General features: G+C 64.1%; 51 protein-coding genes and 1 pseudogene (2 of these 52 cut by a window edge). 30 read left to right on the top strand and 22 right to left on the bottom strand.

Annotation, left to right across the window (positions count from 1 at the left end):
* A protein-coding gene (locus tag AT984_RS01470; RefSeq protein WP_058718590.1) for a hypothetical protein crosses the window boundary here: on the top strand, positions 1 to 688 show its 3' portion. 86 nt of this gene lie to the left of the window's left edge; only the last 688 of its 774 coding nucleotides appear in the window; the start codon falls outside the window, past its left edge; its stop codon occupies positions 686 to 688.
* 81 nt (positions 689 to 769) lie between these two features.
* On the opposite strand, the gene AT984_RS01465 is transcribed toward AT984_RS01470, so the two are convergent.
* Together AT984_RS01465 and AT984_RS01460 are read right to left on the bottom strand one after the other, a co-directional pair.
* Positions 770 to 1,753, bottom strand: coding sequence for a CHAD domain-containing protein (locus AT984_RS01465; RefSeq protein WP_058718589.1), 984 nt, complete (start codon positions 1,751 to 1,753; stop codon positions 770 to 772).
* 3 nt (positions 1,754 to 1,756) lie between these two features.
* Positions 1,757 to 3,181, bottom strand: a complete 1,425-nt coding sequence (locus AT984_RS01460; RefSeq protein WP_058718588.1) for a wax ester/triacylglycerol synthase family O-acyltransferase — start codon at positions 3,179 to 3,181, stop codon at positions 1,757 to 1,759.
* A gap of 83 nt (positions 3,182 to 3,264) precedes the next feature.
* Here AT984_RS01460 and AT984_RS01455 point away from each other — a divergent pair, with 83 nt between their 5' ends.
* Positions 3,265 to 3,516, top strand: coding sequence for an acyl-CoA-binding protein (locus tag AT984_RS01455; RefSeq protein WP_058718587.1), 252 nt, complete (start codon positions 3,265 to 3,267; stop codon positions 3,514 to 3,516).
* A 37-nt stretch (positions 3,517 to 3,553) separates the two neighbouring features.
* Here the strand turns inward: AT984_RS01455 and AT984_RS01450 are convergent, their stop codons facing one another.
* Genes AT984_RS01450 through AT984_RS01440 form a run of 3 tightly spaced genes read right to left on the bottom strand, consistent with a single transcriptional unit; the run spans position 3,554 to position 7,134 of the window.
* Positions 3,554 to 3,940 (bottom strand): polyhydroxyalkanoic acid system family protein, encoded by a 387-nt coding sequence (locus AT984_RS01450; RefSeq protein ID WP_058718586.1) that lies wholly within the window; start codon positions 3,938 to 3,940, stop codon positions 3,554 to 3,556.
* A 3-nt stretch (positions 3,941 to 3,943) separates the two neighbouring features.
* The gene (locus tag AT984_RS01445; protein WP_058718585.1) at positions 3,944 to 5,041 is read right to left on the bottom strand and encodes an aminopeptidase; all 1,098 of its coding nucleotides are present in this window, start codon (positions 5,039 to 5,041) and stop codon (positions 3,944 to 3,946) included.
* Entirely contained in the window at positions 5,038 to 7,134 is a 2,097-nt protein-coding gene (locus tag AT984_RS01440) for a molybdopterin-containing oxidoreductase family protein (RefSeq protein ID WP_058718584.1), read from the bottom strand. The genes AT984_RS01445 and AT984_RS01440 overlap by 4 nt, the downstream gene beginning before the upstream one ends.
* A 120-nt stretch (positions 7,135 to 7,254) precedes the next feature.
* On the opposite strand from AT984_RS01440, the gene AT984_RS01435 reads away from it, so the two are divergent.
* The 4 genes from AT984_RS01435 to AT984_RS01420 all read left to right on the top strand — a co-directional run bounded on the left by AT984_RS01435 (position 7,255) and on the right by AT984_RS01420 (position 11,406).
* Positions 7,255 to 8,412, top strand: coding sequence for an ABC transporter substrate-binding protein (locus AT984_RS01435; RefSeq protein WP_058718583.1), 1,158 nt, complete (start codon positions 7,255 to 7,257; stop codon positions 8,410 to 8,412).
* Between the two features lie 105 nt (positions 8,413 to 8,517).
* Complete coding sequence (locus tag AT984_RS01430; RefSeq protein WP_058718582.1) at positions 8,518 to 9,714, top strand: M20 aminoacylase family protein; 1,197 nt, start codon at positions 8,518 to 8,520, stop codon at positions 9,712 to 9,714.
* Between the two features lie 11 nt (positions 9,715 to 9,725).
* Positions 9,726 to 10,838: a M14 family metallopeptidase gene (locus AT984_RS01425; RefSeq protein WP_058722006.1), complete on the top strand. Its 1,113-nt coding sequence runs from the start codon at positions 9,726 to 9,728 to the stop codon at positions 10,836 to 10,838.
* Complete coding sequence (locus AT984_RS01420; protein ID WP_197418215.1) at positions 10,825 to 11,406, top strand: DUF1415 domain-containing protein; 582 nt, start codon at positions 10,825 to 10,827, stop codon at positions 11,404 to 11,406. The genes AT984_RS01425 and AT984_RS01420 overlap by 14 nt, the downstream gene beginning before the upstream one ends.
* Before the next feature lie 45 nt (positions 11,407 to 11,451).
* Here the strand turns inward: AT984_RS01420 and AT984_RS01415 are convergent, their stop codons facing one another.
* Positions 11,452 to 12,714, bottom strand: a complete 1,263-nt coding sequence (locus AT984_RS01415) for a glycosyltransferase family 4 protein (RefSeq protein WP_058722004.1) — start codon at positions 12,712 to 12,714, stop codon at positions 11,452 to 11,454.
* Between the two features lie 159 nt (positions 12,715 to 12,873).
* Here AT984_RS01415 and AT984_RS01410 point away from each other — a divergent pair, with 159 nt between their 5' ends.
* Positions 12,874 to 13,473: a hypothetical protein gene (locus AT984_RS01410; protein ID WP_231741497.1), complete on the top strand. Its 600-nt coding sequence runs from the start codon at positions 12,874 to 12,876 to the stop codon at positions 13,471 to 13,473.
* Between the two features lie 111 nt (positions 13,474 to 13,584).
* Here AT984_RS01410 and AT984_RS01405 read toward each other — a convergent pair whose 3' ends face one another.
* On the bottom strand, positions 13,585 to 15,264 hold the full coding sequence (locus tag AT984_RS01405; protein ID WP_058718580.1) for an aminotransferase class III-fold pyridoxal phosphate-dependent enzyme: 1,680 nt from the start codon (positions 15,262 to 15,264) through the stop codon (positions 13,585 to 13,587).
* A gap of 64 nt (positions 15,265 to 15,328) precedes the next feature.
* On the opposite strand from AT984_RS01405, the gene asd reads away from it, so the two are divergent.
* Entirely contained in the window at positions 15,329 to 16,222 is an 894-nt protein-coding gene (gene asd, locus AT984_RS01400) for an archaetidylserine decarboxylase (protein WP_058722003.1), read from the top strand.
* A gap of 26 nt (positions 16,223 to 16,248) precedes the next feature.
* On the opposite strand, the gene AT984_RS01395 is transcribed toward asd, so the two are convergent.
* The 11 genes from AT984_RS01395 to cyoA all read right to left on the bottom strand — a co-directional run bounded on the left by AT984_RS01395 (position 16,249) and on the right by cyoA (position 26,906).
* Complete coding sequence (locus tag AT984_RS01395) at positions 16,249 to 16,875, bottom strand: LysE family translocator (protein WP_058718579.1); 627 nt, start codon at positions 16,873 to 16,875, stop codon at positions 16,249 to 16,251.
* 2 nt (positions 16,876 to 16,877) lie between these two features.
* A complete protein-coding gene (locus tag AT984_RS01390) occupies positions 16,878 to 17,735 on the bottom strand; it encodes a general secretion pathway protein GspB (RefSeq protein ID WP_058718578.1) in 858 nt (285 codons plus the stop codon).
* A gap of 58 nt (positions 17,736 to 17,793) precedes the next feature.
* The gene (locus tag AT984_RS01385; RefSeq protein ID WP_058718577.1) at positions 17,794 to 19,551 is read right to left on the bottom strand and encodes an ExeA family protein; all 1,758 of its coding nucleotides are present in this window, start codon (positions 19,549 to 19,551) and stop codon (positions 17,794 to 17,796) included.
* A 40-nt stretch (positions 19,552 to 19,591) separates the two neighbouring features.
* The gene (locus tag AT984_RS01380) at positions 19,592 to 19,774 is read right to left on the bottom strand and encodes a hypothetical protein (protein ID WP_058718576.1); all 183 of its coding nucleotides are present in this window, start codon (positions 19,772 to 19,774) and stop codon (positions 19,592 to 19,594) included.
* Between the two features lie 235 nt (positions 19,775 to 20,009).
* Positions 20,010 to 20,642: a response regulator transcription factor gene (locus tag AT984_RS01375; RefSeq protein ID WP_082680273.1), complete on the bottom strand. Its 633-nt coding sequence runs from the start codon at positions 20,640 to 20,642 to the stop codon at positions 20,010 to 20,012.
* Positions 20,635 to 21,969, bottom strand: coding sequence for an ATP-binding protein (locus AT984_RS01370; RefSeq protein WP_058718575.1), 1,335 nt, complete (start codon positions 21,967 to 21,969; stop codon positions 20,635 to 20,637). The genes AT984_RS01375 and AT984_RS01370 overlap by 8 nt, the downstream gene beginning before the upstream one ends.
* Positions 21,959 to 22,774: an SURF1 family protein gene (locus AT984_RS01365; RefSeq protein ID WP_442952160.1), complete on the bottom strand. Its 816-nt coding sequence runs from the start codon at positions 22,772 to 22,774 to the stop codon at positions 21,959 to 21,961. Before AT984_RS01365 ends, AT984_RS01370 begins: the two co-directional genes overlap by 11 nt.
* 5 nt (positions 22,775 to 22,779) lie before the next feature.
* On the bottom strand, positions 22,780 to 23,196 hold the full coding sequence (cyoD, locus tag AT984_RS01360; RefSeq protein WP_058718574.1) for a cytochrome o ubiquinol oxidase subunit IV: 417 nt from the start codon (positions 23,194 to 23,196) through the stop codon (positions 22,780 to 22,782).
* Positions 23,193 to 23,825, bottom strand: a complete 633-nt coding sequence (gene cyoC / locus AT984_RS01355) for a cytochrome o ubiquinol oxidase subunit III (RefSeq protein WP_058718573.1) — start codon at positions 23,823 to 23,825, stop codon at positions 23,193 to 23,195. Before cyoC ends, cyoD begins: the two co-directional genes overlap by 4 nt.
* A gap of 26 nt (positions 23,826 to 23,851) precedes the next feature.
* The gene (gene cyoB / locus AT984_RS01350) at positions 23,852 to 25,855 is read right to left on the bottom strand and encodes a cytochrome o ubiquinol oxidase subunit I (protein ID WP_058718572.1); all 2,004 of its coding nucleotides are present in this window, start codon (positions 25,853 to 25,855) and stop codon (positions 23,852 to 23,854) included.
* Positions 25,856 to 25,931: 76 nt separating this feature from the next.
* Positions 25,932 to 26,906 (bottom strand): ubiquinol oxidase subunit II, encoded by a 975-nt coding sequence (gene cyoA / locus AT984_RS01345; protein WP_231741689.1) that lies wholly within the window; start codon positions 26,904 to 26,906, stop codon positions 25,932 to 25,934.
* Between the two features lie 256 nt (positions 26,907 to 27,162).
* Between cyoA and AT984_RS01340 the strand changes: the two genes are divergently transcribed.
* The 6 genes from AT984_RS01340 to AT984_RS01320 all read left to right on the top strand — a co-directional run bounded on the left by AT984_RS01340 (position 27,163) and on the right by AT984_RS01320 (position 35,855).
* Positions 27,163 to 28,482, top strand: coding sequence for an MFS transporter (locus AT984_RS01340; protein ID WP_058718570.1), 1,320 nt, complete (start codon positions 27,163 to 27,165; stop codon positions 28,480 to 28,482).
* A 151-nt stretch (positions 28,483 to 28,633) separates the two neighbouring features.
* The gene (locus AT984_RS22295) at positions 28,634 to 29,014 is read left to right on the top strand and encodes a nuclear transport factor 2 family protein (RefSeq protein ID WP_082679696.1); all 381 of its coding nucleotides are present in this window, start codon (positions 28,634 to 28,636) and stop codon (positions 29,012 to 29,014) included.
* Between the two features lie 321 nt (positions 29,015 to 29,335).
* Complete coding sequence (locus AT984_RS01335; RefSeq protein WP_058718569.1) at positions 29,336 to 29,626, top strand: co-chaperone GroES; 291 nt, start codon at positions 29,336 to 29,338, stop codon at positions 29,624 to 29,626.
* A 127-nt stretch (positions 29,627 to 29,753) separates the two neighbouring features.
* Positions 29,754 to 31,403, top strand: a complete 1,650-nt coding sequence (gene groL / locus AT984_RS01330; protein ID WP_058718568.1) for a chaperonin GroEL — start codon at positions 29,754 to 29,756, stop codon at positions 31,401 to 31,403.
* A 206-nt stretch (positions 31,404 to 31,609) separates the two neighbouring features.
* Positions 31,610 to 33,616, top strand: a complete 2,007-nt coding sequence (locus AT984_RS01325; RefSeq protein ID WP_058718567.1) for a DUF1631 family protein — start codon at positions 31,610 to 31,612, stop codon at positions 33,614 to 33,616.
* A gap of 1 nt (position 33,617) precedes the next feature.
* Positions 33,618 to 35,855: a patatin-like phospholipase family protein gene (locus AT984_RS01320; RefSeq protein ID WP_231741496.1), complete on the top strand. Its 2,238-nt coding sequence runs from the start codon at positions 33,618 to 33,620 to the stop codon at positions 35,853 to 35,855.
* A gap of 29 nt (positions 35,856 to 35,884) precedes the next feature.
* On the opposite strand, the gene yihA is transcribed toward AT984_RS01320, so the two are convergent.
* Complete coding sequence (yihA, locus tag AT984_RS01315) at positions 35,885 to 36,652, bottom strand: ribosome biogenesis GTP-binding protein YihA/YsxC (RefSeq protein ID WP_058721999.1); 768 nt, start codon at positions 36,650 to 36,652, stop codon at positions 35,885 to 35,887.
* A 67-nt stretch (positions 36,653 to 36,719) separates the two neighbouring features.
* Here yihA and AT984_RS01310 point away from each other — a divergent pair, with 67 nt between their 5' ends.
* From AT984_RS01310 to AT984_RS01290, 5 genes are all read left to right on the top strand, one after another.
* Entirely contained in the window at positions 36,720 to 37,340 is a 621-nt protein-coding gene (locus tag AT984_RS01310) for a c-type cytochrome (RefSeq protein WP_082679695.1), read from the top strand.
* Positions 37,341 to 37,474: 134 nt separating this feature from the next.
* Positions 37,475 to 39,655, top strand: coding sequence for a cytochrome c biogenesis protein ResB (locus tag AT984_RS01305; RefSeq protein WP_058718565.1), 2,181 nt, complete (start codon positions 37,475 to 37,477; stop codon positions 39,653 to 39,655).
* On the top strand, positions 39,652 to 41,019 hold the full coding sequence (gene ccsB, locus AT984_RS01300; RefSeq protein ID WP_058718564.1) for a c-type cytochrome biogenesis protein CcsB: 1,368 nt from the start codon (positions 39,652 to 39,654) through the stop codon (positions 41,017 to 41,019). The genes AT984_RS01305 and ccsB overlap by 4 nt, the downstream gene beginning before the upstream one ends.
* A 106-nt stretch (positions 41,020 to 41,125) precedes the next feature.
* The gene (gene msrP, locus AT984_RS01295; protein WP_058721998.1) at positions 41,126 to 42,115 is read left to right on the top strand and encodes a protein-methionine-sulfoxide reductase catalytic subunit MsrP; all 990 of its coding nucleotides are present in this window, start codon (positions 41,126 to 41,128) and stop codon (positions 42,113 to 42,115) included.
* A 3-nt stretch (positions 42,116 to 42,118) separates the two neighbouring features.
* Entirely contained in the window at positions 42,119 to 42,775 is a 657-nt protein-coding gene (locus tag AT984_RS01290) for a sulfite oxidase heme-binding subunit YedZ (protein ID WP_058718563.1), read from the top strand.
* Here the strand turns inward: AT984_RS01290 and AT984_RS01285 are convergent.
* On the bottom strand, positions 42,701 to 44,857 hold the full coding sequence (locus tag AT984_RS01285) for a S9 family peptidase (protein WP_082679694.1): 2,157 nt from the start codon (positions 44,855 to 44,857) through the stop codon (positions 42,701 to 42,703). The genes AT984_RS01290 and AT984_RS01285 overlap by 75 nt on opposite strands.
* 132 nt (positions 44,858 to 44,989) lie before the next feature.
* Between AT984_RS01285 and AT984_RS23365 the strand changes: the two are divergent.
* The 6 genes and pseudogenes from AT984_RS23365 to AT984_RS01260 all read left to right on the top strand — a co-directional run.
* Positions 44,990 to 45,568: pseudogene (locus AT984_RS23365) on the top strand (FAD-dependent oxidoreductase); the annotation flags it as partial.
* A 408-nt stretch (positions 45,569 to 45,976) separates the two neighbouring features.
* Positions 45,977 to 46,345: a dihydroneopterin aldolase gene (locus AT984_RS23360; RefSeq protein ID WP_058721997.1), complete on the top strand. Its 369-nt coding sequence runs from the start codon at positions 45,977 to 45,979 to the stop codon at positions 46,343 to 46,345.
* 20 nt (positions 46,346 to 46,365) lie between these two features.
* Complete coding sequence (ttcA, locus tag AT984_RS01275) at positions 46,366 to 47,319, top strand: tRNA 2-thiocytidine(32) synthetase TtcA (RefSeq protein WP_058721996.1); 954 nt, start codon at positions 46,366 to 46,368, stop codon at positions 47,317 to 47,319.
* Positions 47,320 to 47,426: 107 nt separating this feature from the next.
* Positions 47,427 to 48,098: a DUF4136 domain-containing protein gene (locus tag AT984_RS01270; protein WP_197418214.1), complete on the top strand. Its 672-nt coding sequence runs from the start codon at positions 47,427 to 47,429 to the stop codon at positions 48,096 to 48,098.
* A gap of 44 nt (positions 48,099 to 48,142) precedes the next feature.
* Complete coding sequence (gene glmU, locus AT984_RS01265; RefSeq protein ID WP_058718560.1) at positions 48,143 to 49,525, top strand: bifunctional UDP-N-acetylglucosamine diphosphorylase/glucosamine-1-phosphate N-acetyltransferase GlmU; 1,383 nt, start codon at positions 48,143 to 48,145, stop codon at positions 49,523 to 49,525.
* 146 nt (positions 49,526 to 49,671) lie between these two features.
* The gene (locus AT984_RS01260; protein ID WP_156421848.1) at positions 49,672 to 50,136 is read left to right on the top strand and encodes a hypothetical protein; all 465 of its coding nucleotides are present in this window, start codon (positions 49,672 to 49,674) and stop codon (positions 50,134 to 50,136) included.
* A 759-nt stretch (positions 50,137 to 50,895) separates the two neighbouring features.
* On the opposite strand, the gene AT984_RS01250 is transcribed toward AT984_RS01260, so the two are convergent.
* On the bottom strand, positions 50,896 to 51,750 hold the full coding sequence (locus tag AT984_RS01250; RefSeq protein WP_058718557.1) for a transposase: 855 nt from the start codon (positions 51,748 to 51,750) through the stop codon (positions 50,896 to 50,898).
* A gap of 76 nt (positions 51,751 to 51,826) precedes the next feature.
* Positions 51,827 to 52,336, bottom strand: a complete 510-nt coding sequence (locus AT984_RS01245; protein ID WP_231741495.1) for a thioredoxin family protein — start codon at positions 52,334 to 52,336, stop codon at positions 51,827 to 51,829.
* Positions 52,337 to 52,431: 95 nt separating this feature from the next.
* On the opposite strand from AT984_RS01245, the gene AT984_RS01240 reads away from it, so the two are divergent.
* The 5 genes from AT984_RS01240 to AT984_RS01220 all read left to right on the top strand — a co-directional run.
* Complete coding sequence (locus tag AT984_RS01240; RefSeq protein ID WP_058718556.1) at positions 52,432 to 53,349, top strand: DUF808 domain-containing protein; 918 nt, start codon at positions 52,432 to 52,434, stop codon at positions 53,347 to 53,349.
* A 9-nt stretch (positions 53,350 to 53,358) separates the two neighbouring features.
* Complete coding sequence (locus tag AT984_RS01235; RefSeq protein WP_058718555.1) at positions 53,359 to 53,586, top strand: hypothetical protein; 228 nt, start codon at positions 53,359 to 53,361, stop codon at positions 53,584 to 53,586.
* A 110-nt stretch (positions 53,587 to 53,696) separates the two neighbouring features.
* Positions 53,697 to 54,350: a UPF0149 family protein gene (locus AT984_RS01230; protein ID WP_058718554.1), complete on the top strand. Its 654-nt coding sequence runs from the start codon at positions 53,697 to 53,699 to the stop codon at positions 54,348 to 54,350.
* Between the two features lie 2 nt (positions 54,351 to 54,352).
* A complete protein-coding gene (locus AT984_RS01225; RefSeq protein ID WP_058718553.1) occupies positions 54,353 to 55,876 on the top strand; it encodes a M48 family metalloprotease in 1,524 nt (507 codons plus the stop codon).
* A gap of 62 nt (positions 55,877 to 55,938) precedes the next feature.
* Positions 55,939 to 56,304, top strand: the 5' portion of a protein-coding gene (locus AT984_RS01220; RefSeq protein WP_082679692.1) for a GFA family protein. 45 nt of this gene lie beyond the right edge of the window; only the first 366 of its 411 coding nucleotides appear in the window; it begins with the start codon at positions 55,939 to 55,941; its stop codon lies off the right edge, out of view.

The raw sequence follows: 56,304 nt of genomic DNA, 5'->3' as shown, positions 1-56,304 counted from the left end.
CACCGGTGACGGCGAGCCCTTCCCCAAGGACGCAGCGGTGGTGCAAGCCTGGATCCACTTCCATGCCGGCGAGTTTCAGCTAGCGCATGACGCGGGCCTCGCCGTTGGCGGCGCCGGCATCACGGTGGCCAACAAGGCCCAGGCCATCTACGCCAACTATCTGGAGAAGAAGGAAAGCGTCAAGCTCGAGATGTTCCAGGAAGTGGCCGAACGCGCCGCCGCCCAGCAAGAGCTGGAGCCCAAGAACCCGAATGCCTATTACTGGCAAGCCTATGCCGTCGGCCGCTACGGCCAGGGCATCAGCGTGACCAAGGCCTTGGCCCAAGGCCTGGGCAGCAAGGTCAAGAACGCCTTGGAGCGCACCATTGAGCTGAACCCCAAGCATGCTGACGCTCATATCGCCCTGGGTGCTTTTCATGCCGAGGTGATCGACAAGGTGGGCAAGCTGCTGGGCAAGACCCAGGGCGCCGACACCAGCACCGGCCTGAAGATGTTTGTGCAGGCCTTGCAACTCAACCCCGGCTGCGCCATCGCCATGGTGGAACGCGCCAACGGCCTGATCATGCTGGAAGGCGACAAGCGCATGAAGGAAGCCGAAGCCCTCTACGCCGACGCCGCCGCCTGCGAACCCATGGATGCGATGGAAGCGCTGGACATCGCCATGGCGCGGGAAGAGCTGGAAGACTGAAGCCGGCTGCGGCCCGTCAAGGCTGCCTAACTTAACTACCAGACGGCGTTCGCCCGCTCAACTGACCAGCCGCTGCGCCGCTCAATCCCGCCAGGGCAGCGGCGCGGCCACCAACGCCTTCATCACCGGCACGGTCTGGCGCAGCTGCTGCTCATGCAGGGCCGCCAGCCAGCCCAGCGCGAACTGCGCCGCCGGCGCCTGGCTCGCATGGGCGCGCAGCTGGGCCATGGCGCCGGCCTGGTCATTCAACTCCCCCAGGCATTGCAGGGCTTGGCGCAACAGCGGCAGGCCTTGCTGGCTGCGTGCGGTGGCGTGCCCGGCCAAGCAAAACTCCATGCCATAGCGCAAGCGCTTGAGCCGCTTGCGCAAGGCATGGCGGCCGCTCGCATCCAGATTGGAAAAATCGGCAGCCTCCAGCTGCGCACGCAGAAACCAGCGCCGCAGCCGCCGATGCAGCTTAGGCAGCACCGGCGCACCGGCTGGGATGGATTTAGATGCTTTGTTTGGTTTGACTGTTGGCGCAGGCAATTGCGCAATCAGGTCGCGTAGTTGCACCAGAAAGGCTTGGCTGGCCCGCGAGCGCAACAGCCGTGCCACGGCGGCGGCCGGCAGGCGTGGCGCCAGCTCGCCCTGCAGCAAATGCCTGGCTTGGGCAGCGTCGACATGGAACTCGGCAGCGATCTGCGCCAGCAACTGCGGCGGCCACAGCTCGGCCAACACATCGGCTTCACGCGCCGGCCCCAGTTGGCGGAACAGCCGCGCCGCCGCGTCATTCAACTGCGCCAGGCTTTCAGCCGGCAGCCCCAAATCATCCTTGCTGGCCATCAAGCGCAGGCCGCTGCGCAGGCGCCGCAAACCCACGCGCAGCTGATGCACATGGCCCGGCTCAAACACTGCGCGGGCGATGTGGCGGGCATTGCCTTCGATCTGCGCCTGGCAGGACAGCAAGACCTGGCGCAGCACCTGCGCATGATCCATATCGGCCTGCAACGCCAGCAGTTGCGCCGTGCAGGGCGGCGCCAAGGCAGAGGCGGCTGCGGAGGCTTGGGGATCAGGCAAGGCCATCGCTCACTCGGCCCAAGGCAGCATCAGCGCCAGCAAGAGCAACTTATTGAACTCGGGCGTGAAGTTGGCGACGACCTTTTCCGGGTCGGGGCACAGCGTGCTGTCGGTGATCAGGCTGAACTGCACCTGGCCGGCATAGGTCAGCAGGCTGACGCCCACGCCGATATCCCCCGACTGCGGCACCCAGAACATCACTCGCTCGACTTCGGAACCGCAAAAGTGCAAGGCCTCGGCCGGGCCGGGCACATTGGTCATCACGGCGGTGGCCTTCTTGGCAAAGATATTCAGCATGGCATGCTGCACTGGCTTGATCAGCAGGCCCGCCACCGACAGCAGGCCAAACGCCAGCACCGGCTGGAAGCTGCCCTTGAGCTCCTGCATGCGCGCCTTGACGGCGTAAAGCCGCTCCACCGGATTGGCAATGCCGATGGGCAATACCAGAGGCACCAGGCCAAAACGATTGCCCAGCTGATAGGCCTTCTCCATCGGCCGCAGGTTCACCGGCACCATGGCGCGGATTTCCTGGCCGTCCACTGAGTCGCCCTTGGCGCTCAAATAACTACCAATCGCACCGGCCACACAACTCAGCAAGACATCGTTGATGGAGGCATTCATGGCCTTGCCCACCGCCTTCACCGCGTCCAGCGGCAGCGGCTCGCCCCAGGCCACCCGCTTGCTCGTGCCGGGCTTGCCCTTGAGGCGGGTGTGGGAGTCGTCCGCCATCAAGGCAAAGGCCGCCACATCGGAAACGGCCTGATAGCCCATGCGGGCCATGTCCAGGCTGTTGTCCAGCGGGCTGGCAGGGTGAATCAAATGATCCATGCCCTTGGCCATGCTGGCGCCGGCCATGCGAATGGCCTTGACCGTCATGCCGGTGATGGGCCGCATCAGGTGATCGGTCAGCCAGTCATGCTCCTCGGGCTCGCGCGAACGCCGCTTGGGCGGGGCCTTGCCGCCGTCGGTGATGGACAGCATCACTGCAATCAGGGCGATGCCGTCACCAATGCAATGGTGGATGCGGGCGATCAGGGCGCTGGAACCATCGCCCATGTCCTCGACCAAATGGAACTGCCACAGCGGATGGGCCGTATCCAGGCTCTGCATGGCCAACTCGCCGACCCGCGCCTTCAGCAAGGCTTCGCCATCCACACCGGCCCGCAGGGGCAGAACTTCGGGTACGACATGCCGCTGAATGTCGAAATTAGAGTCCTGCACCCAAATAGAGCCCATGGCGTCTTCCACCACCTTCTGGCCGAAGCGTGGGTATTGCAGCAGCTGGCTGGCAATGCGTTCGCGCACGGCGGCCAGGGCCACGCCGGGCCGGATGCGCCAGACGCCCACAATCATCATCAAATTGGACTCGGTGTCCATGCGCAGCCAGGCCGTGTCCACCTTGCTCATGCGTACTTGTCGTTGCGGCAAAGTCATCTCCAATCTTCTATATGCACACAATGCTGGTTAACATCGCTGCCGTCCATCCCAATTGATACCAAGTGCAGGAGAAAGACCACATGAGCCTGAAAGACCAATTTGACGCCGCCGTTGCCGGCTCCAAGTCCCTGCCCGAGCGCCCGGACAATATGACGCTGCTCAAGCTCTATGCCTTGTTCAAGCAAGGCAGCGCCGGCGATGTGGAGGGTTCGCGCCCCGGTTTCACCGATATGGTGGGCCGCGCCAAGTGGGATGCTTGGAACGAACTCAAGGGCACCAGCCAAGACGAAGCTCAGCAGAGCTATATCGACCTGATCGAATCGCTGAAGTAAGCCACCCTAGGCTTAGCCCAGCCCAAAGCCGACCTGCTCAGGTCGGCTTTTTCTTGGCCGCTGCTTTCGCGGTCGCCTTAGGCGCGGCCACCTTGGTGGCAGCTTTCGCAACTTTGGCGGGCTTGGCAGAAGACTCGGCCGCCAGCAGGCCGTCCAACTCCTTCTCGATCTCACCCTCGATGGAGGTCTTGAAAGCGCCCAGCAGCAAGCCCAGCTTGGCGTGCAGTTCGAAATGCTTGGCCGCGACAATCAACTCGCCCTTCACGCCCGAACGGGTGAAGGCGACGGTGTCGCTGGTTTCACCCTCCAGCACCGTGCAGTCCATGCCGAATTTCTCCTCGACTTGCTCGGCCCAGGCCCAGGCAATTTCACGGGCGCGGGTCAGGCCCAGGGCATGGTCTCGGTGAATGCGGATATCGGCCATGGTTCAGTGTGCTCCGGGTGATTTGTTGTTTAGCAATTCTTGCAGACGCTGCGATTTTGGCAGGGCTGCCAGACGTTGCACTTGCACATAAAAGCGCTGCCAATCGCCCTGCTCGTGATCAAGCATGGCTTCGAAGGCGGGGCTCAGATCGGTATAGGCCGACAGAATCGCCAGGCTGGCATTGTTGAGCTGGGCGAACCAGGCGTCGTAGGCCTTGTCTCCGCCCCAGGCTTCGGCCTTCAGGCGCTCGTAGTCCTGGCGCAAATCCTGCAGCAAGGCAGCTTTGGCGGCACGCTGTTCGGCCGCGCTGAGCGGCCCGGCGTAGAGGGCGGCCAATTGCTGGCGATAGCGGCCGGTCAAGGCGCGGAACTGCTCGCGCCGCAGTTGGCGCTTGGCATAGGCCTCACGCGCCGCCGGGCTGGCTTGGCCGCTGAGCCAGGCCGCCGCGCCACGCCGCTCCACGGCTGTTGCAAAGGCTTCGTTGAAGGGAGTGTCGTCAGCTACATAAGCGACTTGATGCGCCAGTTCGTGAAAGATCAGTCCAGCCAACTCGCCTTCTGGATAGCGAATAAAGGTATTGAGCAAAGGGTCGCCGCCCACCCAATTGCTCCAACCCAGGGTGGAATAGGCCGGCACCGGGTAGACCTGCACTTCCAGGCTGGCATCCTGGCGCTGCAACTCCGCCGCGAAGGCCTGCGCCTGCGCCTGATCGAAATAACCCCGATAGCCCACGCAACCCATCACCGGGAAACACCAGGTCTTGAGTTGCAGGCTCAGCTCAGGCGCGGCCACCACATTCCACACCACCGCCGGCCGGCCCAGGTCGGCGTAGCGGCGATAGCTGCTGTTGTCGGGCAGCTTCAACTCGCTCACCGCGAAGCTGCGCATGCGTTGGCTGAGCAGCAGGCGCTGCCTCAAGTCTGCGGAGACATCCGGCTGAGCCAAAAACTCATCGACCGGCTTGGCCGCCGCCATCAAACGCAAATGACCGGCTGCCGACTGGCGCAGATAGCCCAGCTCGGCGCAGCCGCCCAGGCTCAGCAAGGCCAGCAGGGCAAGCCCGCATGCGCCGATGCTGGCCAGCCAGCGGGATCGCCTCATCCAGCGCTGGCCTCGGCGGGCGACCAGGCTTGCAGCTCGACCAGGCAGTCGTAAAAGCTCGGCGCCGCGCCCAGATCGGTGAGGCCTTGGTGGGTGACTTCATTGACATTGCTGCCCTGCGCGCCCAGCTTGCGCCACCACACACCCAGCCCGTTGACCACGCCGGGCCGCGCCCGCGGGCTGACGCGCAAGCGGCAGACATAGCTGCCGCGATCATTGAACACCCGCACCATGCTGGCGTCCGTGAGGTCCCGCGCTGCGGCGTCCTCGGCATGCACCTCGACCAAGGGCTCGCCCTCGATATCGCGCAAGCTCTTCACATTGACGAAGCTGCTATTGAGGAAGTTGCGCGCCGGCGGCGAGATCATGGCCAGCGGATAGCGCTGCGCCAGCTCGGGCGAGGAGGCCCGGCTTTCGTAGTTCGCCACGTAATCGCAGCCCGCCGCCTGGGCCCGGCCATTGGCGGTGGGGAAGCCACCTTCGGCGAAGGGCGCCTCGGCCAGGGGCAGGCTTTGCCAGCCCTGGGCCCGCAGAGCCTCGAAATCAATCTCGGCACTGAAGGCCTGGCGCGCCAACTGCTCATCGGTCTCGGCAAAACAGGCCTCGGTGAAGCCCATGGCCGCGGCCAGCTCGCGGAAGATTTGCGTATTGGGCTTGGCCTGGCCCAGCGGGGCGATGGCCTGCTCATTGATCAGCACATCGGTGTGGCCATAGCTGGTGTGCACATCTAGGTGCTCCAGCTGGGTGGTGGCGGGCAGCACGTAATCGGCCAAATCCGCGGTGTCGGTCATGAAGTGTTCCAGCACCACGGTGAACAGATCGGCCCGCTGGAAGCCGCGCACCACCTTGGGTGACTCGGGCGCCACCGCCACCGGATTGCTGTTGTAGACGATCAGCGCCTCGACCTTGGGGCCGAAAGCGGGGTCGGCCTCGCGCAGCAAATCGTCGCCTATGGTGCTCATATTCAGCAGGCGCGGCGTGGCGCCGGTGGCCAGCTCAGGTCGCTCCAGCGCGGCCATATTTTTGAAGGGCGCAAACCAGCCCGAGCTGGACAGCAGCAGCCCGCCCGCCCGCGTGCGCCAAGCGCCCGTCAAGCAGGGCAGCAGCGCGATCAGGCGCACCGCATTGCCGCCGCCGCGCACCCGCTGCATGCCGTAGTTCAGGCGGATGGCGGCCGGCCGCGTAGTGCCGTAGTCGCGCGCCAGTTGCGCGACCTCCTCCACGCTGATGCCGCAGACCTCGGCGGTGCGCGCCGGCGGCCACTGCAAGGCTTTGGCGCGCAACTCCTCCCAGCCGTCCACATGCTGGCGCAGATAGTCGTGGTCCAGCCAGTCGTGCGTGATCAGCTCATGCATCAGGCCCAAGGCCAAGGCGCCATCGGTGCCGGGCAGCAGCGCAATGTGCTGGTGGCATTTGTCAGCGGTCTCGGTCTTGCGCGGGTCGATGCAGATCAGCTTGGCGCCGGCACGTTTGGCCTGGTTAGCAAAGGTCCAGAAGTGCAGATTGGAGGCAATCGAGTTGCTGCCCCAGATCAGGATCAGCTGGCTCTCGGCAAAATAAGGCAGGTGCATGCCCACTTTGTGGCCATAGGTCGCCGTCAAAGCGGCGGCGCCGGCGGAGGCGCAGATGGTGCGATCCAGCCGCGAGGCGCCCAGGCGGTTAAAAAAGCGGGCGGCCATGCCCTCGCCTTGCACCAAACCCATGGTGCCGGCATAGCTATAGGGCAGGATGGCTTGCGGGTCGCGGGCAGCGATCTGCCCGAGCTTGGCGGCGATGTCGGCCAGGGCCTCAGCCCAGCTGACAGGCTCAAAACGCGGCGGCTCGGTTTTGGCGCTGACGCGCTTGAGCGGCTGCAGCAAGCGCTCGGCGTGATAGGTGCGCTCGGCATAGCGCGAGACCTTGGTGCACAGGGCGCCGTGGGTGCTGGGATGCTCGGCGGCGCCTTGCACCTTGACCACACGACCGTCTTGCACGCTAATGCGCAAGGCGCAGGTGTCGGGGCAATCATGTGGGCAAGCGCCCTTGACGATCTGAATGGCGCCGTGAGTTTGTGGCGCGGAAGGCGAAAAAAAATTGTCAGCTGCGGAAGTCATGCGCCAACTATTGCACAAAGCCGCGCGCTCTAGCGGCAGCGGGCCGGGCGCGGCCGGCGCTGCGATGAAAATACGCGCCAGGCCTCGCCTGCATCACCCGACCAACGACCCCACAAGAATATGACAACGAGCTTGCAACGACGACGCTATCTGCAATATGGCCTGCAAGGCTTGCTGGGCCTGGGCACATTGAGTTCGGCAGACTGGCTGCAAGCCCAGGAACGCCGCGCCATCGTGCTGGGTCAATCGGCCCCCTTGACGGGCCCGGCTTCCCAGCTTGGCCTGCAGATGCAAGCCGGTGCCAAGCTGTTCTTTGATGCGCTGAACTCTTCCGGCGGCGTTGGCGGTCTGCCGGTGGTGCTGCGCACCATGGACGATGGCTATGAGCCCGAGCGCTGCAAGGCCAATACCGAGAAGTTCATCAACGACGAGGTGTTCGCGCTCTTCGGCTATGTGGGCACGCCCACCTCGCTGGCCGCCCTGCCCCTGGTCAACCAGCACAAGATCCCTTTCTTCGCGCCCCTGACCGGCGCGCAGTCATTGCGCGATCCTTTCAGCCGCTGGGTCTTCCATCTGCGCGCTTCTTATTTCGATGAGACGGCGCTGATCGTCAACCAGCTGACCCAGCTCGGCCTGAAACGCATCTCCGTCTTCCACCAGAACGACGCCTATGGCCAGGCCGGTCTGAGCGGCGTGCAGCGCGCCCTCAAGACCCAGAATCTCGACCCTTTGGCCGTGGCCACGGTGGAACGCAACTCGGTCGATGTGGCCAAAGCAGTGAAGGCGCTGGTGCAAGGCCAACACCCGGACGGCATCGTGATGGTGAGTGCCTACAAGAGCTGCGCCGCCTTCATCCGCGAAGCGCGCAAAGCTGGCTACGGCGGCGTGTTCTACAACGTCTCTTTCGTCGGCACCCAAGCCTTGTCGGACGAATTGGGCAAAGACGCGGCCGGCGTGGTGGTCAGCCAAGTGGTGCCCTACCCCATGGGCCAGGCCACCGGCGTGGTGGCTGAGTACCAAGCGGCGCTGCAAAAAGCCGGCGGCGACGGCAAGCCGAACTACACCGCGATGGAAGGCTATCTGGCCGCCAAGGTCTTCACCGAAGGGCTGCGCCGCATGGGCGCCAAGCCCAGCCGTGAAAGCCTAGTCAACGCACTGGAAGGCATGCGCGACTTCAATGCTGGCGGCTTCCGCGTCAAGTTCACCCCGCAAGACCATGTCGGCTCGAATTTTGTCGAGCTGTCCATGCTCACCGGCGACGGTCGGGTGAAGCGCTGACCCGGTCAGAGACCCTTCAAGACGCCCGGGGCGATGCGCAGCTCGCCCCGTTGGCGCGGTCAAGGCGCGTAAACTGCCCGCTCGATTAGCCGCGAGCAGCACGCCATGAAACTGATCACCGACATTCTTCAAAATGCCGCCGGCATTGCCACCCTGCGGCGCGATATCCACGCCCACCCCGAGCTGTGCTTTCAGGAAGAGCGCACCGCTGACCTGATCGCCAAGGCGCTGACGGAATGGGGCATCCCGGTGCATCGCGGCCTGGGCAAGACCGGCGTGGTGGGCATCGTCAAGAACGGCAGCTCCAATCGTGCCGTGGGCCTGCGCGCTGACATCGACGCGCTGCCGATGACCGAGCACAACAAGTTCGCCCACGCCAGCACCTTCCCCGGCAAGATGCACGCTTGCGGGCATGACGGCCACACCGCCATGCTTTTGTCGGCGGCCCAGCATCTGGCGAAACACCGCAATTTCGACGGCACCATCTATCTGGTCTTCCAGCCCGCCGAAGAAGGTGGCGGCGGCGCCCGCGAGATGATCAAGGACGGCCTGTTCCAGCAATTCCCGATGGAGGCCATCTTCGGCGCCCACAACTGGCCGGGCATGGCCGCGGGCCAGTTCGCGCTCAAGAGCGGGCCGGTTTTCGCCTCCAGCAACGAGTTCTTCATCACCCTGCGCGGCAAGGGCGCCCACGCGGCCATGCCGCATCTGGGCCTAGACCCGGTGCCGGCGGCCTGCCAGATGGTGCAGGCCTTCCAGACCATCATCACCCGCAACAAGCGGCCCATCGATGCCGGCGTGATCTCGGTCACCACCATCCACGCGGGTGAGGCCACCAATGTGATCCCGGATTCCTGCGTGATCGAAGGCACCGTGCGGACCTTCACGCTGGAAACCCTGGACCTGATCGAGCGCCGCATGAAGCAAGTGGCGCTGAGCACGGCCGAGGCCTTTGAGCTGACTTGCGAGTTCCGCTTCAAGCGCAACTACCCGCCCACCATCAACCACGCCAATGAGACCGAGTTTGCGCGCGAGCTGCTCAGCGAGCTGGTCGGCCCCGCCAATGTGCAGGAGTTCGAGCCCACCATGGGCGCCGAGGATTTCAGCTTCTATCTGCAGCAAATCCCCGGCTGCTATTTCCTGATCGGCAATGGCGACGGCAGCCACCGCGTCGGCGGCCACGGCATGGGCCCCTGCATGCTGCATAACCCGAGCTATGACTTCAATGACGAGCTGATTCCGCTGGGCGGCAGCATGTGGGTCAAGCTGGCCGAAGCCTGGCTGGCCAAGCCTCTGGCCTGAAGCACCGCCGCATGGACAGCACAGCCCAGTCGTATTTCTCGCAAAGCTACGCCGAGGCCAGGGCCAAGTTCCTGGCTGCGGCGGACGCAGCCGGCCTGGACGCCGAGCCGCACTGGCACCCCCTGCTGGGCCGGGACGGCGAGCGCCTGGCGCTGGACGTGCTGCGCCAGGGGCCGGCCAAGGCCAAGCGCCTGCTGATCATCAGCAGCGCCTGCCACGGGGTGGAAGGCTTTTGCGGCTCGGCCCTGCAAACCGCCTTGCTGAGCGATGCGGCATGGCTGAGCGCCGCGCGCGCGCAGCCAGACCTCGCTGTGCTGTATCTGCACGCCCTCAACCCCTATGGCTTTTCCTGGTGGCGGCGCGTCACGCAAGAAGGGGTGGACCTGAACCGCAACTTCCACGACTTCGCCCATCACCAGCCGCTGCCGCACAACGCCGGCTACGAAGAGATTGCCAGCGCCCTGCTGCCCGCCCATTGGCCGCCCAGCGCCGCCGACGAAGCGGTACTGGCCGACTACGCCGCCCGCCACAGCCAGGCCGGCTTGCAAAAAGCCGTCACCGCCGGTCAGTACACGCATGAGCTAGGCCTGTTCTACGGCGGCCACGCGCCCACCTGGAGTCAGCAAACCTTGCGCCATGTGTTGAGCGAGCATGGCCAGCATGCGCAAGACATCGCCTGGATCGACCTGCACACCGGCCTGGGGCCTTGCGGCCATGGCGAACGCATCTTCGCCGGCCCCGATGCCGACACGGCCGCACACGCCCGCGCCAGGGCCTGGTGGGGCAGCGAGGTCACCTCGATGGCGGATGGCAGCTCAAGTGCAGCACCGCTGCAAGGGCTGATGTGGTCGGTGATCCAGCAGACTTGCCCGCAGGCCCGCTACACCGGCATCGCGCTGGAGTTCGGCACGGTGCCATGGGCCGAGACCATCATGGCCCTGCGCGCCGACCATTGGCTGGAAGCCAACCCGCAGGCCGACCCGGCGCTGGCGCGCCAGATCAAACAGCAACTCCGCGACGCTTTTTACGTCGACACCCCCGAATGGCAACAAGCCCTGCTGCGCCAAGCCTTTGAGGTGGCCCAGCAGGCATTGACTGGTTTGAATTCAGATGAACAGCAGTAACGACAACAACACCGAGATGACAAGCCCGGCGCCCAGCCAGGTTCAGCAAGACACCCAGTTCTGGCTGGAGAAGGCCGTCATCGGCCTCAACCTCTGCCCCTTCGCCAAGAGCGTGCATGTCAATAATCGCCTGCGCTATGTGGTCAGCAGCGCCAGCACGCCCGAAGACCTGCTCAAGGAATTGGCCCGCGAACTGCTGGCCTTGAACCGCGCCGACCCGGATGAGATCGAAACCACGGTCTTGATCCACCCGCAGGTGCTGACCGATTTCCTCGACTTCAACGATTTCCTTGGCGCCGCCGATGCGCTGGTGGAAGACCTGGAGCTGGCCGGTGAGCTGCAAATCGCCAGCTTCCACCCGCAGTACCAATTCGCCGGCACCGAGCCCGAGGACATCAGCAACTACACCAACCGCTCGCCCTACCCCACCTTGCACCTGCTGCGCGAAAGCAGCATCGCCCGCGCCACCGAGACCATGGCCGACACCGATGCGATTTACGAGGCCAATATGCAGACCCTGGAGAAGCTAGGGATTGAGGGCTGGACGGCGCTGGGCTTGAAGCGCTAGGTCTCAAACAAGTTGGCATTAGCGCCGGCTGAACGCCGGCCACCATCAAGCCGAGTGGCGCTCGCCCAGCGTCAGCGGCACATGGCCCTGTGGCAGCGCCGCGCGCTGCATCACCGCTTCCAGCACGCCTTCAAAACGGGCAATGATGCTGCTCCAGTCCAGCGCCCGGGCGGTCTCGCAAGCCTGCACGCCCAGCGCGCGGCAGGCCGTCAAATCGGCCGCGGCAGCCACTGCCGCTTGCACAAAGCCGGCCGCATCGTCGATGGGCACCAGCAGGCCGTTCTCGCCTGTGCGGATCAGCTGCGCGGCGGCCGCGTAGTCAAAAGCCAGCACCGCCAAGCCGCTGGCCATGGCCTCGGTGGTGACGTTGCCAAAGGTCTCGGTCAGGCTGGGGAACAAGAAGAGGTCGGCCGAGGCGTAATGCGCCGCCAAGTCTTCCCCCTTGCGCTGGCCGGCAAAGATGGCGTTCGGGTGGCGCGCTTGCAGCTCCGCCATTTGCGGGCCGCTGCCCACCACCACCAATTTCGCCCGCGCATCGCGCCGGGCAATGGCATCGAAGGCCGCGCTCAAGGTCGTGAGGTTTTTCTCCGGCGCGATACGCCCGACATACAGGCAGACCAGATCGTCGGCGGCCACACCCCACTGCTCCCGCAGCGCCTGGCTGCGCCGCAAGGGGCTGAACTGCTGCGTGTCCACACCGCGCGAAACCACGCTCAGGTTCTTGAAGCCAGCGTGATCCAGGCTTTGACGCAGCGCTTCCGTCGGCACCATGGTGCAGGCCGTGCGGTTATGGAATTTGCGCAGATAAGCCATGATGGGCTTGTACAGCCAGCCAATGCCGTAGTGGCGGCTGTAAGCGTGAAAGTTGGTGCGGAAATCTGAGCACACCGGCAGCTTCAGATGCAGCGCCGCCTGCAGGGCCGACCAGCCCAGGGCACCCTCGGTGGCGATGTGCACCACATCCGGCCGCTGCAGCGACCACAGCTGCACCAGCGCCCGCTTGGACGGCACGCCCATGCGCAGATTGGGGTAGCGCGGAATCGGCAGGCCGCGCATCAAAACTTCATGGAAGCGCGGGCTGCGCTCGGCCGCATCGGCAGCGTCCTGGCGCGGCCGGATCAGCTGAACATCGTGGTTACGCCGGTGCAGGCCCTCGACGATGCGCGCGATGGTCATGGCCACGCCATTGACCTCGGGCGGATAGGTCTCGGTGACGAAGGCGATGCGCAGCTGACGGCGGGCCGCCGGCAGATGGCTGACCTCGATGCTGTCGGCCACGGGATGGATTTGCGCGTTGCGGCTGTTCATGCCCTGCATCCTGACCGGCTTGCATAACAGTTCGATGACAAGGGGCGCAGTCGGCCATCGTCACGCAATTTTCATGCGGGCTCGTCACCATCGCGTCACGCCGACCCAGCCCGGGTCGCCGATTCACCCCCATCTCGAGGTCTGAACGTGAAGGAACTGTTGAACACTCTTGCTGTGCAGCGCTGGGACGACCACCGCTACTACCACCACAGCCGCATCAATCAAAGCCTGCATTTGCTCAGCGCCATCTGCTTTCTGATCAGCTACGGGCTGCTGTTCAGCGACCCGGCCATGGCCGCCTTGCTGGCCTGGTGTGTGTCCATGACCAGCCGCCAGGCGGGGCACTTCTTCTTCGAGCCGCGCGGCTACGACGAGGTCAACCAGGCCACCGACGAATACAAGGAAGAAATCAAGATTGGCTACAACATCCGCCGCAAGATCGTGCTGCTGGCGGTGTGGGTGGCGCTGCCGGCCGTGCTGTGGCTGCAGCCCTCGCTGTTCGGCTTGATCGAGCCGGCTCAGGACTTCCAAGGCTTCATCCACGATGTCGGCATCGCCTGGTTGTCGCTGGGTGTGACGGGCCTGCTGTTCCGCGTGTTGCAGCTGTGGGTGCAGCAAAGCTTCATGACCGGCCTGGCTTGGGCGATCAAGATCATCACCGACCCCTTCCACGACATCTATCTGTATCACAAGGCGCCGCTGTATCTGCTGCGCGGTGAGTTGATCGACCCGATGGGGCATGTGAAGCCACACGCCTAAAGCCTATTCAGGCGCGGGCTGCTCAGCCTCTTTTGGGGCCGACAGCCCGGCAACAAAAAGAAGGCCCGCAGATCGTGCGGGCCACTCGTTCAGCGCAGCGTCAGATCCGCATCAAGCCAGCAACTCCTGCCACTTGCGCGCCAGGGTTTCGCGCAACACGGCGCGGCGGATGCTCTTATTGCTCAAGCCACTGTCCTGCCACCACCAGCCATCGGCCTGCATGCTGCGGGCGGCAGCCACAAAGCGTTGCAGCACGGTGTCGAAATCAGCATCCGTGTAGTTGAGGCTGAAGATGAAGCGGCCCGTTCCCACCCAACTCAAAAGCAAACCTTGTTCACGCAAATAGAACTGCAGCATCCAGTTATGGCGCGAAGGCTGGGTGTAGCTGAGCGTCCAGACCGATTGCAGATGAGCCACTTTGAGCGGCAAACCGGCCTCGGCCAGCACCTGGTTGAAGCGCGCGGCGCGCGCGTCCCACAGGCCATCGGCCTGGGCGTAAATGGCCTGGACAGCGGGTTCCTCCAAGCGGCGCAAAAAGACATTCATCGCCCCCATCACATAGGGGTGGGCATTGAAGGTGCCGCGCGCGAAGCAGATGTCAGCGGGCCGCTCCTCGCGGAAGCGCTTCATCAAATCAGCCCGCCCGCACACCACGCCCACCGGCAGCCCGCCGCCCAGGGTCTTGCCGTAGGTGACCATATCGGCGCGCACGCCGAAGTAGTCCTGCGCGCCGCCCTTGGCCAGGCGGAAGCCCAGGAACACCTCGTCAAAAATCAGCACGATGCCGCGCTCGGTGCAGACCTCACGCAAGCGCTTCAACCAGGCTGTGTAGGCGGCGCGGTCAAAGCCGGCGCTGCGGCCGCTGTCCAGCAGGGACGAATCCCCCGGCGCGCCCTTGTTGGGATGCAAGCCTTGCAGCGGATTGACCAGCACGCAGGCGATGTCGCGGCGGGTGCGCAGCACGTTCAGGCTGCGCTCGTCCATGTCCTTCAAGGTGTAGGTCTCACGCGGGGGCAAGGGGTTGCCGGGGCCTGGCTGCACATCCTCCCACCAGCCGTGATATGCCCCACAAAAGCGCACCAGATGGCGGCGCCCGGTGTGGTAACGGGCCAGGCGCACCGCCTGCATCACCGCCTCGGTGCCCGACATATGGAAGGACACCTCGTCCAGCCCCGAGATGGCCTTGAGCTTCTCGACGTTTTCCAGCACGCAAGGGTGATAGGCGCCGAGCACCGGGCCCAGCGCATGGGTCAGGGCCATGCCCTCGTCTACGCAGCTGCGGTAGAAGTCGTAGCCAAAGACATTGACGCCGTAAGAGCCGGCCAGGTCAAAGAAACGCTGCCCGTCCAGATCCTCCAGCATCACGCCGTCGGCCGCTTGCAAAAAGCTGCCGAGTTTGAGGTGCTCGCGCAAATAGGGGCTGTAGGGAAACGGCACCCGGTAGCTGCCGGTGAATTGCAGATCCGAGATGCTGCCGCGCGCGGCGGCCGACATGGCAATGCTTTTGGCATGGCGCTCGCCCAGCACGGCGCACAAGCGCGCGAAGCCGGCGCGGCGCTGCGCCACCACCGCAGCGGGCGCCGCGTCAGAGGCGAAGAACTGCGCCTCATCAAAGGCATAGCCGGGCAGCAGCGAGGCCAGGCGCTTGGCCATGCGCGAATGCCCGGCCAGCGAGCGATGCTTGGCGCGCGAAAGCCGCAGCCGCGCCCTGGCCTTGGGCAACAAGGCCACCGCGGCGGCCAAGGCCAGCGCGGAAAGCGTGAATGTCGATGCGAAGAGAGTGTCGTCCATGAGTTGCCGATACGGCCTGCCGTTGTCCAAGCCCCAATATCTAACCGCCGAGATTGACAAGATGATGAAAACCAGCACCCGCGCCCTGCGCCAGCTCTTTCTGCAAGAGGACCTCAACTTCTTGCTCACCAACCGCATTCCGCGCATCGCCCTGACCAAGCTGATGGGACGCTTTAGCCAGATTCGCAACCCGCTGGTCTGCCGCCTGTCCATCGCCGTGTGGCGCTTGTTCACCGACCTTGACCTGAGCGACGCCAAGCAGCAGCGCTTCGCCAGCCTGCACGACTGCTTCACCCGCGAACTACAGCCCGGCGCGCGCCAGATCGAGATGGCGCCAGAGATCTTGACCAGCCCATGCGACGCCATCGTCGGCGCCTGCGGGCCGGTGGCGGGCCGCCAACTCTTTCAGGCCAAGGGCTTCCCTTACGCGATGCAGGACCTGTTCGGCCCCAGCCAGGACACCAGCGCTTTTCAGGACGGCAGCTTCGTCACCCTGCGCCTGACCTCGGCCATGTACCACCGCTTCCACGCCCCGCAGGACTGTGTGGTGGAGCATGTGACCCACATCGCCGGCGATACCTGGAACGTCAATCCGATCGCGCTGCAGCGGGTCGAGCGCCTGTTCTGCCGCAATGAGCGCGCGGTGCTACGCGCCCGCATCAGCAGCGGGCCGGCCATGGGCCAGGCGATTGCGATCGTGCCGGTGGCTGCCATCTTGGTGGCCAGCCTGCGCCTGCACTTTTTGAATCTATTGCTGCACCTGGGCTACCGCGGCGCCAATGAATTGCCTTGCGAAGCCCGCCTGCGCAAGGGCGAAGAAATGGGCTGGTTCCAGCATGGCTCCACCATCATCGTGTTTGCGCCCAAGGGCTTTGAGCTGTGTCCGGGCATCGCCAACGGCGAGCGCATTCGCATGGGCCAGGCCTTGCTGCGCTATCCCGTCGAATCCGGGAGCTAAAGCTTTGCGGCTTGGCTCGATTCAGCTCAACGCTGTGCCATCAGCAGGCGCGCCGCCAGGCCGATGAACACCACGCCGGCCAGCCGATTCAAGGCCCGCTGTGCCTTGAGCGAGCGCTTGAGCAAGCCGCGCACCGAACCGGCAAACCAAGTGATGGCACCGAAGGAGATCAAGGTGCTAAGCATGAAGAGCAAGCCCAGTTGCACGATCTGCCCGGCCACCGGGCCGCGTGCGGCATCCACAAACTGCGGCAGCAGCGCCAGGAAGAAGAACACCACCTTGGGGTTGCTCAAATTCATCACCACCCCGCGCCGGTACATGGTGCCAGGGCTTGCCTGCACTTGGCTGGCTTCGGCCAAAGGGCCGACCGGGGCGCGCAGCACCTGCCAGGCCAGGTAAGCCAGATAAGCCGCACCGGCAAACTTCAGCAGCGTGAAGGCCAGCGGTGACGCCGCAAACATCGCGGCCAAGCCCAGCGCAATCGCCGCCGTGTGCACCAGCAAACCAGTGCACAAGCCCAGCACCACAAACATGCCGGCGCGCCGACCCTGCGTGGCCGACTGCATCAGCACAAACAAGTTATCCGGCCCGGGGGTGAAGCCCAGCGCCAGGGCAAGGCCGAAAAAAGTCACAGCGGTATCGATGGGCAACATGGTCAGAAATTAATGGAAAAACGTTGGCCCTTGTAGGACAGGACCGCGCCCTTGAGCTTGATTTGCTCCAGCGTCACATCCGGCGTCACTTTGTCGCCCTCATGCCAAAGCTGGCCGTTAATGATGAGCATGCGATTGGCGGGCGTGTCGGAATACATGGCCCCGCCCGCCACCAGGGGCGGCAATTCTCGCCGAAGCGATTCAGGCAAGCTGGCCAGGGCCGGCGGCGCGGCATTGGCTGCGGGCATTTGGGCTGGTGCAAGGACCGGGCTGCTGGGCGGCGCTGGCTTGGCGCTGACCGGCTGGGGCTTGGTTTGGATTGGCGCTGTGGCCACGGGTGGGATCACCGTTGGCTGAGCCAGCACGGGTGCAGGGAATGGCGCTGCTGCGGCGGGCAAATTGCGGGCTTGCGGCGGCAGCACGGTGGTCTGCGGCGGTATTGCAGCAAGCACCGTTGGCGCTGCAGCAGCTGAAGGCTGGGGGGTAATTTGAGGCGATGGCTCTGGCACGCTGTCGGCCGGCATCGACGACGCCACGGCAGGCGAGACTGGAACGGCTGGCGCCATGTTCGCGCTTGGCATCGCCGCATTGCCGGCAGCCACCAAGGGCGCCGGCGCCGGCTGGGGTGGCGGCGCGCTCAACCAGCTGCGCAGCCCAAAGCCCAACAAGGCCAGCGCCCCCAATGCCAGCACAGCTGCCGCGGCCAAGCGCCAGCGTGCCAGGCCGGCCGAGCTGGCCTCCTCATCGTCCTGCTGGTTCAAATGGGCGCCGACGGTCTGGGCGTGCAAGGTGGGCACCGCGCTGCGTTCACGCTCGCGTTCTGACTCGGCGCGCCGCAAGGCATCAAGGATGTAGGACATGGCTAAATGGGTCGCTCGTTCGTTCGATCGATAGACAGTTCGTTCGTGGGCGAGTGCCTTACGGCCCTTGCAATTGCGGCTCGGGCACGGCGCCGACCCTGTTCAGTTGCATCACAGTGATCGGACCGGGCCAACCATCGCTGGGCAAGCCCTGGCTGCGCTGGAAGCGTGCCACCTTGGCGCGCAAGGCAGCGTCCAAGCGCTGGACGGCGGGCGCATTGGCTTTGCCGCCAGCCTTGGCCGACAGCTCACGCGGTGCCTCGCCCAAGGCTTGGCTGAGCTGCTGATCCAACCAAGTGAGTGCGGCGCTATTGCCGTTGAAGCTGGCCGCAGCCCCGTCCAGGCTGGCCGGGGCGCGCCACAAGGTGATGAACTCGCCCCGCCAGATGCGGCTGAGCTGAATCAGGCTGATCCGCTGCGTGATGCCGCCCGCCATCTGCAGCGTGGCCGTTTGTGAGCCCAGGCTCAGCAGCAAGGCATAACGCGGCGCTTGCCCGGCATCCGCGGCCAGACTTAGCAAGCTTGGCCGGCCCAGCAAGCGCAGCAAGGCCAGGCCGCCGTCGCGGCTGTAAAAGCATTGCAGCTGCGCGGCTTGCAAAGCGGCGCAGGGATCGCTGGCCTCGCGCAAGTCACCCTCAAACTGCCATAGGCGGCCCAAGGCCTGCCAAGCTTCCCCGGCTTGCAGGGGCGCGGCAGGCGTCGTCGGACTGGTTGACGCCAAGGCCACGGCTGAAGCCGGTGCGGAAGCGGCCGAGACGGCTGGCGCGCTGGCGGCTACCAGGCGAGGCACTGCGCTGGCTGCCGCGAGCGGCGAGGATGCCGCCACGGCCTTGTGCACCACGGGTGCGGCCGGCTTGGGTTCGGCCGCAGTTTGGGCGCGTAGCCACAGCACGACCAGCACCGTCGCCAAGACCAGCAGGCCCACCGCCATCCAGAGGCGCTGAGGCAGCTGCTGCCCTGCTGCCGCTGAACCTGAGGTAAACGCAGCGGCCTCGCCACCAAACACCTCCTCGGCAGCCCGGTTCAGCGTGGTCACACTGACCTTGCTCTGGCCCTGTGAATAGGCCCCCAGCAAGGCGCGGTCGCAGAGCAAATTGATGCGCCGTGGCACGCCGCGCGAAAGCTGGTGAATCCGCTCACGCAGCTTGCCCTCAAACGGCGAGCTGCCGCGCAGGCCGGCCACGGTCAGGCGGTGCTTGATGTATTGCCCCGTCTCGGCGGCCGACAAGGCCGGCAGATGGAAGCGCGCGATCACCCGCTGCGCCAGCTGTTCCAGTTCGGGCGCGGCCAGCATGCCGCGCAACTCGGGCTGGCCGATCAGGATGATTTGCAGCAGCTTGCGCTCGCGGGTTTCCAGATTGGTCAACAGGCGCAGCTGCTCCAGCACCTCGGTGGACAGCAGCTGGGCCTCGTCGATGATCAAGACATTGTTCATGCCGACCGCATGGGTGCGCAGCAAAAACTCGTTGATGGCATCGACCAGTTGCTTGATGCCCTCCCCTGCGGCGGGAGCACTGTCGCGCGGCCGGATGTGGAACTCCTCGGCAATGGTCTGCAGCAACTCCAGCGCCGTCAGCTTGGGGTTGAAGACATAGGCCACATTGCACTTCTTCGGAATCTGCTCGAGGAAGCAGCGGCACACCGTGGTCTTCCCCGCGCCAATCTCCCCGGTCAGCAGCACAAAGCCCCCGCCACCGCGCAGGCCGTAAAGCAGATGCGCCAAAGCCTCGCGATGCCGCTCGCTCATGAAGAGGTAGTGCGGGTCGGGCGCGATGGAAAACGGTTCTTGTTTGAGGCCGAAAAATTGGGCGTACATGGGCAAAACGGGAGGCGGGGGCGGCTGGGGCGACTGGCGATCAGGCACGGCTGGCCTTTGCGAGGCCACGGGCACGCATTGCTGCCACCGCCTGGGTGGCATCCACATGGCTCATCCAGCCCGCTTGCGGCGCGCGCGTCAGGAAGCGGAAGAGCAGCGACCATGCTAGGGCGATGCCAGGCAACAGATCGATTTCGTGCAAGCGGTGGGCGGATTTACTCATGGCAGGCCAAGATTCGATGCGCGCATTGTGCGTGCTTCGGCAAAGCGGCCAGATTTGTGGCCGCTAAACGCCCATAAGCCAGGAGCGCCAGAGCAACACAAATGCCGCGCGGAAGGCCGGCGCACATGGCAAGCATCGCTGTATTCAAGGTCGGCCGCCCCTGGCGCCAGCGCAATTCACACAAAACCTTGAGCGAGACGCACGGCTAACGTTCAATCCGATGGGGCCAAGCCCATCACTTAACCCGCTGCTTTTCAAGCTTACGCGCCAGGGTACGGCGATGCAGGCCCAGGCGGCGGGCTGCTTCCGAGATATTGAAGCCGGTGGCGGCCAGGGTCTCGTGGATGTGCTCCCACTCCAGCGTTTTGATGGAGGTGGTGCGCTCGGTCAGTTCTACCTCCACATCCCCTTGGGCGCGCGCAAAGGCGGCCTCGATGTCATCGGTATTGGCGGGCTTGGCGAGGTAATGGCGGGCGCCGAGCTTGATGGCCTCCACGGCGGTGGCAATGCTGGCGTAGCCGGTCAGCACCACGATCAGCATCTGCGGGTTGTGGCCATGCAGGGCTTGCACGCAGGCCAGGCCGGAGTCGCCACTGGCCAGCTTGAGGTCCACCACCGCGAATCCCGGCTTGTGCTGGGCCAGCAAGGCCTGCATCTGGGCCAGATCAGCAGCGCGCAGCACCCGATAACCGCGCCGCTCGAAGGAGCGGATCAGGGTGCGGGCAAAGGCATCGTCGTCTTCGACGATCAGCAGCAAGGGCTGCTCTTGGGGTGCGGCCAGCGGGGCGCCAGCGGCATTACCAGCAGCGGCATTACCAGCAGCGGCATTACCAGCAGCGGGTGTAGCGGCAGAGAGTGGATCAGGCATGGCCAATTGTTTCACGCCAGCTCAAAGCTGCCAGCGGTAGGCTGATTTGCACCTCGGCGCCGCCCTGCGGCCGGTTGCGGGCTTCGATATGCCCGCCCAGGGTGCGCGCCACATTGACCGACAAGAAGAGGCCCAGGCCGCTGCCGGGCCGGCCTTTGCTGGAGTGATAGGGCTTGCCGAAATTCGCCAGGATCTCGGGGGCAAAACCCGGCCCCTGGTCGCAGACCAAGAGCGTCAGCCATTCGTCGGCGCAGCGCACCTGCAGGGCGATGGGCTGCTGGGGCGCGGCTTCCAGCGCGTTGTCCAGCACATTGGCCAGCATCTGTTTGAGGGCGGTGTCGGAGATGATGGCAAGGTCGGGCGTGTCGCGGCGCTCGTAGCTCAGCTGCTGGCCAGGCCGGGTTTCGCGCCACTCGGCCACCATGCCGTCCAGAAACGCATGCAGCGTGGTTTGACCGGGTGCCTCGCCGCGCGACTCACCGGCCGCCAACAAGATGCCGGTGACGATGGACTTGCAGCGGGTCAGCTGGAACTGCATCTCCTCGATTTCCTCGCGCAGCTCGGGGTCGGCGGCGAAAGGCGCCATGCGCGACCAGTCGCCCAGAATCACCGACAAAGTGGCCAAGGGCGTGCCCAGCTCATGCGCCGCGCCGCTGGCCAGCAAGCCCATGCGGATGATGTGTTCGTCTTCCGCGGCGCGTTGACGCAGATCGGCCAGATGGCTGTCGCGCTGGCGCAAATTCCGGCCGATGCGGTGAATGAAGATCACCAGCAGCGTCGCGTTCAACATGAAGCAGACCAGCAGGCCGCCGATGTAATGCACCGAGAGAGATTGCAGGCCCATATCCGGCAGGCTCAGCGGGCGGTGCCAGACCGTCAGCACCAAGAAGCAGGCGCAGGTCAAACCCACCATGGCCCAGATATAGCGCGGCCGCAGCAGCATGGCGCCGACGGCCAGCTGCAACAAATACAGAAAGATGAAGGGGTTACCGACACCGCCGCTGAAGTAGAGCTGCGCGCTCAGCACCAGCACATCCACCACCAGGCCCGCCAACAACTCGCCGTTGTGGATGGTGCCGCGCGCCCGCAGCAAGCGCAGCCAGCAGGCGGCGTTGAACAAGGCCAGGCCAGCCAGCAGGATGAGCATCTCGCGCAGCGGCAGCCGCTCTTGCAGCAGCAGCTCGGCGGTCAGGATGGTGGCCAATTGCCCGGCCACGGCCAGCCAGCGCAGCTGGATCAGCTGCAACAGATTGCGCCGCCCGGCCAGATTCTCAGGCGCGGCGGCAGCTTCTTCTTGACGGGAGGTGGCGCGGGGGTCAGTCGGCATGGCGTGCTTGTCTCAGCCGCCATTCTGTACGAGCGAGAAAAGCCGCCGCGCCCAGCACCATCAAGGCCAGCCCAAACCAGGTGATGGCATAGACCAGATGGTTGTTCTTGAAGCTCAAGACGGTCAGGCCGGCACGCGGCCACTCGGGCTGCTCGGGCGCAGCCACCGCATCCACGAAGAAGGGAGCCACATCACCGCTCAGGCCACGAGCCTGGGCAATGGCCGCCACATCGCGTGAATACCAGCGTGCCTGCTCGGGCTGGTTCTTTTGCAGCAGGCTGCCGACGGGCTCACTCAGGCGCAGCAAGCCGACCACCGTTTGCAACTCAGTCGTCGCCACGGGTGCCGGCCGGCTAGCGGGCGCCACTTGATCCGCGCCCACATAGCCACGGTTGACGATCACCCAGCCGCGCGGCTGCCCCTCAAGCTCAACAGCCATCGGGGTCAGCACCCAGGAGCCCGTACCCAGCTCGGTGCTGGCACGCACCAGGGTTTCCAGCTCATGGGCAAAACGCCCTTGCAGCCGGACGCGGTGATATTCCAGCGCTTGCTGCTGCGCCAGCGGCCACTGCGTCCATTGCGCGGCTGATGGCGCAGGCACGGGCGCCGCCTGCTGAGCCTGGCTGATGCGATTGATCAGCGCCTGCTTCCAGCTCAGCCGCTGCAGCTGCCAATTGCCAAGCGCGAAAAAGCCTGCGCAAAGCAGGCCGGCCAGCACAAGCACAAAAGCCACCACCCAGCGCGGCCGCGCAGCGCGGGGCTGTTCGGCACCCGCGTGTTGGCTGTTGGCTGGGTTTTGGCTCACGGGCATCAAGGCGCGATGCGCGCCTCGCCCATGCTGTGGGTGGGCATCATATTGGCGTTCATATGGTGCATGACCCAGATCGAGCCGACCAACAGAATCAGCACCATCACCAGCGTGAAGATCAGCGCCAGCATGGACCAGCCGCCTTCGACCTTGGCGTTCATGTGCAGGAAGTACACCATGTGGACGACGATCTGCACCGCCGCAAAGCCCATGATGACCAGCCCGGTCATGCCCGATGTCGGCAAGACCTTGCCCATCACCAGCCAGAAGGGGATGGCGGTCAGGATGACCGACAGCAAGAAGCCAATCACATAGCCGCGCACGGTGGCGTGGTAGCCGCCGTCGTCGTCATGGCCGTGATCGTGATCGTGATCGTGATCGTGGTCAGCGTGACCCTCATGTTGATGCTGCGCGCTCATGGCATCACTCCCATCAGATAAACAAAGGTGAAGACACCGATCCAGACCACGTCCAAGAAGTGCCAGAACATCGACAAGCACATCAGGCGGCGCTTGTTTTCCACCGTCAGGCCCAGCTTCTTGACTTGTAGCATCAGCACCACCAGCCACACCAGGCCGAAGGTGACGTGCAAGCCGTGGGTGCCCACCAGGGCAAAGAAGGCCGACAAGAAGGCGCTGCGCTGCGGGCCCGCACCTTCATGGATCAGGTGGTGGAACTCATACAGCTCCAGGCCCAGGAAGGCCAGACCGAACAAGCCGGTGATGGCCAGCCAGGTCAGCACGCCCTTGATGCGGCCATGCTGCATGGCAATCATGGCCATGCCGTAGGTGATGGAGGACAGCAGCAGCGCTGCCGTACCCGCCGCCACCAGGGGCAGGCTGAACAGATCCGCGCCCGAGGGGCCGGCCGCATAACTGCGGCCCAGCACGGCGTAGACGGCGAACAGCACGGCAAAGATCAGGCAGTCGCTCATCAGATAGAGCCAGAAGCCCAGCAGCGTGCCTTGCTGCGGATGATGCTTGCCTTCGGTGTCAAAGAAGCGCGGGGCGCCCGTGACCGCGTCGGCGGTGAGGATGTTTGAACTCATCGTTTCAGTCTCGCTAATTCCTGGCTTCAGGCAAGAGCCGCCAGGGCCTTGCTGCGGGCGTCTTCACAGCGCTTGACTTCATCCGCGGGGATGTAGAAATCGCGCTTGTAGTTGAAGGTGTGCTTGATAGTTGCCGCCAACACGGCGACGAAGCTGACGATCACCAACCACCAAATCTGCCAGACCAGGGCAAAGCCGCAGACCGTGGCCAAGCCGGCCAAGATGATGCCTGCCGAGGTGTTCTTGGGCATATGGATTTCCATAAAGCCGCTGGTCGGGCGCACCGCGCCGCGCTGCTTCATGTCATGCCAAGCATCGAGCTCATGCACGATGGGCGTGAAGGCGAAGTTGTAGTCCGGCGGCGGCGAAGCGGTGGACCACTCCAGCGTGCGGCCACCCCATGGGTCGCCCGTGTGGTCGCGCAGAGCTTCACGGTTGCGGTAGCTCACCACCAACTGGATCAGGAAGCTGGCGATGCCAATGGCGATCAGCACGGCGCCGAGTGCGGCAACCTGGAACCAGATCTGCAGCGACGGGTCATCGAAGTGGCTCATGCGGCGAGTCACACCCATCAGGCCCAGCACATACAGCGGCATGAAGGCGAGGTAGAAGCCCACCAGCCAGAACCAGAACGAGCACTTGCCCCAGAACGGGTCGAGCTTGTAGCCGAAGGCCTTGGGGAACCAGTAGCTGATGCCGGCCATCATGCCGAACAGCACGCCGCCGATGATGACGTTGTGGAAGTGGGCAATCAGGAACAAGCTGTTGTGCAGCACGAAGTCAGCCGGCGGCACCGCCAGCAGCACACCCGTCATGCCACCGATCACGAAGGTGACCATGAAGCCCATGGTCCACAGCATGGGCACATCAAACTCGATGCGGCCACGATACATGGTGAACAGCCAGTTGAAGATCTTCGCCCCCGTGGGGATGGAGATGATCATGGTGGTGATGCCGAAGAAGGCATTCACGCTGGCGCCCGAGCCCATGGTGAAGAAGTGATGCAACCACACCAGGTAGGACAGAATCGTGATGACCACGGTGGCATAAACCATTGAGGCATAGCCGAACAGGCGCTTACGGCTGAACGTAGACACCACTTCCGAGAAGATGCCGAAGGCGGGCAAGATCAGGATGTAAACCTCGGGGTGACCCCAGATCCAGATCAGGTTCACATACATCATGGCGTTGCCGCCCATGTCGTTGGTGAAGAAGTTGGTGCCGAGATAACGGTCCAAGCTCAACAAGACCAGCACAGCGGTCAGCACCGGGAAGGCCGCCACGATCAGCACGTTGGTGCACAGCGAGGTCCAGGTGAAGACGGGCATCTTCATCAGCGTCATACCGGGTGCACGCATCTTGACGATGGTGGCAATCAGGTTGATGCCCGATAGCGTCGTGCCCACCCCCGCGAGCTGCAGTGACCAGATGTAGTAATCCACCCCCACACTCGGGCTACCCAAAATGCCCGACAGCGGCGGGTAAGCCAGCCAGCCGGTCGCAGCAAACTCGCCGATGAACAGCGAGGCCATGATCAGCACGGCGCCGCTGGCCGTCATCCAGAAGCTGAAGTTATTCAGGAAGGGGAAGGCCACATCGCGGGCACCGATCTGCAGCGGCACCACATAGTTCATGAAGCCGGTCACAAAAGGCATGGCCACAAAGAAGATCATGATCACGCCGTGGGCGGTGAAGATCTGGTCGTAGTGGTGCGGCGGCAGGAAACCGGCGTTGTCACCGAAGGCGATGGCTTGGTGGGCGCGCATCATGATGGCGTCGGCAAAGCCGCGCAGCAGCATGACGATCGCCAGCACGATGTACATGATGCCGATCTTTTTGTGGTCGATGCTGGTCAACCAATTGCGCCACAAGGGGCCCCAGGCGCGGTAGTAGGTCATCGCGCCGGTCAGGCCGAGGCCGCCCAGGATCACCATGACAAAGGTGCCGAGGATGATGGGATCGTGCGGAATGGCGGCCCAGCTGAGGCGACCAAAAAGCAGCGATGTTGAGGTGTTGGGGGAGTCAAGCATGGGCTTCTCTCGGAGTTCTAGCATTGCGGGCCGCTGGCCGCTGTGTCGGTGACACGGCGGCCGGCAGCCCGGCGAATCAGGGCTGTGCGCTGCGGCTGGCGTTGGCCGCAGGCAGGTACTGATCGAGGTTTTGCGGGGTGCACATGGCGGCGACCACGCTGCGTTCGCCGTCACGCCAGGCTTGGCGGCGCACGCCGTCCACCCCGCCCTTGCCGGTGCCGCCCGCGGCGTCGATGGCCATCATCTGGCCCATGCACATCTTGTTGGTATCCACGCAGCGGTTCAGGATGGCCTGATACAGGCCCTGCTCCACCTCGGCGTAGCGGCGCACCGGCTCACGGCCGCTGGGCTGCTCAAGCTGCTGATAAACGCTGCGGCTCAGCAGCACACCCTCGGCCTTGTTCTTGGCGACCCAGACATCGAAGTCTTCGTGCGACAGCCCATGGAACTTAAAGCGCATATGCGAGAAGCCGGCGCCGCTGTAATTGGCCGAGAAGCCGTCGAAGACGCCCGGCTTGTTGATGACCGCGTGCAACTGCGTCTGCATGCCGGGCATGGTGTAGATCTGACCTGCCAGCGCCGGGATGTAGAAGCTGTTCATCACCGTGGAGGCGGTCAGCTTGAATTGAATCGGGCGGTCCAGCGGGGCAGCCAGCTCGTTGACGGTGGCAATGCCCTGCTCCGGGTAAAGGAACAGCCATTTCCAGTCCAGCGCCACCACCTCCACCACCAGCGGCTTCACATCAGCGGCCACCGGGCGGCCGGGCGCGATGCGATCCAGCGGGCGATAGGGGTCCAGCTTGTGGGTGCTGATCCAGGTGATGGCGCCAAGTGCGATGATGATCAGCAAGGGCGCGCCCCAGATCAGCAACTCCAGCTTGGTGGAATGATCCCAGTCCGGCTTGTACGTGGCGGCCCGGTTGGCTTGGCGGTAGCGCCAGGCAAAGAACAGGGTCAGGAAGATCACCGGCACGATGATCAGCAACATCAGCAGCGTGGAAGTGATGATCAGCTGAGCTTGCTGCTGCGCGATGTCGCCCGAAGGCTTCATCACCACCATATTGCAGGCCGCCAGAGGCAGCGTTGCAGCCAGCACGCCGAGCCGCTTCAGACCTGTGGGACCGGCCTGAGTCAATTTTGGGGAGGGGACGGGAGTCATTGGTAGTTACCAGAAAAGGCGGGAAAACGCCATTGCGTACCCGGCCGGAATGTATCCTGATTGAGCTAGGTCAACGATTGGACATTTTGTCCTAGGGGTCCCGCCGCTCTCGTAAGAGGGTTTTCTCCCAGCTACCTTCCCAATCGACATGAACAGCTCAGCCGCCTACCCGCTCCCTGCCGGCCAACCGGCCAGCAATTCCCAAGAAGCCAGCTCGGTCGCCCCGGGTGATATCGCCGTCGGCGTCATCATCGGCCGCGCGTCGGAGTACTTCGACTTCTTCGTCTTCGGCATCGCCTCGGTTCTGGTCTTCCCGGCCGTGTTCTTCCCCTTTGCCAGCCGATTGGACGGCACGCTTTACGCCTTCGCCCTACTGGCCCTGGCCTTTATGGTGCGGCCGATCGGCACGGTGCTGGGCATGCAGGTGCAAAAGCACTTCGGCCGCAGCACCAAGATGACCCTGGCGCTCTTCCTGTTAGGCAGCTCCACCGCCGGCATGGCGATGCTGCCCAGCTACACCGCCATCGGCGGCAGCGCCATCGTCCTGCTGGCCATCTTCCGCATCGGCCAAGGCCTGGCGCTGGGCGGCTCCTGGGACGGCCTACCCTCGCTGCTGGCCATGAATGCGCCGGAAGGCAAGCGCGGCTGGTACGCCATGCTGGGTCAACTGGGTGCACCGCTGGGTTTTGTGATCGCAGCCGGCTTGTTTGCTTACCTGTGGGCCAATCTGGACGGCGCTGACTTCTTCAGCTGGGGCTGGCGCTACCCCTTTTTCGCCGCCTTCGCCATCAATGTGGTGGCCTTGTTCGCCCGCCTGCGCCTGGTGCTCACGCACGAGTACGAGCGCGAACTCGAAGCCCGCGAACTGGAGCCCTGCAGCGTGCGCGAACTGCTCAGCCAGCAAGGCGAGAACATCGCCATCGGCGCCTTCGCCAGCCTGGCCAGCTACGCGCTCTTCCATTTGGTGACGGTGTTCCCGCTGTCCTGGGTGTCGCTGTACTCCGCGCAGACCATGGGCGAATTCCTCAGCGTGCAGATCGGCGGCGCCCTGCTGGCAGCCGCCGCCATGCCGATCTCAGGCCTGATCGCCGACCGCATGGGCCGGCGCAGCTTCCTGGGCAGCTTGGCCACCGTGATCGGCCTGTTCAGCCTGCTGACACCCTGGCTGCTGGGCGGCGGCACGGCGGGCCAAGACAGCTTCATCCTGGTCGGCTTTGTACTGCTGGGCCTGTCCTATGGTCAGGCCGCCGGCGCGGTGACCTCCAACTTCCTGCCCCGCTTCCGCTACACCGGCGCCGCCCTGACGGCCGACCTGGCTTGGCTGATCGGCGCCGCCTTTGCCCCCCTGGTGGCGCTGGCCTTGTCGGCGCGCTTCGGCCTGGGCGCCGTTAGCCTCTATTTGCTGTCGGGTGCCGCCTGCACCTTGCTGGCCTTGCGGGTCAACCGCTTGAAGTCGCTGCGCGACTAAAGAGCAATGCCCCGGCTTCGCGGCCGGGGCATTCAAGCCTGGGCAGCCATTTGCCTGAGCTACTTGCGCCAACTGCGCCTGTTGAAGGCCGAAAGCAGCCTAGCAAGACGGTAACCTTTAGCGCTCAAGAGTAGCCACTAGAGGAACCCAGATGTCGGCCGACACGCTAGTTCGCACCCTTTCCCAACTCGAAGGCGAGTTGCATCTTCCGGGCGTTCGAAAAAGCGCTTCAAGAATCAACGCATTGCTTCATGCCGACTTTGAAGAAGTTGGCCGGTCCGGGCGCCACTGGAACCGTGCAGCCATGGTCGACATGCTGCTCAGCGAGTCAGTGCCTGTAGAAGTGGTCGCTGACAACTACGTCGCAACAGAGTTGCAGGCCGGCGTTGCCTTACTCACCTACCGAGCCGCTCATCGTCAAGCGGATGGTTCCTTGGTACGCCACACCTTGCGTTCCTCCATCTGGATTCGGGTTGGAGACGGTTGGCAAATGCGTTATCACCAAGGCACCGCAGCTGCGCAAACTTGGTGAACGAACACAAACGCATCCGCCTTCGCCCCAGAAGCGAGGCCCACACCCAACTCCACTCGATCACCTACCCAAAATTCCAGCAGCCAGAATCAGCCCGCGCTGGTGCCCCGACACTTTTAAGCCCAGACCTGATCGCAGCTCCCCGCCCGGCAAACGCCCACTGCGCCAAGGGTGGGTCTTGAATTGACAACTCTCGCCCCTATAATTCGATTGCTAGCACTCGCACCCCGTGAGTGCTAACGACTCAAAATTCAGCGCAGCCGAGACTTTTCTCGGCTGTTGCTTTGTTGTCAGCCCTGACCAATATCTCAAGGAGATGTGATGAACCTGCGTCCTCTGCACGATCGCGTGATCGTTAAGCGCCTCGAACAAGAAACCAAGACTGCCTCGGGCATCTTCATCCCTGACGCCGCCGCTGAGAAGCCGGACCAAGGCGAAGTGCTGGCCGTCGGTAACGGCAAGCGCAACGACCGTGGCGACCTGATCGCCCTGAACGTCAAGGTCGGTGACCGCGTTCTGTTCGGCAAGTACAGCGTCCAGACCGTCAAGGTCGACGGTAACGAACTCCTCGTGATGCGCGAAGAAGACCTCTTCGCCGTTGTTGAAAAATAAGTGATTTGCGGGACAGACCTGACCCTGTACTCAGGGGCTGCTCTGTCCCCAACTGACTAGAGTTTTTTGTGCAAGTAAGAGCCCGTATTCCAGGCTCTCCGCACACCCAAATTTCGGAGAAATTTCCATGGCAGCAAAAGACGTAGTTTTCGGCGGCGAAGCCCGCGCACGCATGGTTGAAGGCGTGAACATCTTGGCCAATGCGGTCAAGGTGACCCTGGGCCCCAAGGGCCGCAATGTGGTGCTGGAGCGCTCGTACGGCGCCCCGACCGTGACCAAGGACGGTGTGTCCGTGGCCAAGGAAATTGAGCTGAAAGACAAGCTGCAGAACATGGGCGCGCAGATGGTCAAGGAAGTTGCTTCCAAGACTTCTGACAACGCCGGTGACGGCACCACCACTGCCACCGTGCTGGCTCAAGCCATCGTGCGCGAAGGCATGAAGTACGTGGCCGCCGGCATGAACCCGATGGACCTGAAGCGCGGCATCGACAAGGCTGTGACAGCCCTGGTCGCCGAGCTGAAGAAGGCTTCGAAGGCCACCACCACGTCCAAGGAAATCGCTCAAGTTGGCTCGATCTCGGCCAATAGCGACGAGTCGATCGGCAAGATCATTGCTGACGCGATGGACAAGGTCGGCAAGGAAGGCGTCATCACCGTCGAAGACGGCAAGTCGCTGGACAACGAGCTGGACGTCGTCGAAGGCATGCAATTCGACCGCGGCTACCTGAGCCCTTACTTCATCAACAACCCTGAGAAGCAAGCCTCGCTGCTGGACAATCCTTTCGTGCTGCTGTACGACAAGAAGATCTCCAACATCCGTGACCTGCTGCCCACGCTGGAGCAAGTGGCCAAGTCGGGCCGCCCGCTGCTGATCATTGCTGAAGATGTTGACGGCGAAGCGCTGGCAACTCTGGTGGTCAACACCATCCGCGGCATCCTGAAGGTTGTGGCCGTCAAGGCGCCTGGCTTCGGCGACCGCCGCAAGGCCATGCTGGAAGACATCGCCATCCTGACGGGCGGCAAGGTCATCGCCGAAGAAGTCGGCCTGACTCTGGAGAAGGTCACTCTGGCCGATCTGGGCCAAGCCAAGCGCGTCGAAGTGGGCAAGGAAAACACCACCATCATCGACGGCGTCGGCGCTGCTGCTGACATCGAAGCTCGCGTCAAGCAAGTGCGCATCCAGATCGAAGAAGCGACCAGCGACTACGACCGTGAAAAGCTGCAAGAGCGCGTGGCCAAGCTGGCCGGCGGCGTTGCACTGATCAAGGTTGGCGCTGCCACCGAAGTCGAAATGAAGGAAAAGAAGGCCCGCGTTGAAGACGCCCTGCACGCTACCCGCGCTGCTGTGGAAGAAGGCATCGTGGCCGGTGGTGGCGTGGCTCTGCTGCGTGCCAAGCAAGCTGCAGGCAAGATTGAAGGCGCCAACGCCGATCAGGACGCCGGCATCAAGCTGGTGCTGCGCGCCATCGAAGCGCCCCTGCGCGAAATCGTCTTCAACGCCGGTGGCGAGGCTTCGGTCGTTGTCAACGCCGTGCTGAACGGTTCGGGCAACTACGGCTTCAACGCTGCCAACGACACCTACGGCGACATGATCGAAATGGGTATCCTGGACCCGACCAAGGTGACACGTACTGCTCTGCAGAACGCCGCTTCCGTCGCTTCGCTGATGCTGACGACCGAGTGCATGGTCGCAGAAACACCGAAGGACGAAGCAGCCGGCGGCGGCATGCCTGGTGGCATGGGCGGCATGGGCGGCATGGGCGATATGGGCATGTAAATTCAGCGCCAGGGCCAGGTCGGGCTGCTTGCAGCAAGACCTGACCCTCAGCACTGATTGCCAAGAAGGGCCGCAGCAATGCGGCCCTTTTTTTATGCCCGCGCCCGCCAACGCTTTGCCACCTGATCAGGGGGATGAGCAACGAAGCAAGCCCGGCGCGGCGCTGGCCGCCGCCATAATGCACGCTTACTCGCCCAAGCCGATTCATGCCCGCAATCACCCTGAACGACATCCTGGAAGAAGCCCACGCGCAGCTGCCGGGCTTGAGTCGTGCGCTGTTGAATAGCATCCAGGATGAACTCAAGGCCAAGCCGCAACACTTCTTGCTGCAAGACCCCTGGCGGCGTTTGCAGCACAGCTTCATGGCGGACTTCGAGTCCTCGCTGCGCACCCTGCTGGCCCCCCGCAATATCAGCGACGCGCCTTTGCAAGCGCCGTCCCTGGCCAGCCTGAACAGCTTGAGCCTGGTGGATGAACGCCAGGCCCTGCAAGACGTGGCCATCGCCCACGTGATCACCACGGTAGAGCAGCACTGCCTGCCGGAGCTGCACCAGCTCGGCAACTTCTTCGCCGCCCTGCGTGGCACTGCGCGCGCGCGCAAGAACGACAACCCGCTGCGCCCGGGCCTGTTTGCCCAGGCCTTGCTGGCCGCGTTTTCCAGCTTTGATTTCGATGCCGAGCGCCGCTACGGCCTGATGCAGGCCGCTGCCACGCCGCTGGCCGAAGGACTGCATCGGCTCTACGCGCAGCTGTGCGCCAAGTTGCGCGCCGCCGAGGTCGGTGACCTGCTGATCAGCCACGCCTCCAATATCCAGGACAAGAACGCGGACCTGCGCTTCATCGAAGCCCGCCGCATCACCGAGCCTGCCACCTTGGACGGGCTGGCGCGGCGCGTGCATCAACGCAATACCCAGGCCGCCGGCCTGGACGGCAGCGCCGCCGCAGAGCCTGTATTCATCAAGGTCGGCGGCCGCGATCTGCTGAGCCGGCTGTACGAACAAATCCTGGCCGACCCTCGCCTGCTGCCGCCACTGAAGGCCCTGCTGGCCCGCCTGCAGGTGGCCGTGGTGCGTTTGTCTCGCACCGACACCAGCCTGCTGCACCGCCAAGACCACCCAACCTGGCGCCTGCTCAATCGCGTGGCCGCCCACGGCATGGCGTTTGAGCGCCCCGATGACGAAGCGCTGCAGACCTTTTTGCAGTTCATGGACCGCGAGTTGCCGCTGCTGATCGACAGCCCGACGATCAGCGCCGCCTTGTTTCAAACGGTGCTGGACCATGTCGATGCCCACATCAGCACCCAGGTGCAACAGCGCAGCAAGGGCAGCGTTCAAGCCCTGGCCTCGCTGGAGCGCGAGCAAAGCCGCAGTGAATGGCTGCAGCTGCTGAACGAGCAAATCCGCGCCCAAATCGTTGGCGCACCGCTGGGCCCACGCCTGCTGCTTTTTCTGCAGACCCAATGGCCCAAGGTCATCACCCAAGCCATGGTGACCCATGGCCCCGAGGCCGAGCCAGTGGCCGCTTGGATCGAATGGGTGGATCGCCTGCTCGACAGTCTGCGCGAACTGCCCGCCGAGGCGGACCGCATCGCCCTGCGCCAAAAATTGCCCGCGCTGGTCGATGGCTTCCGCAAAGGTTGCGACAGCATTGGCCTGGCTCAAAGTGCCAGCGACCCGGTGCTGCAAGAGTTGATGCAACTGCACGGCCGCATCCTGCGTGGCCTGCCCGCCCTGCCGCCTGGCTACAAGTTGCCACCACAAGCCGTGCCACAAGGCGATGGCCATCAGGCGCCAACGCCGGAAGCGCAGCTGACCCGCTTGCTGGAAGAGCGTGAATCACGCCAACCCGATCACTGGACCAATACCAAGGTCGACCGTGGCCAGTTGCCTACCGTGCCGGTGCAGCTTTACGACCAACCCGCTTCCGCACTGGCCAAGGCAGCAGTGGCGGCCTGGATGGAAGGCCTGCAGGTGGGCAATTGGTACCACCTGTTCAGCCAGGGCGAATGGCTGACCGCCCAGGTCGCCTGGGTCAGCGAGAGCAAGCAGTTCTATTTGCTGGTCGGCCAAGACCCCGAGGAGCGCCGCTCACTCACCCGCGGCGCGATCGAGAAGCTGCTGGCCAACGGCCTGATCACCATCCTGGATGAAAGCAGCTTGGTGCAGCGCGCCGTCGACACCTTGATGCAAGACCTGGACGAAGGTGGCGGCTAAAGTGTTTCTGCGCCGCTTCGGCTGGCTGGCTTCGATTTGTGTCTTGGTGGCTTTGCCGGCAGCGGCACAGTCAGAGCCCGAAAGCAACCCCAACAAAATCGGCCTAGTGCTCTCCGGCGGCGGCGCCCGTGGCCTGGCCCATGTGGGCGTGCTCAAAGTGCTGGAGCGCGAGCGCATCCCCGTCGACGTGATTGCCGGCACCTCGATGGGCGCCATCATCGGCGGTCTCTACGCCAGCGGCATGAGCGCCACCGACCTTGAGCGCGAGTTGCTGCAAGTGGTCTGGGGCAATATCTTCGCGGGGCGAGTGGATCGCCAACTGCTCTCGCAACGCCGCAAAGAGGAAGACTTCGAGTTCTCCGCCGCCGTCGAGCTGGGCATGCGGGACGGCGAGATTCGCCTGCCGCAAAGCACGCTGTCGAGCCGCGGCCTGGAGATCTTGCTGCGCCGCTTAACCATGCCAGTGCGCCACATCAGCAATTTCGATCAGCTGCCCACGCCCTTCCGCGCTGTGGCCACCGATATGGAAACCGGCGCGCAGGCCGTGCTGGGTGACGGCGACTTGGCGCTGGCCATGCGCTCGAGCATGAGCGTGCCGGCGGTGTTCGCCCCCATCGAGGTGAACGAGCGCCTGTTGGGCGATGGCGCCTTGGTCAACAACTTGCCAGTCGACGTGGCCTGGCGCATGGGCGCGCGCCGCCTCATCGCGGTCAATGTGGGCACGCCCTTGGCGGGGCGCAAAGCGCTGACGTCTTTGCTGGGCCTGACCGGGCAGATGATCAATATCCTGACCGAACAGAATGTGCAGCACAGCCTGGCCGCCTTGCTGCAGACCGATATTCTGATCACGCCACGGCTGGATCAACTCGGCGCCGGCGACTTCGAGCGCAGCAAAGACTTCATCCAAGCCGGCGCCGCCGCCGCCGAAGCCATGCTGCCGCAGCTGCACGAATTGGCCCTGGCGCCCGAGGCCTACGCCGCCTGGCAGCTCAGCCGCATCCAGATCACGAAGTCCGACCCGCAAATCAAGAGCATTGAATTTGCCGGCACCGAGCTGACCCACCCGGAGCGCTTCAAGGCCCAGCTGGAATCCGCCCCGGGCCAAGTCTTCAACACCGAACGCGCCGAGCGCGACTCGCGCTTTCTGGCCTCCTCGGGAGACTACGAGCGGGTGGATTACCACGTGGAGGGCCGCCCCGGCGGCGACGCCCTGGTCTTCACCATGGACGACAAGTTCTGGGGCCCCAACTACTTCCGCATCGGTCTGGATCTGAGCACCGACCTGGACGGCGAAAGCGCCTTCAATCTGCGCATCTCGCACAACCGGCATTGGCTCACCCCCACCGGCACCGAATGGCGCAACCAGCTCACCATCGGGCAAACGCCCCGCCTCTTCAGCGAGATCTATCAGCCGCTGAGCTTTCAGCTGGGCCGCTCCAACGACTGGTTTGTGTCCGGCTGGGGCGAGTTGGAACGCCACAACTTCACCATCTACCGCGAGACCTCGGACATCGCCGCGGCCCGGCTGCAGCGCCAATCCGCCACCCTGGGTTTCGACCTCGGCCAGCCCTGGGGCAGCCTGGGAGAACTCCGCTTAGGGCTCAAGCACCAGACCTGGCGCAATAGCGTCAAGCTGATGACCATCGACCTGCCGGACGCGCGGATTGAAACGCCTTGGCATGAAACCGGCCTGCGCCTGCGCCTGGTGGTGGACCAGCTGGACTTTGCCAACTTCCCGCTCAGCGGCTACCGCCTCTTGCTCGAAGGCATCGGCGGCAAACAGTCCGGCGGCGATGTACGTAACGCCGATTTCCAGCGGGCCGAAATGCAGGCCACCTGGGTGCGCAGCTGGGGCGTGCACACCCTCAATCTGCACACCCGCGGCTTGCTGGCAATTCAGCCGGAAGACTCGGCCCAAGGCCCCTTCTCGCTCGGCGGCTTCCAGCTGCTATCGGGTTATCAGCCGGGCCAGTTGGTCGGCGACACCTTGCTGTTCGGCCGCGCCAGCTATTACCAGCGCCTGCGCGACAACCCCTTGTTCGCCCGCGGATTTTTCCTGGGCGGCTCCTTGGAGCTGGGCAATGCCTGGAAGCGCAGCGACCCCCTCAAGCCCCGCGATCTGCGCCCGGCGGCCAGCCTGTTTGTGGGCGCCGACACGGGTTTAGGCCCGCTGTATCTGGCCCTGGGCTATGCGCCAAAGGGCAGCACCGTCGTCTATCTCTTCATCGGCCGGCCCTGAGCCAAGCGCCCAGGACTGCCGAAGAGTGATCAACTCGCGGCGGCGGGCGCCGGCGGTGCGGCATCGGCAGGCTCAGCCTCTTCAGCGGTTTCGGCCGCTGGCTGCGCCTTGGGGTGCGCCCACTCATGCAAGGCACGGGCAACGTCTTCCACGCCCTTCTTCTTCAGTGCTGAGAACAGGGTCACCGACACATCCGACTCCTCGGTGACGATGCCGCCCAGGAAGTCTTGCGTTGCGAACAGCGCCGCATCGGCCTCTTTGCGATTGAGCTTGTCGGATTTGGTCAAGAGCACCAGCAGCTTGATTTCGCCGTTGCGCACGCGCGGTGTCACGAATTCCAGCAGCTGCTTGTCCAGCTCGGTCAGGCCCAGGCGCGAATCCACCATCAGCACCACGCCGGAAAGGCTGCGGCGCGTGCCCAGGTAATCGGCCATCACTTTTTGCCAGCGCAGCTTGGCCGCCTTGGCCACGGCCGCGTAGCCGTAGCCGGGCAAGTCGGCGAACCAGGCATCGGCGGCATCTTTGGGGCCGAGCTCAAACAAATTGATGTGCTGCGTGCGGCCCGGCGTCTTGGACGCGAAGGCCAGACGCTTTTGCTGGGCCAGCGTATTGATGGCGGTGGACTTGCCGGCGTTGGAGCGGCCAACAAAGGCAATCTCGGGCAATTCATTGGGCGGCAGGTGCACCAATTCGCTGGCCGTGGTCAGGAATCGTGCGGTGTGGGTCCAGCCCAACACCACCTTGTCGGAAGGATCAGCCACAGGGGTTTGTTGCGGCGTTGCAGAGGTGTTGGTCATGATTTCGCTAGCAATGTAATTTGCCATTGTAAAATCCCTGGGTTGCGCTTACCGAATCAATATAAACATGATGAAGATTGCTGCTTTTGTGTTGCCCGGCCTGTTGGTCAGCTCCATCGCTTTCGCGAATGAGGCCACAGCGCCCTCCAAGCCCGACCTGGCCAAGGGCCAAGCCATCTCCACCCAGGTTTGCGCAGCTTGCCATACGGCAGACGGCTCGCGCGGCATCCCGGCTAACCCCATTCTGCAGGGTCAGCACCCGGAGTATCTGGCCAAGCAGCTGACCGAGTTCAAATCGGGCGTGCGCAAGAACGCCGTGATGCAAGGCATGGCTGCCACGGTGTCGGATGAAGACATCAAGCATGTCGCGGCCTTCTACGCCAGCAAGCAGGCCAAGCCCGGCTTCGCCAAGAACAAAGAAACCGTCGCCCTGGGCGAGAAGATCTACCGCGGCGGCATTGCCGACCGGCAGATTCCCGCCTGCGCCGCCTGCCACAGCCCCAACGGCGCTGGCATGCCCGCCCAATACCCGCGCCTGGCCGGCCAGCACGGTGATTACACCGAAGCGCAGCTGATCGCCTTCCGCTCCGGCGCCCGCGCCAACAACGCCCAGATGACGGGTGTGGCGGCCAAGATGAATGACCGCGAAATCAAAGCGGTTGCCGACTACATTGCCGGCCTGCGCTGAAGCGCCAGAGCTGACCTCGGCTTCGCCCCCGCAATGACCTGACGGCAAAGGCCGGTGAATTTCACCGGCCTTTTTTGCATCCCGGCAGACCCTTCATCTGCACTGCCCCACACTGTGATCCGCTGCATCCTGATATGACCGAACCCACCCTCAGCCCGGCGGCCGACTCCCCCTCACGCCGCCACCCCGCCGGCCGCGAGTTGCTGGACTTGCTGGCTTCGATGCGCTTTGCCGTGTCGCTGTTCGTGGTGATTTGCATCGCCTCCATCATCGGCACCCTGGTCAAGCAGCGCGAGCCCTTGAACAACTATGTCAACCAGTTCGGCCCGTTTTGGAGCGAAGTGTTTGGCAAGCTGGACATCTACACCATCTACGGCGCCTGGTGGTTCCTGCTGATCCTGGCGTTTTTGGTGATCTCCACCAGCCTGTGCATCTTGCGCAACACGCCCAAGATCTTGCACGACCTGCGCAATTACAAAGAGCATGTGCGCGAGCAATCGCTGCAATCCTTCCACCACAAGGCCCTGGGTCACCGCGATGGCGGCACCGAGGCGGTGCTGGCCCAGGTCGGCCACATGCTGGCCAGCGATGGCTGGAAGGCCAAGATCCAGGTGCGTGACCGTGGCGTGATGGTGGCCGCGCGCAAGGGCTCGGCCAACAAGATTGGCTATATCGCCGCGCATTCGGCCATCGTGCTGATCTGCCTGGGCGGCTTGGCCGACGGCGACCTGCTGGTGCGCGGGCTGATGCTGGTGCAGGGCAAAACGGTGTACGAGGGCGCTGGCCTGATCAGCGACGTCAAGCCCGAGCATCGCCTGCCGCCCGGCAACCCGGGATTTCGCGGCAATATGATGGTGCCCGAGGGTGCCCGCGCCGGCACCGCCATTCTGTCCATGCCTAACGGCGTGGTGCTGCAGGACCTGCCCTTCGATCTGGAACTCAAGAAGTTCATCGTCGAGTACTACGACACCGGCATGCCCAAGCTCTTCGCCAGCGATGTGCTCATCCGCGACCACAAGACCGGCGCGGTGAGCGAGGCCCGCATCAAGGTCAATGAGCCGCTCAATGTGCGCGGCATCAATATCTACCAAAGCAGTTTCGAAGATGGCGGCTCGGCGCTCAAGCTGACGGCGCTGCCGATGCAAAGCGGCGGCAAGCCGCTTGAACTCGAAGGCCGCGTAGGCGGCAGCAGTGTGCTCAAGGCCGAAGGCCAGCCGCCACTGACGCTGGAATTCACCGGCCTGCGCGTCATCAACGTCGAAAACCTGGCCGGCGACGCCAATGGCGCAGGCAAAGGCACCGATGTGCGCCGGGTTGATTTGGTCAACTCGCTCAACAAACATTTGGGCAGTGGCGCACCGGACAAGGCCGACAAGCAACTCCACAATATCGGCCCTTCCTTCAGCTACAAGCTGGTGGATGCCGCCGGCCAGCGCCGTGAGTTCAACAACTATATGGTGCCGGTGGAGTTGGACGGCCAGCGCGTCTTCCTGGCCGGCGTGCGCGAGAACCCCAACGAGGGCTTTCGCTATCTGCGCATTCCCGCCGATGAGCAGTTCAGCCTGCAGGGCTGGATGAATCTGCGCGCCGCCCTGCTGGACGCCCCCTCGCGCGCCAAAGCCGCGCGCCGCTACGCCGAGATGGCCACGCCCGCCGACAAGCCGCAGATGCTGCCGCAGTTGCAGGCCACCGCCGCCAAGGCCTTGGGCCTGTTCGCTGGCACCGAGAAGTTCAAGCCGACCACCAAGCCCGGCAGCCCTATGCCTGGCGCAAGCGCTGAATCGGAACTGATGGGCGGCCTGCCGGCCCTGTCCAACTTCATCGAAGCCGAAGTGCCCGAGGCCGAACGCCAGCGCGTCAGCGAGGTGCTGCTGCGCATCCTCAACGGCAGCTTGTTCGAGCTTTACAAAATGACGCGCGAGCAAGCCAAGCTCAGCGCGCCCGCCACCGATGCGGCCACCCAGACCTTCATGACCCAATCGGTGCTGGCTTTGTCAGACAGCATGTTCTACCCTGCACCGGTGCTGCTGCAGCTGCAAGACTTCAAGCAAGTGCAGGCCAGCGTGTTCCAGCTAGCCCGTGCGCCGGGCCAGAACTTGGTCTACCTGGGCGCGGTGCTCTTGAGCATCGGCGTGTTTGCGATGCTCTACATCAAGGAACAGCGACTCTGGATTTGGCTGGAAAGCGCACCCGGCCAGCCCGAAGTGACGCGTGTGCGCATGGCGCTGTCCAGCACCCGCGAGTCCCCCGATACTGCGCAAGACTTTGAGCAACTCAAGGTCGCGCTGCTGAAGGAAGAGAAAGAAGGCGTATGAATACCGCGAGCACCACCCTCAAGTCCGGCATGACCATCGGTCGCCAGGGCTATTTCTCCGGCCGAGATGCCTTGGACTGGATCTTTGCCGCCATCGTGCTGATCGGCGGGCTCTACGCCTTCAATCGCTATCACGCCTCGATGGATGGCTACGAAAAAGCCATTCTGCTGTGCGCCATTCCGGCTCTGATTGCCCAGGGCTGGTTCTGGCGGCCGCTGCGGTTTTTGACGGTCGCAGTGGGCGCCGCCAGCTTGCTGGCCATCAATATTTATTTGCAGCACACCGACAGCTTCGGCGCCGACCTGGCCGCCGCCGACAAAGTGTTCTGGCTCAAATACATGCTGTCCAGCCAAAGTGCCATTCTGTGGATGAGCGTGCTGTTCTTCATGGCCACCTTGTTCTACTGGGCCGGCTTCTTCATCAAAAAGGGCAGCGACAGCACGGCCGAAATCATCGCCTCCAAGCTGACTTGGGGCGCCGTCTTCATGGCTTTGGTGGGCACCATGGTGCGCTGGTTTGAAAGCCACCAGATCGCACCCGATATCGGCCATATCCCGGTCAGCAACCTCTACGAGGTCTTTGTGCTGTTCGCCTGGATGACGGCGCTTTTCTACCTGTACTACGAAGCCCGCTTCAAAACCCGCGCCCTGGGTGCTTATGTGCTGCTGGTGATCAGCGCGGCGGTGAGCTTCTTACTCTGGTACACGGTGGCGCGCGACGCGCATGAGATCCAGCCCCTGGTGCCGGCCCTGCAAAGCTGGTGGATGAAGATTCATGTGCCCGCCAATTTTGTCGGTTATGGCACTTTCGCCCTGGCGGCCATGGTGGGCCTGGCTTATCTGCTGAAAACCGCCTCGCAGCGCTCGCTCTTGATCGGCCTGATTGCCCTGCCCCTGGGCGTGGTGGCCGCCATTTTGGCCGCCCGCTTTGGCGCCAATCTGGGCCCCGACACCATCGCCGGCCTGGACGGCTGGGCCCGCAAGCTCGGTGGCACCACCGCCTTCTTTGGCCTGTGCATCGTGCTGCGCAAGCCGCTGACGGCCCGCCTGCCCGAACTGGTGGCGCTGGACGACCTGATGTACAAGGCCATCGCCCTGGGCTTTGCCTTCTTCACCATCGCCACCATCCTGGGCGCCTTCTGGGCCGCCGAGGCCTGGGGCGGCTACTGGAGCTGGGACCCGAAAGAAACCTGGGCGCTGATCGTCTGGCTCAACTATGCGGCCTGGCTGCATATGCGCTTGATGAAGGGCTTGCGCGGCACGGTGTCCGCTTGGTGGGCCTTGGGTGGCTTGCTGGTCACCACCTTCGCCTTCCTGGGCGTCAATATGTTCTTGTCCGGCCTGCATTCCTACGGCACGCTGTGACGAGGCTTGCAGGGGCATCTCGCGCCCCTGCAACAGAAATTTTCTTCATGGCGTAAGCTTTTGCGACTTGGCACGACAGATGCCAAACCCCAGCACAAAGGCCGCCATGAAGCACTCCCGTCTCGATCTCGACCTCATCCCGGCTTCGGAAATCACCCCCCAAGCCGTCTTTGCGGCGCGCCGCGACTGGCTGCGCCTGATGGCCAGCGGCGCCGCCGGTGCTGCGCTGGCCACTTGGGCCGGCCGTGAGGCCCTGGCCCAAACGCCCGGCGGCGGCAAGCTGCCCAAACTGCCTGCCGCCAAAAGCAGCGTGGCCGGCGCCATCAGCCTGGACAAGCCGACCAGCTACCAAGACGCCAGCAGCTACAACAATTTCTACGAATTCGGCACCGACAAGTCCGACCCCGCCCGCAATGCCGGCAGCCTGCGCACCCTGCCCTGGACGGTGACGGTGGAGGGCGAGGTCGGCAAGCCCGGCGTCTTCGATCTGGACGCCCTGCTCAAGCTCAGCCCCATGGAAGAGCGCATCTACCGCCTGCGCTGCGTGGAGGGCTGGTCCATGGTGATTCCTTGGGTGGGCTATTCACTGGCCGAGTTGATCAAAAAAGTGGAGCCCACCTCCAAGGCCAAATTCGTTGAATTCATCAGCTTGGCCGACAAGTCGCAAATGCCCGGCGTGCGCTCCGGCGTGCTGGATTGGCCTTATGTGGAAGGCCTGCGCATGGACGAAGCCATGCACCCGCTGACCCTGCTGAGCTTTGGCATGTATGGTGAGGTCTTGCCAAATCAGAACGGCGCGCCGGTGCGCTTGGTGGTGCCGTGGAAGTACGGTTTCAAGTCGGCCAAGTCCATCGTCAAGATCCGCTTCGTGGAGAAGCAACCCACCAGCAGTTGGACCAAATCCGCCCAGCAGGAATACGGCTTCTACTCCAACGTCAACCCGCAGGTCGACCACCCGCGCTGGAGCCAGGCCAGCGAGCGCCGCATCGGCGAAGACGGCTTATTCAGCAAGAAACGCCCGACCCTGATGTTCAACGGCTATGAAGCCCAGGTCGCTCACCTCTACGCCGGCATGGACCTCAAAAAGAATTACTAAGCCATGGCCAAGCCGAAGAACCTCTGGCTGCACCCCGCCGCCAAGCCGCTGCTATTCGCGCTATGCCTGCTGCCGCTGGCTCGGCTCGTTTGGGCCGCGGCCAACAATCAGTTGGGCGCCAACCCGGCCGAGGCGCTGATACGCGGCCTGGGTGACTGGACCCTGCGCGGCCTGTGGCTGACGCTGGCCATCACGCCCTTGCGCGTGCTCAGCAGCCAGCCCGCCCTGCTGCGCTTTCGCCGCATGCTGGGCGTCTTCACCTTTATCTACGGCAGCCTGCATTTGCTGGCCTACGCTTGGCTAGACATGGGCCTGGACTTCGGCGACATCGCCCACGACATCGCCAAGCGCCCCTTCATCCTGATGGGCTTCACCGCCTGGGCCTTGATGCTGCCCTTGGCCGCCACCAGCTTCAACAGGGCCATCAAGGCCCTGGGTGGCAAGCGCTGGCAGTGGCTGCACAAGGCCGTCTACGCCGTGGCGGTGATAGCCCTGATGCACTTCATCTGGATGCGCGCCGGCAAGAACAATTTTGCCGAGCCCGCGGTTTACGGCGGCATCCTGCTGCTGCTGCTGGGCTGGCGCTTAGTTCGCCACTACCGCGCCGGGCGTGCTAGCCGCAGCGGCGGCGCCACCAGCGCCAGCAGCCGCTTGGCCTGAGGCGCGAGTGGCCGGGCCGATGTGCCGGTCCAGGAACTCCAGCATGCGGGTGTAGAGCTCAACGTTGTTCTCCACCTTGCCATAACCATGGCCTTCACCGGCCTTGATCATCACCAGCTCGGCGGGCTTGCCGGCCTCGCTCAGCGCACTGATCATGGCCTTGGTCTGCTCCAAGGGCGTGCGGCGGTCGGCGTCACCGGCGTAAATCATCAGCGGCAGCTTGGAACGCTCGGCATGCAGCGCCGGTGACACTTCTTGTGCCCGCGTCCAATCATCGCCCACCACACCCAGCATGCGCTTCCATTGAGCCACGGAGTATTCGCTGCTCGAAAAATCGGTTCGATTCGAGGTCAGCTGCAGCTTCATATCGCTCACCACCAAGCCAGCCACGGCGCACTTGAAAACATCGGCCGAGCGGATGCTGGCCCATAGCGCCGCATAGCCGCCGTAGCTGGCGCCGCTGATGCACACCCGCTGCGCATCGGCAAAACCCTGGGCCACGGCCCAATGGGCGGCATCCTCATGGTCATCCGACAGCTTGCGGCCGATCTCGCCAAAGCCGGCGCGATAGATTTTTTGCCCCAGGCCCGGTGTGATGCGGTAATTGGGCAGCACCACCGCATAGCCACGCGAGGCCAGCAACTGCGCCTCACGCACACCAAAGCTGTTCAGCGCACCCCAGGTATCGGCGCGGACATGCGGCCCGCCATGCACATGCACCACGGTGGGCAGACGCTGGCCCGGCTGATAGTTGGCCGGCAAGAAGTAGTAGGACGGAATCTCCAAGCCGTCCCGCGTTTTCAGCAAGAAGGGCCGCATCGTCACCAGATGCTCTTCCTCCACCTCATCACGAGAGCGCAAGGCTTCTTCCAGCGTCTTCTTTTCCGCGTCGAAGATGTAGAAGGTCGGCACCGAGCGGTCGCTCCAAACCGTCACCAGGCTGCGCGCGCCGGCGCTCTTCTCAAAGCTCACTGCCTTGCCTGGGAACAAGGCCTCGAACTGGGCCTGCAGCTGGGCATAGCCCGCGTCGAAATAAGCCACCTGATAGCGTTCATCGGCAATCGCCACGCCCACAGCCTGATGAATCTTGGTGTCGTACAACAAGCCGCCCGAGATGTCATAACGAGGATGCACCGCCAAGGGCTCGGCCATTTTTCCCGCCGCCACATCAAAGCGATACAGGCCCGTGGTGTCGCGGCCATTGCGCGCAGCCACGATCAAATCCTTGCCGTTGTCCGCAAAAGCCACCGGCTGCCAGCGTCGACCGTCATCAGGTTCGAAGCGGGCCACCACCTGCCAGGGTGCGTCGATGGCAGCACGCAGCATCACCTTGGCACCGCCAAATTCGCGCGGATCATCCTCCTTGTCCACCACCGTGGCCAGGCGCGGCACGCCCTGGGGGTCCAGCAGCCAGCCCCGCACGTCGCCAGGCTGATCAAAGGTCAGCAACTTCTTCTCGCCGCTGTCCAGGTTGACCCGATAGATGTCTTGCACCTTGGCGCTGCGGAAATTGCTGCTGACCAGAATTTCACGTTCGCTACCGGGCACCGGCATCAAGTAACTCATGCGCCGGAAGTAGCCTTCCATGCGGGCCAGTTGCTCACGCAGGGTGGGTGAAAGCTTGCGGAAGTCCTTGCCATCACGGCGGATCGTGAACAAGCCGCCGCCATCGCCCGACTCCGGCCCAGTGGGCGAATTCAAGCGCCCAAGGCTGAACACCAGACGATCGCTGCCCACCCAATGCAGGCTGACCACATCGAAATCGGTCTGGCCGGTCAGGGCCTTGCCCTCGCGGGTCTGCAAGTCCACCACCATCAAATTGCGACGCCCACCGACGGGCGCCAACACGGCCAGGTAGCGGCCGTCTGGCGAGATCGATGGTTGGGCAAAACGCGGCGGCTCCACATAGGTACGAACCGGCAGCGGTGCTGCTGCAGCAGCCGTGGCCGGCGCAGCCTGAGCCTGCGGGGCCGCATCAGCCGCCCACAGCGGCGTGGTTTGCAGCAGCAAGGCCACCAGGCCGCTGGCCAGCCACAGGGGCCGAGAGATTGAACGAACGCAGCTCGAATCGAGTCTTGGCATGAGCCAATTTCCTTGTCAGTTGGCAGTGGTCTTGCGGCAGTTTTTGGCGCGCATTCAGGGGCCGTCATCCTAGCGGCAAGCGCAAGGGCCCCAGCCTGGGATAATTGCCGATTCAGTTCCCACACCCGCCCCATGCCCCAGCTTGCCTCCGCCGACGGCCACACCCCTCTTGCCAGCAGCGTCGACGTCGCCATCATCGGCGGCGGCCCCGCGGGCTGCAGCGCCGCCTCCTGGCTGAGCCAGCTGGGCCTGCGCGTGGCCCTGATTGAGCGCGAGGCCGAGCTTTGCGCCTCGCTGCAGGCCTTGCAATTCCCGCAGGATTGGCTGCTCGGCGCACCCGGCGACACCTTGGCCGAGCTGGGCCAGCGCTATGCCGCGCAGACCCGTGCCTTGCCGGGCTTGCAGCTCTACCTGCAGCGCCGGCTCAGTCATGCCGACTGGATCAACGGCCAGGGCTGGCAGCTGCGCCTGGACGATGGCCGGCAGATCCATGCCAAGAGCTTGCTATTGGCCACCGGCCTGCAGCCGCTGCGGCCCGAACTCTTCTTTGCCAGCGCGCACACCCGCATCCTCGATGCCATCGCGCTGACGACTCAACGCGCCACTTTGCCGCCGGGCCGCATCCTGCTGCTGGGCGGGGGTGACAACGCGGTCGAGAACGCGCATTACCTGCAGGCTCACGGCCACCAAGTCACGCTGTGGTCGCGCAGCGATTGGCGCGCCCAGCAAGGCTTGGTGGACAAGCTGCAGCCCGCAATCATCCAACGCCCGCGCTGCCCCTTGCCCAGCCAGCTGCAGCCGGACGCCACCGGCGTGCAGGTGCACTCGCGCGAGCATGGCGATGAGCGCTTCGACCATGTCGCCGTGCTGCTGGGCTACGAAGCCGCGCCCGAGGCCTGGTTGTTGGTGGGTGACGCCCTGCAACGCGCCGGCGTTACCGCGCCCTCGCACCCCTTCCGTGACGAGCCGCGCTTTGCGCCCCTGGGCCTCTTCGTGGCCGGCGACGCCAGCGGCCACCAGCACCCCTGCGTGCAAACGGCACTGGGCGATGGCGTGGCGGCGGCCAAAGCCATCGAAGCGTTTTTGCGCCCGCTGCGCGAAGGCCAAGCCCCGCTGACCCTGCGCCGCAACAACCGCCAGATCATTCACATCACCGGCCTGCGCTTCGGCGCCAATCTCGGCGTGCTGGACTTTGAGCGCGAAGGGCCACAGCCGATTCAGGTCGATGCCGAGGTCAATCTGGGCGCGCAGACCATTGTTTCGCGCGATGCCGATATCGGCCATGTGCTGGACTACCGCCGTGTGCGCACCATCATCATTGACGAATGCACCGCCGAGCACACCGACCTGCTCGAAGCCCTGCTGGGCAAGCTCTGCACCCGCTTGATGAGCTTGCATGGCGTGGTGGGCGTGCGCATCAAAGTGACCAAGCTCGAAATATTCCCCGACTGCCAAGTCGCCATCAGCGCCGAATGCGGCCAGTGGTAAATCAGATGAAGATGAACGACATGAACACCCTCGCCCCTGAAGTCGACAGCGCCCCCGAGGCCAAGGACAAGGACAAAAAACAGTCCGTCGAGATCACCAAGCTGTCCAAGCGCCTGCATCGCCAGGTGGGCCAGGCGATCACCGACTACAACATGATCGAAGAGGGCGACAAGGTCATGGTCTGCCTATCCGGCGGCAAAGACAGTTATGCCATGCTGGACATCTTGCTGAATATGCAGCAGCGCGCGCCGATCAATTTCGAGATCGTGGCCGTCAATCTGGACCAGAAGCAGCCCGGCTTCCCCGAGCACATCCTGCCCGAATACCTCAAAGGTCGTGGCGTGCCCTTCCACATCGAGGAGCAGGACACTTATTCCATCGTCAAGCGCCTGGTGCCCGAAGGCAAGACCACCTGCAGCCTGTGCTCGCGCCTGCGCCGCGGCAATCTCTACCGCGTGGCTTCGGAGTTGGGTGCCACCAAGATCGCGCTGGGCCACCACCGCGACGACATCATCGTCACGCTCTTGCTGAATATGTTCTTCGGCGCGCGCATGAAGGGCATGCCGCCCAAGCTGGTCAGCGACACCGGCCAACATGTGGTGATCCGCCCGCTGGCCTATGTGGCCGAGCCTGATCTGGTGCGCTGGGCCGCGCATCGCGAGTTCCCCATCATCCCGTGCAATTTGTGCGGCAGCCAGGAAAACCTGCAGCGCGTGCAGGTCAAGGCCATGATCAATGACTGGGAGAAGAAGTTCCCGGGCCGGGTCGAGAATATGTTCACCGCCATGAGCAAGGTCGTGCCCTCGCACATGATGGATCGCGAGCTATTCCCCTTCCAGACCATCAAAGCCACCGGCCACCCCGATGCCAATGGCGACATCGCCTTCGACGAAGACGAGGCCTGCGGCACACCCACCACGACCAGCATCAGCAGCGTGATCCCGGTGCGGCGCGAGGCCAAGCAAGACGAGTGATCTGGTCAATTGTTCTGGCCGCTCGATCCGACACTCGCCCGGGCGTCAAGGCTTGACCGCCCTGACACGCAACAATGCTGGGATCGCGAGCACAGGAGCAAAAGCACATGAATCGACGTCGTCTGTTTGCAGGTGGCCTGACGCTGCTGGCCGCCACCGCCCTGATGGGCCTGAGCGGCTGCAGCAGCACTTACACCCTCAACACCGAAGTGGCCAGCTTTGGCAGCTGGGCGGCTCCGCGCCAGCCCGGCAGCTACACCTTTGACCGCCTGCCTTCGCAACAGCAAGCCGGCGACAGCGCTGATTTGCAAAGCCGCATCGAAGACAGCGCCCGCGCCGCACTCAGCAAAGCCGGCTTCAACGAGGCCAGCGACCCCAAGGCGGCGGACTATCTCATCTCGCTGGGCGTGCGCATCAATGCGCAAGACCGCTCGCCCTGGGACGACCCGCTGTGGTGGCGCTGGCACGGCAGCTACTCGGCCTGGCGCTATGGCTATGGGCCCGGTGCCTGGCCACGCCGCGGCGCCCACCCCTTCTACAGCCCCAGCGACATGATGCTGATGGAGCGGCGCTTTGAGCGCTCAGTCGCCCTGCTGGTGCGCGATCGCCAGAGCCTGGAGCCGCTGTTTGAAGCCCGCGCCAGCAGCGAGGGCAACAACCAGGGCGATATGGAACTGATCAGCGCCATGTTCGGCGCCGCGCTGAGCGGCTTCCCGCAAGTGGATCCCAAGCCACGCCGGGTGTCGGTGCTGGTGGGCACACCCAGCCCTGTCAAATAGGCCGGTGATAATCGCGGCTTCATCCTTGGAGTCGCGATTTTTCTATGGCGCTGAACATTGTCATCATGGCCGCGGGCAAAGGCACCCGCATGAAGTCGACCCTGCCCAAGGTCTTGCACAAGCTGGCCGGGCGTGCCCTGCTGCAGCATGTGCTGGACAACACGGCCCCCTTGGCAGCTGAGCGGCGCATCATCATCACCGGCCATGGTGCCGAGCAAGTTGAAGCCGCCGTGGCCGGAAGCCCCGGCGTCGCCTTTGTGCGCCAGATGCCCCAGCTGGGCACCGGCCACGCGATTCAGCAAACCGTGCCCGTGCTGGGCGATGAGGTCGCCGGCAGCACCTTGATTCTCAGCGGCGACACCCCGCTCACCGCCACCAGCACCGCGCGCCAACTGGTCGAAGCCTGTGGCGGCGAAAAGCTGGTGCTCCTGACCATCGAGTACAGCGACCCCACCGGCTATGGCCGCATCATCCGCGAGGGCGAGGCGCTCAAGGCCATCGTCGAGCACAAGGACGCCAGCCCCGAGCAGCGCCTGATCCGCGAGTGCTACACCGGCATCATGGCCGCGCCCACCGCCGCGCTCAAGCGCTGGGTCAGCCGCTTGAACAATAACAATGCCCAGGGCGAGTTCTACCTGACCGACATCGTCGCCATGGCCGTGGCCGAAGGCGTGCCAGTGGTGGGCGTGAAGACCGCCCATGAAACCGAGGTGCTGGGCGTCAACAGCCCCGTGCAACTGGCCGACCTGGAGCGCCGCTTCCAGCGCCAGCAAGCCGTCACCTTGATGGACGCCGGCGTGCGCTTGGCCGACCCGGCCCGCTTCGATCTGCGCGGCAGCCTGACTTGCGGCCAGGATGTTGAAATCGACATCAACTGCGTATTCGAAGGCCAGGTCACCCTGGGCGACGGCGTGCGCGTGGGCGCCAACTGCGTGATTCGCAATGCCCATATCAAGGCCGGCGCGCGCATCCATGAGTTCACCCATATCGACGGCGAGGCGCTCGGCGTCACCGTGGGCGAAGGCGCCCTGATCGGCCCCTTCGCACGCCTGCGCCCCGGCGCCGAGCTGGGCCCCGAGGTGCACATCGGCAACTTTGTCGAGGTCAAGAACAGCACCATGGCGCGTGGCGCCAAGGCCAATCACCTGGCTTATCTGGGTGACGCCACCGTGGGCGAGCGCGTCAACTACGGCGCCGGCGCCATCACCGCCAATTACGACGGCGCCAACAAGCACCGCACGGAAATCGGCGCCGATGTGCATGTGGGCTCCAACTGCGTGCTGATCGCGCCGCTGACGATTGGCGCTGGCGCCACGATTGGCGGCGGCTCCACCATCACCAAAACGGTGGCGGCCGGCGAGCTGAGTGTGGCGCGCGGCAAACAAATCGCCATCAGCGGCTGGGCCCGCCCGACCAAGAAGCGCTGACAAAGCCTTGTTTTGGCCTTGCAGCGTGATAATTGCACAGCGTCGAGCCCCTGGTTTGATGGCGCCCCTCATCTGCGGGGCGCTTGCCGTCAGGCCCGGGGACTACGATCAGGACTCCAGCAAGGTTCCGGCAGTAAAGGCGAATCATGGCAAGCAAATCAACATCACGGGCGAGCGGCAAGCATGTCTTGGACATTGCCAGCCCGCTGGCCGACGCCAGCCGAGGCCTGCATCCCGCCGTGAGCATTGACGAACAAGCCCGCGAGCGGCAAGAGCAAAACGCCCGCAGCGCCGCGCTGGAAACCGAGGCGCTGTACCAAGCGCATTGCGATAACGCCGCCCAAGCCTGCTGGTATCTCTGCCGCAGCTTAGGACTGGCGCGCCAGATGGAAGCCGACGGCGAACCCACGCTGGAATTGCTTTTCCAACTGCTGGGCGCCTTGGCCGACCTGCCCGCCGACATCGCCAGCCAGCCCATGCCCGAACAGCAGGGCGGCGACAACCTGGGCGTGTTCGAGTTGTGCCAGCAACTGGCCAGCGCCCGCGAACAAAGCCAGGATGCCTGGGTGGAAGCCGAACTGGCCGCCCCGACTCACGCGCTGACGCACTGACGTCCAGCCGCACTGCGATCAGGGGCACCAGCATGCCCCGCGGGCAACTTGCCCACCCTGCTCAAATTTGCAGCAGCGTATTGAAACCCTGTTCAGATCAAAGGCTTACGACCACTGTGGGCAGCTTACCCACGCGCTTATCCACAGCAGGCGGGGACAGATCGTGAAGTGCAAAGGAAGCCAGATGGAAGCCGTCGGCGAAGCACTGCTGGCATTGCGCTTCCAACTGCTGGGCACCTTGGCCACCCCGACTCAGGCCTTGACACACTGACTCAGGGATGCGCTTCCCTCTGCGCCACTTCAAGCCCAGCGGGCAATCTACCCAACGTGCTCAAATTTGCAGCAGCGCGTTGAAATCCCCGTCAGATCAATGACTTACGACCGCTGTGGGCAGCTTACCCACGCGCTTATCCACAGCAGGCGGGGACAGATCGTGAAGCGGATGGGGAACCAACGCTGAAATAGCGCCTTTGACTGTGCGGCGTCTTGGCGCACTGACGCGCAGACGTACTTCCATAGGGGCCAACCCAAGCCCATCAGGCAATCTACCCACCGTGCTCAAATTTGCAGCAGCGTGTTGAAAGCCTTGTCATATCAATGACTTGCGGCCGCTGTGGGCAGCTTACCCACGCGCTTATCCACAGCGGGCGGGGACAGATCGTGAGCTTGGCGCAACTTCAGGCGGCGCAGCTTGAACTGGCCCACTGAGCAAGGCGCCGAGAAGGCCAACAAGCCCAAAGGCCCGCAAGCACTCAGCCCTTAGCCCAGTCCACGCTCGTAGGCAGCCACCAAGCGGCTGACCCGCGAGACCGACAGACCCAGCGTCTGCGCAAGCACGCTCATGCTCATGCCACCCTCGGTGTGAGCTTGGTAAAGCGCCTGCTCGCGCGAGTCGCTGCGCGCCAGCCAATCGGCCCACTGCCCAGGCGCTGCCTTGGCGCTGGCTGCTGGGCGGCTGCGGCGGCCCTGCGCCAACATGCGGCGCGCAAAGGCTTCGTCGCCCAGAAAGATCTGTTGGCGCAAACGCCCAGGCCACAAGCGCAGCTGGGCATCGCTGGCCTGCAATTTGGCATAACGCTCTGCCGCACGGCGCCGATCGGCGGCGCCGCTCAAGGCGCGGCCCAGCACAAAAGCCCACAGACCATCGGCCTCCAGCCATTCCGGCAGGGCAACCAAGCCGGCATGCGCCGGATAGCTGGACCAAGGCCAACGGGCCAGGTCCTTCACCAGCCCCATTCGAAGCGGGTTCAATTCGATATAGCGGCAGGTATCCAGCAGATGCACTTCCCGGTCGACCAGCACCGCCTTGAAGCGGCCGTGGAACAGCGTGCCGCTGCCACCATGGCGCAGGTGATGCTGCTGGGTGTAGACGCCCAAGAGATGCCGCATCAGCTGCGACAGATTGCCGCGCCGGGTGAACAGCAGCAAATGAAAGTGGTCGGGCAGCAGGCAGTAGGACAAGAGCTGCGCATCGAAGCGATGCAGGGTCTGCGCCAGCAAGGCGAGAAAGGCCGCTCGGTCCTCATCATCGGCAAACGCCGGGACGCCAGGTTCACACCAGGAACTGAGGTGGTAAACCGCCCCAGGGAACTCAATGCGTGGAGGACGTGCCATGAGGCGAAAGGTAGTCCACCCCGCGCCAAAAGGCAACACTTGACCCCAAGAATTCACATGCCGCTTAAACCCTCAGTCAGGGGTTGGCGTGCAGACCCTGCAAGACGCGCAGCACCGCTTCATCACCCATATTGCGGGCATCGGCCAACTCACCACCGCCGGTGGCCTTGATGACCTCACCGTCGCGGCCCAACACGGCGGCGGCCGGAATGCCCTTCTTCAGCGGCACGCCCATTTGCTGGGCCAGATCGGTATTGCGATTGAAGCGGCCCACATCCACCTTCAGCACCACCAGGCGCTTAGACACGTGCGCGGCCAAGCTGCCCTCGCTCATCTTCTTGTCCAAGGCGCGGCAATCACCGCACCAGTTGGCGCCGAAGACCACCAGCACATTCTTCTTCTGCGCATTGGCCGTGGCCAGGGCTTGGTTGAGCTCGGCGCGCGCATCGGCTTGCTCGTTGTAGACCGGCTTGAGCGCAGCAGAAGCAGCAGCGCTGGCCGGGACTGCTGCAGCGGTGGCCACCTGGGCCTGCGCAGTGATGGACGAGAGGGACAGCAGGGCCAAGGCCAAAGAGATCAGTTTCACGAGTCAATTCCTCAGGGGAGAATGGGCGCCAGTTTGCCACGCCAGCACTGGCCCAGTGGCGCTCCAATTCATCCAAGCTTTGTTGAAAGAATTCCATGGCGGCCTCCAGCCTCTTGCTCCTGATCGATGACATCGCCGCCGTGCTTGACGATGTGGCCCTGCTCTCCAAAGCCGCCGCCAAACAAACCACCGGCGTGCTGGGTGATGACCTGGCCCTGAACGCCCAGCAAGTCAGCGGCGTGGCGGCGGATCGCGAGCTGCCGGTGGTTTGGGCCGTGGCCAAAGGCTCGTTCAAGAACAAGGCGATTCTGGTGCCCGCAGCCCTGGCCATCAGCGCCTGGGCACCCTGGGCCGTGACACCGCTGCTGATGGTGGGCGGCGCCTATCTGTGCTTCGAGGGCTTTGAAAAGCTGGCGCACAAATACCTGCACAGCGCCGAGGACTTGGCCGCCGACCAAGCCGCACTCAGCCAAGCCGCACTGGACGCCCAACAAGACCTGCTGGCCTTCGAGGCCGACAAGGTGCGCGGCGCCATCCGTACCGATTTCATCCTCTCCGCCGAGATCATTGCCATCACCCTGGGCACCGTCAGCGCCGCCGCCTTCAGCACCCAGGTGCTGGTGCTCAGCGGCATTGCCGTGTTGATGACGGTGGGCGTCTACGGCCTGGTGGCGGGCATCGTCAAGCTGGACGATGCCGGGCTCTACCTGAGCCGCCATGAGGGCAGTTTCAACCAGAAGATTGGCCGGCTCTTGCTGGTGGCCGCGCCCTGGCTGATGAAGGCGCTGGCGGTGGCTGGCACAGCCGCGATGTTCTTGGTTGGCGGCGGCATCCTTGCCCATGGGCTGCCGTTCTTGCATGAGCTGCCGGCGCAGCTGGCCCAGGTCCTCGGGCCATTGGGTGGCTTGGCCAGTCTGCTCAGCAGCGGCCTGGTGGGCGTGGTGGCCGGCGCCCTGGTGCTGGCCGGGGTCACGCTGGCACAGCGCCTGCGCGGCGCATTTGCAAAAGGTTAGGATATTGCTATGAAGACGTACACGATTGAAGTTCAAAAGTTCAAGGCCGCCAGCAACAACATCCATGGTCAGATGTTGTTCAAGATTGACGCCTTGATCACCCCCAAAACCCCGGTCGAAGGCATCGAGCCCAGCACCGTGTTGGCCCTCACCGAGGCCAATGCCCGCGTGCTGATGGCCTTGCTGAAAACCCAGCTGGCCGAGTTCGACGGCAAGAAGGCGCGCAGCCGTTTTTAAAGCCCGCCAGCCCCTCCCCGGCGCCAGGTGGAGGGCGGCTCGACAAGCGGGCCGGGCCTGCGCTGAATCAGCGCAGCGCCTGACCGCGGTGAAGCAGCGACAATCCCCCCATGGAATATCCTCAGTACGACCCTAACTCCGACCATCAACCCCTCTCCGACGAGGAGTTGTCCACCCTGGATGACATGCTGACCAAGCTGCCCAATGTGGACGCCATGAATATCGAGGCGCTGGATGGCTACCTGGCCGGCCTGCTGCTGAGCCCGCAAGCGCTGCCCACCCTGCCCGGCGCCGCCTGGCTGCCCGAGGTCTGGGGCGGTGACGGCGAGGACCTGGCCGCCGACACCAAACCCGAGAACTACCCCTTCGTCAGCGGCAAGCAGCGCAAACGCGTGCAGCTGCTGGTGCTGCGCCATCTGCGCTCCATCGCCTGGCAATGGACGGCCAAGCCCGAGCTGTGGGAACCCATCTTCAGCGTGGCCGAGCAAGACGAAGGCGAAGACCTGATCGACGCCGAAGTCTGGGCCCTGGGCTTTCTGACTGCGGTGGATCTGGCACCCGACGCCTGGGAGCCAATGTTCAAGGACGCCGTCACCGGTCCCTTGCTGGCCCCCATCGCCCTGCTGGGCGGTGACGAGAACCTGCAGAGCGAGGCCGAGCAAGCCCGCTTGAACGACCCGCTGGAACGCGACGCCCTGAGCCGCTCGGTGCTGGACAACGTCTTGCAACTCTGGGCCCTGCGCAACCCACAGCAGCCGGCTTGAGCATGCGCAGCCGGGTAAAAAGTAGCCTGGCTGCCGCAGCCGCAGCAGCCTTGTTTTTGAGCGGCTGCGGCAGCGTGGTGGTCAACCCGGTGACGGGCCAGGCCGAACGCTCGGTGATGGACGAAGCCAGCGAGATTGCCGAGGGCAAAAAAGCTCACGCCCAGGTCTTGCAGGAATACCAGGCTCTGGCCGACCCCAAGCTGCAAGCCTATGTGAATGAGCTGGGCCAGCGCCTGGCCAAACAGTCCCACCGCGCCCATCTGGAATGGCATTTCACCGTGTTGGACAGCCCGGAGGTGAATGCCTTCGCCCTGCCCGGCGGTTATGTCTACGTGACGCGCGGCATCATGGCCTATCTGGACAGCGAGGCCGATCTGGCCGGCGTCATTGGCCATGAGATCGGCCACGTCACCGCCCGCCACGGCGCGCAGCGCGCCACCCGCCAGCAGACGGCCGGCTTTGGCGTGCTGGCCGCCAGCGTGCTGGGCGTAGTGCTGGAGTCGCAAGGCCTGGGCGGCGCCGGGCAGATGTTGGGCCAGGCCTCGCAAACGGCGGCCGCCGGCTATATCGCGTCCTATGGCCGCGAGCAGGAATTGCAGGCCGACGGCCTTGGCGCCGAATACCTGGCGCGCAGCCATTACCGGCCGCAGAACATGGTGGACGTGATCGGCGTGCTCAAGCAGCAAGAGCGCTTTGCCGCCGAGCAAGCCAAGACCGAAGGCCGCGCCGCCCCCACGCAAGCCAGTTGGCTGGCCTCCCACCCCAGCAATGATCAGCGCCTGGCGCAGATCCGCGACATCGCCAGCCAGTACAAAGCGGACGACGGCAACTACCAGGACGACGGTACCGAGCCCTACCTCAAAGCCATCGAAGGCATGGCTTACGGCGAAAGCGCCGAGCAAGGCCTGAGCCGCGGCAGCAACTTCTATCACACCGGCCTGGGCCTGGCCATCAGCGCCCCCATGGGCTGGAAGATCAATAACGGCGCCGGGGGCATGAGCCTGATCAACGCCGCCGGTGACGCGGCCCTGGTGCTGAAACCCATCCCCGCCAAGTCCGGCGGCGCGCATGAAGACATCTTGCGCCGCCTGCTCCAGCCCGAGCAGGGGCAGCTGGACAAGCTCAGCCTCAACGGCCTGCCCGCCAGCCACTTCAGCGGCGTGGTGCGTAACGCCCAAGGTCAGCGGCAAGCGGTAGAGCTGACCCTGGTGGACGGCCCCAAGCAACAGCAATACGTTTTGCAATACCTGGGCCGCGACGCCGGCGCGATCTACCGCGCCCGGCCACAGATGCGCGAAGCGGAAGCCAGCTTCCGCGCCCTCACCGCCGCCGACCGCAAAGCCGCCCAGCCCTGGGTGCTGCGCCTGCAAGCTTTTCCCGCCGGCGGTTTTGCCCAACTGGCCAAGAACTCACCCCTGGGCGCGCGAGCCGAGGCTCAGCTGCGTTTGCTGAATGGGGCACTGGATAACGATCCCAAGCCCGGACAGAAGGTGAAAGTGGTGGCAGTGGCCGCTGCGCGGCCGTGATGAAGATCGGGGGCGCCAGCTGGCGCCACGAAGCAACTTAAGTCGTCAACAGGCGCCCACAGATGCTCAGCGGGAGTTGTCTCTGCCAATCGGTGCGCTACACCGTGGCCTCAGCAATTGAGCATGCAGAGAACTGCCACTGCTCAATGTGCCGAAAGGCTCACGGCGCGGCCTTCTCAAGCAACGCGCTGGTGCCCACCGGAGCGCTGACGATTGCCGGTTCAGCGCATCTCACCGCCTATCGGTCTTCTCAAAATCGAGAGAAGCTTTTCTGTTCAAAGTGCGGCTCCCAACTCTTCATCAGGCGGCTAAACGCACCTGAGGGCACGGTCATCACACTCGGAACGCTGGACTCCGATCCAAAGATTTCCCCAAGCCGCAACGTCTTTGTTGGCAGCAAGGCGCCCTGGTACGAGCTAGACGCGGAC

The sequence above is a fragment of the Paucibacter sp. KCTC 42545 genome (assembly GCF_001477625.1).
Taxonomy (GTDB): Bacteria; Pseudomonadota; Gammaproteobacteria; order Burkholderiales; family Burkholderiaceae_C; genus Paucibacter_A.
Note: the sequence above shows the minus strand (reverse complement) of the source record. Positions and strands in the feature narration are given on the sequence as shown.

Excerpts from the sequence above, each read along its gene's own strand:
- AT984_RS01465 (WP_058718589.1), bottom strand. The coding sequence starts at position 1,753 with ATGGCCTTGCCTGATCCCCAAGCCTCCGCAGCCGCCTCTGCCTTGGCG.
- AT984_RS01370 (WP_058718575.1), bottom strand. The coding sequence starts at position 21,969 with ATGCCGACTGACCCCCGCGCCACCTCCCGTCAAGAAGAAGCTGCCGCC.
- AT984_RS01425 (WP_058722006.1), top strand. The coding sequence starts at position 9,726 with ATGGACAGCACAGCCCAGTCGTATTTCTCGCAAAGCTACGCCGAGGCC.
- AT984_RS01225 (WP_058718553.1), top strand. The coding sequence starts at position 54,353 with ATGCGCAGCCGGGTAAAAAGTAGCCTGGCTGCCGCAGCCGCAGCAGCC.
- AT984_RS01260 (WP_156421848.1), top strand. The coding sequence starts at position 49,672 with ATGGCAAGCAAATCAACATCACGGGCGAGCGGCAAGCATGTCTTGGAC.
- cyoA (WP_231741689.1), bottom strand. The coding sequence starts at position 26,906 with ATGAAGCCTTCGGGCGACATCGCGCAGCAGCAAGCTCAGCTGATCATC.
- groL (WP_058718568.1), top strand. The coding sequence starts at position 29,754 with ATGGCAGCAAAAGACGTAGTTTTCGGCGGCGAAGCCCGCGCACGCATG.
- AT984_RS01395 (WP_058718579.1), bottom strand. The coding sequence starts at position 16,875 with ATGTTGCCCATCGATACCGCTGTGACTTTTTTCGGCCTTGCCCTGGCG.
- AT984_RS01440 (WP_058718584.1), bottom strand. The coding sequence starts at position 7,134 with ATGACTTCCGCAGCTGACAATTTTTTTTCGCCTTCCGCGCCACAAACT.
- AT984_RS01240 (WP_058718556.1), top strand. The coding sequence starts at position 52,432 with ATGGCGGCCTCCAGCCTCTTGCTCCTGATCGATGACATCGCCGCCGTG.
- AT984_RS01340 (WP_058718570.1), top strand. The coding sequence starts at position 27,163 with ATGAACAGCTCAGCCGCCTACCCGCTCCCTGCCGGCCAACCGGCCAGC.
- AT984_RS01335 (WP_058718569.1), top strand. The coding sequence starts at position 29,336 with ATGAACCTGCGTCCTCTGCACGATCGCGTGATCGTTAAGCGCCTCGAA.
- AT984_RS01435 (WP_058718583.1), top strand. The coding sequence starts at position 7,255 with ATGACAACGAGCTTGCAACGACGACGCTATCTGCAATATGGCCTGCAA.
- AT984_RS01445 (WP_058718585.1), bottom strand. The coding sequence starts at position 5,041 with ATGAGGCGATCCCGCTGGCTGGCCAGCATCGGCGCATGCGGGCTTGCC.
- AT984_RS01405 (WP_058718580.1), bottom strand. The coding sequence starts at position 15,264 with ATGGACGACACTCTCTTCGCATCGACATTCACGCTTTCCGCGCTGGCC.
- AT984_RS01375 (WP_082680273.1), bottom strand. The coding sequence starts at position 20,642 with ATGCCTGATCCACTCTCTGCCGCTACACCCGCTGCTGGTAATGCCGCT.
- yihA (WP_058721999.1), bottom strand. The coding sequence starts at position 36,652 with ATGACCAACACCTCTGCAACGCCGCAACAAACCCCTGTGGCTGATCCT.
- cyoC (WP_058718573.1), bottom strand. The coding sequence starts at position 23,825 with ATGAGTTCAAACATCCTCACCGCCGACGCGGTCACGGGCGCCCCGCGC.
- AT984_RS22295 (WP_082679696.1), top strand. The coding sequence starts at position 28,634 with ATGTCGGCCGACACGCTAGTTCGCACCCTTTCCCAACTCGAAGGCGAG.
- glmU (WP_058718560.1), top strand. The coding sequence starts at position 48,143 with ATGGCGCTGAACATTGTCATCATGGCCGCGGGCAAAGGCACCCGCATG.
- AT984_RS01385 (WP_058718577.1), bottom strand. The coding sequence starts at position 19,551 with ATGTACGCCCAATTTTTCGGCCTCAAACAAGAACCGTTTTCCATCGCG.
- AT984_RS01460 (WP_058718588.1), bottom strand. The coding sequence starts at position 3,181 with ATGACTTTGCCGCAACGACAAGTACGCATGAGCAAGGTGGACACGGCC.
- AT984_RS01455 (WP_058718587.1), top strand. The coding sequence starts at position 3,265 with ATGAGCCTGAAAGACCAATTTGACGCCGCCGTTGCCGGCTCCAAGTCC.
- AT984_RS01250 (WP_058718557.1), bottom strand. The coding sequence starts at position 51,750 with ATGGCACGTCCTCCACGCATTGAGTTCCCTGGGGCGGTTTACCACCTC.
- AT984_RS01235 (WP_058718555.1), top strand. The coding sequence starts at position 53,359 with ATGAAGACGTACACGATTGAAGTTCAAAAGTTCAAGGCCGCCAGCAAC.
- AT984_RS01270 (WP_197418214.1), top strand. The coding sequence starts at position 47,427 with ATGAATCGACGTCGTCTGTTTGCAGGTGGCCTGACGCTGCTGGCCGCC.
- AT984_RS01230 (WP_058718554.1), top strand. The coding sequence starts at position 53,697 with ATGGAATATCCTCAGTACGACCCTAACTCCGACCATCAACCCCTCTCC.
- AT984_RS01415 (WP_058722004.1), bottom strand. The coding sequence starts at position 12,714 with ATGAACAGCCGCAACGCGCAAATCCATCCCGTGGCCGACAGCATCGAG.
- ttcA (WP_058721996.1), top strand. The coding sequence starts at position 46,366 with ATGAACACCCTCGCCCCTGAAGTCGACAGCGCCCCCGAGGCCAAGGAC.
- AT984_RS01390 (WP_058718578.1), bottom strand. The coding sequence starts at position 17,735 with ATGTCCTACATCCTTGATGCCTTGCGGCGCGCCGAGTCAGAACGCGAG.
- AT984_RS01325 (WP_058718567.1), top strand. The coding sequence starts at position 31,610 with ATGCCCGCAATCACCCTGAACGACATCCTGGAAGAAGCCCACGCGCAG.
- AT984_RS01380 (WP_058718576.1), bottom strand. The coding sequence starts at position 19,774 with ATGAGTAAATCCGCCCACCGCTTGCACGAAATCGATCTGTTGCCTGGC.
- AT984_RS01420 (WP_197418215.1), top strand. The coding sequence starts at position 10,825 with ATGAACAGCAGTAACGACAACAACACCGAGATGACAAGCCCGGCGCCC.
- AT984_RS01290 (WP_058718563.1), top strand. The coding sequence starts at position 42,119 with ATGGCCAAGCCGAAGAACCTCTGGCTGCACCCCGCCGCCAAGCCGCTG.
- cyoB (WP_058718572.1), bottom strand. The coding sequence starts at position 25,855 with ATGCTTGACTCCCCCAACACCTCAACATCGCTGCTTTTTGGTCGCCTC.
- AT984_RS01310 (WP_082679695.1), top strand. The coding sequence starts at position 36,720 with ATGATGAAGATTGCTGCTTTTGTGTTGCCCGGCCTGTTGGTCAGCTCC.
- asd (WP_058722003.1), top strand. The coding sequence starts at position 15,329 with ATGAAAACCAGCACCCGCGCCCTGCGCCAGCTCTTTCTGCAAGAGGAC.
- msrP (WP_058721998.1), top strand. The coding sequence starts at position 41,126 with ATGAAGCACTCCCGTCTCGATCTCGACCTCATCCCGGCTTCGGAAATC.
- AT984_RS01450 (WP_058718586.1), bottom strand. The coding sequence starts at position 3,940 with ATGGCCGATATCCGCATTCACCGAGACCATGCCCTGGGCCTGACCCGC.
- AT984_RS01430 (WP_058718582.1), top strand. The coding sequence starts at position 8,518 with ATGAAACTGATCACCGACATTCTTCAAAATGCCGCCGGCATTGCCACC.
- cyoD (WP_058718574.1), bottom strand. The coding sequence starts at position 23,196 with ATGAGCGCGCAGCATCAACATGAGGGTCACGCTGACCACGATCACGAT.
- AT984_RS01285 (WP_082679694.1), bottom strand. The coding sequence starts at position 44,857 with ATGCCAAGACTCGATTCGAGCTGCGTTCGTTCAATCTCTCGGCCCCTG.
- AT984_RS01305 (WP_058718565.1), top strand. The coding sequence starts at position 37,475 with ATGACCGAACCCACCCTCAGCCCGGCGGCCGACTCCCCCTCACGCCGC.
- ccsB (WP_058718564.1), top strand. The coding sequence starts at position 39,652 with ATGAATACCGCGAGCACCACCCTCAAGTCCGGCATGACCATCGGTCGC.